This window comes from Pseudoxanthomonas sp. 134C1 (assembly GCF_057773065.1).
In genome coordinates, this window is record NZ_JBYMTH010000010.1 from 115,344 (window position 1) to 169,768 (window position 54,425).

Genomic DNA, 54,425 nt, shown 5'->3' on the forward strand with positions numbered 1-54,425 from the left:
ACGGTGCCCCAGCGGTAAGCCTGACGGAACCGGGGCCGATCGTGGACCGCCCAGCGATGCAGCTTGGACAGCAGGAACTTCTGGTACACGGTGGCCGGGAACAGATAGATCGCCGTCATCACCGCCAGGGCGATGCCGAAATGACCGGCCGCGGCATCGCCGGCCAGATACTTCAACAGCACCGTGCCGATCTGGAAGAACACCGGGTACAGCACCGCCGCCATGCCGTAGGGCCAGGCCTGCACGCACAGTTCGCGTACCCCGGGCAGCACCATCGGCAGGGTCGCGTCGTGCTTGGCGCCGTGCCCGCGCAGCGCCCAGCGGCCACGCGCCATCGCCCGCCATTGCGGCCAGGCGCCGAGCACGGCCAGCAATGCGATCGCGCTGTAGCCCAGCGCCACCATGTCCACCCGCATGCCCGACCATGCCAACGCGTACGCCGCCACCAGCAACCGTCCCAACGGCATCCACAGCTGCCACGCCGCGAGCGCGCCGTACCGCTCCTCCAATCGCAGCTTGCTGCCGATCTGCTCGACCGCCAGCAGCCCGACGATCACCGGGAGCAGCAGCCACAGCAACTCGCGCGTGCGCGCATCGACCGGCGGCCCCCACTCGGCCCAGGCGGCCACGCCGACCACCGCCAGCGTGGTGCTGGCGGCGATGAACCGCTCCGAGGCACGGCGCCAGCGCTCGCCTTGCCAGCCTTCGGTGCCGAACACCTTGAGCCGGAACTGCGACAGGCCGAAGCCGGCCAGCGGCGCGACCAGGGTGATGGTGGCCAGCGAGGAGGCGAACAGACCGTATTCGGCGGGACCGAAACGGCGCGCGAGCAACGTCTGGGTCGCGAACACGGCGACCGCGCCGAACGCGGTGGCGAACCACAGCAGGGACAGCGCACTCAGGGCGGGACGCAATGGCATGGGCAGGATCCGGTGCATCATCCGGCCATCGCTCCCTGCAACCGCAACGGCAGCAACTCGCCGTAGACCTCGCAGGTCTTGCGGATGACCACCCGCTCGTCGAAATCGCTGAGCGCACGGGCACGCGCGCGGGCACCGAGCCGCCGCAGCAGCTCGCGGTCATCGTCCAGACGCGCGATCACCTGTGCCAGCGACGCCGCGCTGCGGGGCTCCACATGCAGGCCGTCCTCGCCATCCCTGCTCACCACTTCCCGGCAGCCGGGAAGATTGGTGGTGACCAGCGCGATGCCGCAGGCGCCGGCTTCGATCAGGCTCTTCGGCACGCCTTCCCGGTAGTAGCTGGGCAACGCCATCACATCGACCGAGCGCAGCAGCGCGGGCATGTCCTCCACATGACCCAGCCACTCCAGCGTGCCCTGTGCCTGCCAGCCGCGCACGTCCTCGGCCGCCACCGAATGCGGATTTCCGGCATCGGGCGTTCCGGCCAGCAGGAACTGGATGTTCCGCCCCTGCGCCTTCAGCCGCGCGGCGGCGGCGGCGTACTCGTGGATACCTTTCTCGCGCAGCAGGCGCGCGGCCAGCAACACCCGCAACGGACGTTGCGCGGCGGCGTCGCCGTCACGCAACAGGAACCGGGTGAGGTCAACCCCGGAGCCGCGGATCAGGCGGATGTTGTGCGGCGGCGCCAGGCGGGCGTCGGCGAACGCCTGGGCATCGTCGGGGTTCTGCAGGATCACCCGCGAATGCTCGCCGCCGAGCGCACCGCGCATCAGCAGCGACACCAGCGGCCGCAGCATGCGCGCCTTGGCGCGGTCGCTGGAGAACACATAGCCAAGGCCGGTGACCGCGTTGACCACCGCGGGCACCCGGGCGGCGCGCGCGGCCAGCGCACCGTAAACGGCGCATTTGAGGGTGAAACTGTGCAGCAGGTCCGGTCGTTCCTCGCGCAACAGCTGCACCAGCCGCGCCAGGGTGCCGGCCTCGCGCCAGGGATTGAGGCTGGAACGCTGCATCGGCAACGGCCGCCAACGAATGCCATGCTGCTGGAAACGATCGCCGAAGTCGCCCGGCGGTGAAACCATCACCACCTCCATGCCCATGGAGCGGAGCTGCAGCGCGGTGGAAAGTCGGAAGTTGTAGAGGTACCAGTCTGTGTTTGCGAACAGGATGAACTTCATGCAGGCGCCGTAGGGGAAGCGTCGTGCCGATTCTAGAAAGTCGAGTCCGCAAAACCGTTCACGCGCTCACCACCAAATCGGCGGATTCCCCAATGGACGGGCAGAAAAAAGGCGGCCCGGGGGCCGCCTCTGCACGCGCTCGTCATCCTGCTGAGCGCCAGCTCACCTGCATGTCGACTACTTGGCGTAGCCGTTGCTGGTCACCCGGATGCCGTAGACGTCGCTGACCCGGGCCACGTGCGCGCCGTTGCCCTTGTTGCCGTCGATGAAGCCGGTCAGGTACACCAGTGGATGGACGGTCTTGTTGACGCCATGCAGGCGGGTGTTGTTGTTGCGCGAGATGTTGCCGCTGTACTGATAGTTCCGGGTTCCGCTGCCGAACATCATGCCGACCAGATAGTTGTGGCGGATGGTGTTCTGGGCGATGTAACCGCCTTCCGGGCCGATGGTCAGGATGCCGTGGCCGCCGTTGTACTCGATGGTGCAGCGCTTGATGGTGACGCCCTCGACCCGCTTGTACACCAGGATGCCGTTGCCGGCGTTGCCGCGGATATGACAGTTCTCGATGTGCACCGTGGTGGTGGTGCGCGAGTCGCCCGCATCCGGCTCGATGTCGATGCCGCAGGCCGGCGCGATGCCGTTGCAGTCGCTGAACTCGCTGTCGTAGACCTTCACGCCGGTCGCGCAGCCGATGGTCAGGCCCTGGCGGCGGTTGCCGGTGCAGACCACATTGGCGATGGCCACGTCGCTGCACGGAATGGTCGGCGCATTGGTGACCATCGCGCCGCCGATCGAGATGCCGTCGCCCCAGCACTTGGAAACGTGGATGTCGCGCACGGTGATCTTCGAGGAACCCCGGATCATGATGCCGTGGCCCCACTCGCCGGCCGTCCCCAGGTGGGTTTCGCGATCGCCGATGATCTGGCCGCCGGAAATCTCCACGTTGCTGACCTTGTAGGCCATCAGCACGTAGGCGCGTTCCTTGTTGTTCCGCTTGGCCCGCAGCCGGGCGCCATCCTGCAACAGCAGGTGCATGTTGCTGCGCAGGCGCACATTGCGGGTCGGGTCGATGACGTAGTCGCCCGCCGGCACCACCACCGTGCCGCCGGACGAGGGAAGCGCGTCGATGGCGTACTGGAACGCGGTGGTGTCATCGGTCGCGCCATCGCCACGGGCGCCCCAGTTGCGCACATTCAGGGTGGTGCCGCCGCGTTGGCGCGTGGGCGGCGAATAGACCGCGGCCAGCACTTTCGGGACTCCGGTGGCGTAGAGTGCCGCCGGCAGCGCCAGCAGCAAGGATTTGCGCAGAAACTCGCGCCGAGGCGTCCCTGCCTCGCGCACGTCGTGCACGAGTGCATTGTTTTTCACAGACATGACCCCTGAGGACCAAACGGTCCGTCACTGAAGGAAACACAAGGAAGTACCGTGGGTACCCGCGGCGGGTATGACTATAGGGCTTCACGTGGCGTCGTACAGACGCGGGATCCGTATCTGTGAGCATGCTCAAAAACCGCGTGGAGAATGATTCAGTTCTACGCGGAAATTCGCGTGTTTCCTCTACCGGATTCCATGGTCGAGTCCGCTTTCGTCGCGGTTTTCGCGCATGCCGGAATAGAGTGAACGCGGAGCGACGCGGGTTGCGGATGAATGATCGACACGACGGGAACGTCGCGACCTGCACCGCTCCCGAAGGCGTCTTTTTTTCTTTCAGCGACGGCCCGGACGGCTGCTGGATTCTATCCGGATGCCATCCGCGCCGCGGGCGACGTCCAGGTTCATCCAGCCGCGCTCGCCGCCCTCGCGCCGGCGCGCCGCGACGGCGCCGGAATTGCCGCCGATGCGGTTGTCGCGCAGGTGGAAGTCGCGGCTGGCGGCGCGGACGGTGATCCCGCGCAGGCCATTGCCGCGGATCTCGTTGCCCTCGATGACGCCCCCCTGCGCGGCGCGCAGATGGATGCCATCGCCGCGATTGTCCAGGATCCGGCAGCGGCGGATGGTGACGGCGTGGACACGCTCGTAGAGCTGGATGCCGGCGCCATGGTTGTTCTGCGCCAGGCAATCCTCGATGAGGATGTCGCGGGCATCACCACCGGGATCGGGCTCGATGTCGATGCCGCAGCCGGGCAGCACGCCGCCGGTGTCCAGGAATGAACACCGCAGCACCCGCACATGGCGCGAACGGCCAATGGTCAGGCCCTGCCGGCGGTTGCCCTGGCAGACCACGTTCCGGATGACCACGTCGCGACTCGGCAGCGGCGCCTGCCCGGCAATGCCCGAAAGCCCGCCGACGGAGATGCCGTCGCCCCAGCAACGGGTGATGTGCAGATCATGCAGGTCGATACGCGCGCTCCCGCGCACCATCACCCCGTGCCCCCACTCGCCGGTGGTGTCCAGATGGCGCTCGCGGTCGCCGATGACGCGCCCGCCGGAAACCTCGACGTCCTCCACCCGCTGCAACAGCAGGACGTACGCGCGCGGCGCCGCATTGCTCATCGCGACCAGCCGGCAATCCGGGTCCATCGACAGGTGCATGCGGCTGCGCAGGCGCACGCTGCGCAGCGGATTGATCAGGTAGTTGCCCGCCGGCACCCGCACCGTGCCGCCCTCCTCCGGCAATGCGTCGATCGCGGCCTGGAACGCCCGGGTATCGTCCTGGCGTCCGTCGCCGCGGGCGCCGAATTCCCGCACGTCGAGGCTGGCGCCGCCACGCGCCGGCGATTTCGCAACGCCCGGCCACGGCGCCATGGCGAGCAGGCTTCCCGCCAGCAGGCCGCGCAGGCAGCGGCGTCTGTGGCGGTCCACCGTCAGGCGGCTTCCTCGTGCGCGGCCGGCACGGCGGCGGCACCACGCGCGGCCAGCCACGGCAGCACGATCGCGAGCAGATAGAACTTGGATGCGTGGTACTTGTTGTCCAGACGACGCCGGTTGCGCTCCAGCCACGGCGCCGCGCCGGGGAGCAGATCCGCGAGGCCGCGCGCGAAGTCGTGGACCTGGTCGAACCGCTGCGCCGCCAGGCCGCACAGATCGAAACGGAAGCTGCCCTTGCGCTGCACGTACGGCAGTTCCGCGAAACGGGTGGCGATATGGCGCCGGATCAGCATCTTGTTGACGCCGGTCTCCGGATCGACCTTCTGACGGCGCGGCACCTCGCGGTGGATCCATTCGCGCAGTTCGTGATCGCAGAACGGATAGGCCGCGTCCAGGCCCAGGGCGTGCGCGGTGTACAGGCCCTTGGCGAACGCGCCGGCCGAGCCGGCGATCGACATCGACATGTCGCGCCATTCCCATTCGCTGGTGGCGGTGGCGATCTCCTCCTGGAACAGACTCATCCGCGCCCGCGATCGCCGTGAAATGGGGTGCCCGAACAGCGCGTCCACTTCCGCATCGCTGAAGCGCGATCCCGGGAACACCCGCTCGATCGGCGTCATCTGCAGGGTGCCCAGCAGGAAACAGGCCTCGAAACTGCGATCCACCCCCGGCAACGCGGTGAGATCCAGCGGCAGCCGCACGTCGCGCGCCAGCTTGCCCAGCACCTGGTGCTGCCGATCGACCGGCGTTCCGAAATAGCTGTCCGCGCCCAGGCCGTCGATCACGCCGTCGCCGCCGCGCGCCCGCACCTCGGTGCCGAGATCGGCGTAGGACAGCAAGGCGAAATCCGCGGTGAGCAACGGCATCCGCCCGGCCAGCGCCAGATAGCGGTCGTAGGCGCGACCGGGATCGCAGACCAGCGATTCGTGCCGCAGGCCCAGCCGCCGCGCCACCTGCCGCGCCGATTCCACCTCGTTTTCCTCGCGGCCGCCCAAATAAGTGATGCAGGTGGCATCGGGACGGGCGTCGGCCAGGGCGATGGCCAGGGTGGTCGAATCCTTGCCGCCGCTCTGCAGCAGCCAGGGAGACGCCATCGACGCGCACGAATGGGTGGTCGCCTCGCACAGCTTGCGATGGTAGACGGCGATCCAGTCCTGCGGATGGCTGGCCACCTCCGGCACCTCGCCGGCATTGCGGAACTTGAAGCGGAAGCTCGGCGCCGTATGCATGTCCTGCTCCGGCGAGAAGCCGAACGTGACCAGCTTGATGCCTTCATAGATCGAATGCGGCGGATAGACGAACGCGTTGCGCAGCAGGTCCGCCACCGAGACCGGATCGATGCGCTGCGCCGGCGCCTCCGCCAGCGGGGAGAAGTCGGGTTTCCCGTAATAGGGGGACATGGTGATCTGCATGGCGCGTCCTTGTGTGTGGGATCAGCGGGAACCGGCGGTGCGCGGCGCGGGCAGGTACTCGTAGTACGTATAGGCGTACTGCCCTGCCCCGCGTTTCTCGACACCATTGAAGATGGCGCCCTTCACCTCGACGCCGTTCTGCTCGAGACGCTGCTTGGCCAGGGCGATCTCGCGCTGCTGGTTCAGGCCCCAGCGCACCACCATCAGGCAGGTGCCGGCGTGCTGGCCGATCACGGCCGCGTCGGTCACCGCCAGCACCGGCGGGGTATCGATCAACACGATGTCGTAGTCGTGGGCGACATCCTTCAGCAACGCGGTGAAGTTCTCGTGCATCAGCAGTTCGGACGGATTGGACGGAATCGCGCCACGGGAGATGAACGACAGATTGTCCGCGCCGGCCACCCGGCGGACGGCGTCCTCCAGTTCTATGCGCCCCATGATCAGATCCGACAGTCCTCCTTCCCAGCGCACGCCGACCGCGTCATGCAAGGTGCCGCGACGCATGTCGGCATCGATCAGCAGCACCCGCTGGCCGGTCTGGGCGATGGTCACCGCCAGGTTGGCGCAGACGAAGGTCTTGCCGACGCCGGGGCTCGGCGCGGAGATCATCAGCAGGTTGTTGCGGGTCTTCATCCGCGCGAAATGCAGGCTCGTGCGCAGCGTGCGCAATGCCTCCATCGCCAGATCGGAGGGTGCGCTCAGGGCCAGCAGGCGCTGGCGCCGTTCGCGCCGGCGGTTGCCGGTGCGCTGGGTCAGTTCGCGCCCCTTCTCGCTGAAGGGAATCGATGCGTACACCGGCAGGCCCAGCAGTTCGATGTCGACCGGATCCTCGACGCCGCGGCGGAACAGCTGGCGCATCAACACGAAGGCGATCATCAGCACCGCGCCCAGCGCGGTGCCGGCCGCCAGCACCGGCAGCGGCTTGGGCCAGGCCGGGCTGTTGAGATTGACCGCCGCCGGATCGATGACCCGGGCGTTGCCCACGGCGCTGGCGCGGGCGATGTTCAGCTGCTGCGCCTGGTCCAGCAGGTTGGCGTAGGTCTGGTTGGTGACCTCGACGTCACGGTTCAGCCGGAACAGGCCCTGCTGGGTGTCCGGCAGGTTGTGGATCTTCCCCTGCAACGCCGCGCGTTCGCCTTCGAACTGGCCGATCTGCTTCTGCAGGGTCTGGTAGGTGGGATGCGAGGGCGTGTAACGGTTGGCGACCTCGGTCATCTGGATGCGCAACTGCTGGATGCTCGAATCCAGTGCGATGGTCTGGTCGAGCAGCGCACGGTTCTGCACCGCGACGTCCAGGGTCTGGGTGCGCGACTGGAAATTCCGCAACGCGGCCTGCGCCTTGTCCAGTTCCTCGCGCACGTTGGGCAGTTGCTCGGTCACGAACTTCAGCCGGCTGGCCGCCTCGGCGGAGGTCCGGGCGACGTTCTGGTGCACGTATTCGCGGGTGACCTCGTCCAGCACGCCGCGGGCGCGCTCGGGATCCGCGTTGGCGTAGGTCAGCGCGATGACGCCGGAGTTGCGTCCCTGTTCGGTGGCGGTGATGTCCTGCTTGAGCGCGGCCATCACCGTGGACGGGTCGCGCCGGGTCACGTCGAAGCGCATGCCCGGGTTGGCCACCAGGCGCTGTACCTGCAGGGCGATGCCGGCACCCTGTGCCAGCGCGCCGGCGCGACCGCGCAGCAGCACCTCGCCCCCCGGCGATGCCAGCAGATACTGGCCGTTCGCGCCGGCGATCAGTTGCAGGCGCGCGCCGATCAGTTCACGCGGCACTTCCATGCGGCCGATGTCCAGCACTTCACCGCCCCAGCCGTAACGGTTCAGGCCGAGCCATGGCGCAGCCAGCGTGCCGGGATGGGATTTCTGGTGGCGGCGGGCGATGAAGTCGCCCAGCAGCGGAAGCCGCGCCGGCTGCACGTCCACGTCCAGGTCGAGCCGGGTCATGGCTTCGCCGATCACGCGACGCGAGGTCAGCAGCTGCACCTCGGTCGCGCCGGGCGAGGTCGAAATCGGTGGCGGCCCCTGCATGGCCGCGTTGGGATTCACGCCGGGCGGGATCGCGGGACGGTTCTCCACCTGGACCACCGCGTTGGCCTCGTAGGTGGGCGTGACCACCGCCACGTACAGCAGGCTGGCGAGGAAGAACGTCGCGGTGCCGAACAGGATGAGGCGCTTGTTCTCGTTGAGTGTCGCCACCAGGGTCGGCAGGTCGACGTCGCCCTCGCGCGGGGCGGGCGTCAATTCGGGACCGGGCGGAAACGTTCGGGTGATGAGTTGAGTGGCCATGGGGGAAGTCACCTCGTTGCCATAGGGAATACACGCACGCCGATCAGGAGGCTTCGCGCACGCCGTAGGCGTAGCGGATGTCGTCGGCTTCGCGGGGTTGAGATTCGTGGTTGCCGGAGCGCAGGCGGACCAATGCATCCGGGACGTCGCCGCCGGGCAGACCGTCGCGCGCGCTGGTGGTGGTCACCGTGGTCAGCGATTGGTAAATGGCGGGCTCGCTGAGCAGGGTAAGCACGCGGCCGGCGATGGCCAGCGCGGTGGTACCGATGGCGATGCCGTCGCGATCCGGCGTATCGCACACGCGCAGGACCGGCTTGCCCGGCAGTTGCCCGGGGAAGGCGCTGCCCTGCCCCGCCAGCACCAGCTGTGCGCGCTCCAGCAGGTACAGCCACGCCAGATAGTCGGACAGTTCCAGCATGTGCACGTTGCCGAAAGCGTGCAGCGCTCCGGATGCCTCATGCGCCTCGGCCGCCTCGCGCGGCCAGACGATATCCACGTCGGGACGGCGGCGGGCGATCATCTCCAGCGCTTCCACCAATGGCGCGGCATCGGCGCGATCGGCCGTGCAGGCGACCATCAGCAGCGGGCTGTCCTCGCGCAGGAACGGAAAGCGCCACGCGATTCCATGGCCCAGACGCGGTTCCGCGCGCAGGGTGTCCAGACCGGTCCGCAGGCTTTCGGCGACGATGCCGTCCTGCACCAGCACCCGCTCTTCCGGCACCCCTTCGAGCTGCAGGCGCTGGCCGGCGTCCTCGCTGGCGGCCACGTGCAGCGCCGCCAGCGACTGCACGATCCGGCGGCTGGCCTCGTTCGGCCAGTGGGACGGCGTGGCCACGCTCGCGTCGCCATCCACGCAGACCACCGGCACGTCGTCGGCATGCGCGGCCAGGCTGAGGGCGAACGTCGCCGGGCCATTGCCGGGCACCAGCACGACATCCGGGCGCAGTTGGTCGAGCAGTTCGCGCACGCCGTTGACCAGCGCGTCGGTGCCGTCGTCGCCGGCCAGGCGTTCCTGGGCTTCCAGTCCGAACAGGCGAAGCGCCGCTTCGCCGTCGGTGCCGGGCACCTCGGCCAGACAGACGCTGGTCTGGAAACGGATGTCATCGGCCAGGCGCTGCGCGATCGGCGCCACGCCCATCGCTTCCGGGGTGGCCGCGACCACGCACAGGGCACGCAGAGGCTCGTTGCCGTCGGCGTCCCGCGCGACCGGATACGGTTCGTGATCCTCGCCGCTGGCGCTCGTGGGCATGGACCGCACCGCGGCGCGCGACGGGACGAACCGGGCCACGCCGGTGGAGGGCCGCCAGCGGAAGCCGCGCTTGCGCAGTTCCAGCAGGCGCGGCAATCCCACCACGTACATCACGGTGGCGGCGATGAAGCACAACAGGTTGAGCAGATCCGGCACCGCCCGCAGCACATAGCCCAGCAACGCCAATCCCATGCCGGCGGAGACCATCAGCGCCAGGGTGGCGCGCGAGGAGAAACCGTCATCCATCAACAGGTGATGCAGGTGCTGGCGGTCGGCGCCGAACGGCGAACGCCCCACCCGCATGCGCCGGTACATCACCGCCAGCGTATCCATCACCGGCAATGCCACGCACCACAGCACGTCCACCGGCGCGAGCCGGCCGACCCGCGAATGGCTCAGGTAGATCAGGCTCCACCCCAGCAGGAAGCCGATGGCCATGCTGCCGGCGTCGCCCATGAAGATCTTGCGGCCATCCGGCCAGCCAAGGTTGGCGAAGATATAGGGAATCAGCGCGGCGAACAGGACCTGCAGCATCAGCATGGCCCCCACCGCGGTCCAGCCGGCGCGGTCGTACATCAACACGGAGCCGATGCAGACCAGCGCCACGGACGCGGCCAGACCGTCGATGCCATCCAGCATGTTGAAGGCGTTGATGAGCCCGATGACCGCGAAGATCGTCAGCGGCATGCCCCAGATGCCGAGGCGGATGTCACCCGGAAGCAATCCTCCCAGGTTGTCGATGTAGTAGCCCGTGCTCAGGATCACCAGCGCGACGATCGCCGATTCGATCAGCAACCTGGATTGCACCGTCAGATGGACCACATCGTCGGCCACGCCCATCGCCACGATCAGCGCGGCCCCCATCATCACGCTCATGACGAAGCGATCGATGAATCCGAGGTAGGCCAGTCCCACCAGCAGCCCGATGAAGAAGCAGATGCCGCCGATCAGCGGCACGCGCCCGTTGTGCTGCTTGCGGGTATCGGGACGGTCTACCAGCCCTACCCGCCGCGCCCAGGGTCGCATCGAGAAGATGGCGAACAATGTCACCGCCAGCGCTATCGCACTGGCGGCGATGATCCTCGGATGCTCCATCCAAAATTCCTCATTGTGTCCGTGATGGCCATCCTGTCCAACCGGTCGTCCCTGGCAAAACCACTGTTCCACATGACGCGCGTGTTAGTGGATCGTTCTGTCGGGAATCTACGGACAGCATCTTGATGAGCGCATGAAAGCGCGACGTGCGCACGGGTAACCGCTCAGCTGTGTGCAGGTACCGCGCACATTCGTGAACCGGAGTTCATCGGCATGCGTTGACACCACGCGCGCGCGGATGCATCGATGAGGTCGAAGGTGCGCGCGAATTCCTCGCGCGATCTTCCGCAGGGGTCGCGTATCTCGCGTGCCCCGGCCCAGCGTCCGAGCAGATGCATGCGGGCGCGCAATGGCGGGGCTATGGCGGCAAGCGCGCGCAGTTGCCGGTTTTCCATCGCCAGCACGAGATCCGCCTCGGCCAGCATCCGCAAATCGATCTGGCGGGCGGAATGGTGATCCAATCGAAGACCATTTTCATTCAACAGTTCGGCGGCCATCGGATGCACGCCATCGCCGACGCGCGCGGCCAGGCCCGCCGAGCGCACGTGCGCCTCCCCGGCCCGCCAATGAGCGCGCAGGATCGCTTCCGCCATGGGACTCCGGCAGATATTGCCGACACAGACAATCAGTACGCGGTACATCGCCACTTCAAGGATGGGGTGTGGTGCAGCCTGCCAGTCGCGGCGTGTCGAGCGTGTATGCGCTGGCTCTTCACGTGCTCGTCAACATCTCCGTTCCAAGAGGGTCCAGGCGGATGAACGTGGTTCCGTCATGCGCGTGTGCCCTCTTCTTGGCAGGAAGGAATGGCGACCCGTCTTTTCGTCATTCCGGTGAAAGCCGGTACCCATGGCGTTCCGCCACGCGTCGTCCATGCGTCGATGGGTGATGACGGACATCCCATTTGTTTTTCCGGTGACGCAGGCGGGGCCGGGGATGGCTCATCCGGATCTCCCTGTCCATTCCACCATTGATCGATGTGAGGCCTTCCCATGCCCCTGCTGAGAGTCCGCCTGACCGGAAGAGAAGCCGACGCAGCGGGGAACGCCTGGGCTTGGCGGTGGAGTTCGTCGACGCGTTCTGAGTCGTGGCCCGGCCGCGGTACATGCACCCGCGGCCGTCGTCCCCCGCCACACGCCCGGCGCGAAGCCGGACGCGGGCGGGTTCCCGCACACGCGGCGCAGGTGTCGCCTACATCATCTTGTCGCGCGACTGTTCCGCGCGGGCGGCGCCGATGGCGGTTTCGACGTTGCGTTCCTCCTCCGGCGGCGGCAGCACGGCCGGCAGGCCCAGCGACTGGATCCACAGCTCACGCGCCCAGCCCCGCGTGTGGTAGAGGTGATGATCCTCCTGCTTCTCCACCTGGTCATGCGCGGCCTTGAGGATTCTTCCTTCCTGCTTGCCGGCCTTCCCGGCCACACGACCGATCAGCTCCCAGTTCTGGTGGTCCTTGGTTTCGGCCAGCACCACGCATTCGGCCGCCACCAGTTCCGCCGCGGCGCCGCCCGCGTTGGCCATCGCCATTTCGATGGCTTCCACCAGGGAACGGCCCTGATGGGCGACCACGTCACGACCGGGGCTGGCGGCCTCCGGATCCTTGCCCAGCTGCTCGAAGACCGCCAGCAGGATCTGTTCATGCTGGCGGGTTTCCTCCAGATACTTCCGCCATTCTTCCTTCAGGTCCTCGTTCCGGGCCGCCTCGAGCGCGGCCGTGTAGACCTGGATGCCGCCGCGCTCGGTTTCCAGCGCCTGCAGCAGCAGTTCATTCACCTGGGTCTGGTCGGTCATGGATGAGCGTGCCATCGGATACTCCTTGCCGTCGGGTGGGAGAACAATCGCGTGGCGGATGCCGCGCCGATGATGTTCTAGCGCCCCGCGTGCAAACAGGCCGTGACAGGGATGCGCGAATGCATGCATCGCCTCTTAACGGAAACGATGCCGGATGCACACACGCTCTTGCCGGACGCGGGAGTAGAAGTTCATTTCCCGCCATCGCGTGCGCGGCACGCCGGAGTTCACATGAACCTGTCTGCGGATTCCGCCTGCTGTTATCTGCCCGAACGGCAGCCTCCGGTGAATGTGCCGCTCTCCATCTACGCCTGTTCGAACGACGACATCACCGGTTGGTTCAGTGGCCGCTACGACGGTCGCGCCTGGCACGCCGACATGTCGTCGGGCGAAGAGGAAGGCTGGTATGTGCTCGGCTGGCGTCAGCCCCATGCGCCGCTCGACACCGCCTGCGTTGACTGCGACGGGCTGTCGACGCACCCGCTGGGCCACGAGCCGCCACTTCTGCGCGCGGCGCCGGTCGCGTGATCGTCCGGCAACGTGGTTCGGACGCCTGGCGATGAATCCCGGCGATGAACCCGCTCCCGCCAGCGTCCGCTTGTTAACGAAGCCTGGACTGTTCCTGCACTCCGGATTTCCGACGGCGGGCGCATGCTCTTCCGCGTGGAAGCCGGAAAACAGCCCGGCTGGCTGCGCATTCAGTGGAAACGACGCCTCGCGAACGACCCTTGACCGGCAGCCCCACAGGAGAACCGGCCTCAGGCCTCACCGGCCGACAGGAACGGCGGGTCAACCCTCGTCTGGATCGCCATCCGGTTCTCCGCTTCCTCTGCACACCTTCTCTTGATGCCCGCGCCGGAAAGTGGATGCCTGCCAATCCGAGCGGGAGACGCGCATGGGCAAGGTCTCGATTGAAACGCGCCTGGCCGAACTGGAGGCGGCCTGGCGCCGCCTGGAACCGGCGACGGACCACCGCATCCGGCGGCAGGACCAGCTGGTGGAACACCTGCTGGAGCACTTCGGCAGAATCCAGGGGCAACTCGCGGTGATGGGCTACGTGGCCTCGACCGTCCTGCAGTCCGTGGACGAACCGGTGCAGACCCGGCTGATCGCCTGCCTGCAGGTCGCCGCGGAGAACTTTCCGACCGGCCTGCCCCCGCATTTCGAGGACGGTTTCCGGGAATCCGCCGAAGCGCTGATTCCCGACATCTGGAGCCTGCACTGATCGGATTCAGCCGCCCTGGCGACGTTCCGGAACCGCCGCGCCGGCAAGGTGCTCCAGGGTGCGCGCCAGATCCATCGGCCGCGCCAGCAGGTAGCCCTGCACCTGATCGCAATGATGGCGGTGCAGCCAGTCGAGCTGGGCCTGGGTTTCCACGCCTTCCGCCACCAGGGTCAGACCCAGGCTGTGCCCCAGTGAAATCATCGCGTGGCAGATCGCCGCGCTGCGATCGTCATCGGCGACGTTGCGCACGAACGCCTGATCGATCTTCAGCGCGTCCAGGGGCAGCTGGTGCAGGTAGGACATGCTGGAAAAACCGGTCCCGAAATCGTCCAGCGAGGTGCAGATGCCGTGCTTCTGCAGGGTCCGCAGCGTGCGCATCGTGCTTTCAGGGCTGTCCAGCAGCATGCTTTCGGTGACTTCGATGTGCAGCGCTCCCCGCGGCAGGCCGAAACGTTCATGCAGGCGGATCAGGCGATCGGCGAAATCCGCGCGGCGCAGTTGCGCCGGCGACACGTTCACCGCGATCGGCAGGCTCGCCCAGCCAGCGTCCACCAGTTTGCGATGGCACCGCGCCGCCTCCTCCATCACCCAGTCGCCCAGCGCCGGAATCAGGCCGGCATCCTCGGACAGCGGGATGAACTGCGACGGCGGCACGAAGCTGCCGTCGGCCTGCGGCCAGCGCAGCAGCGCCTCCAGGCAGACCGGATGGCGGTCCTGCAATCGGTAGATGGGCTGGAAATACAGCATGAAATCGCGCTGTTCTAGCGACACGTGGATACGCCCTATCATGCGCAGCCGCTCGCCGGCGGCCTGCGCCATCCGGGCATCGAACGTCCGGCTGGGAACGCCCTGCGAACGCGCCACGTGCGCGGCCAGCGCGGCATGGCTGACCGCGTTCTCGAATCCGGTGCCATCGAAATGGGCGACGCCGGCCCAGGCTTCCAGGGTACGCCGCGATCCTCCCTGCTCCAGCGGCAGGGTCATCGCCCGGTGCAGCGCGCCGACCGCGGCCTCGACATCGACATCGGGCCGCAGCGCGACCACGAAGGCCTCCGAGGGCACGAACGCGGTCTCGCCCCAGGGATCGGCGAGGGTCTCCAGGCGATTGGCGAGGGTATCCAGCAGCCGGGTCGCCACCGCCTGCCCCAGGCTGTCGGTCACCAGTTCCAGGCCACGCAATTGCAGGTAGGCCAGCGCGTAGGGGCCCTTGCCTTCCGTGGCCAGCCGGGTTTTCAGGCCCGGCAGGTTCAGCAGGCCGGTGGCCGCGTCGTGGCTGGCCCGGTAATTGAGTTCGCGCTCGTACGCCAGTGTTTCGCTGATGTCCTCGGCCAGCACCAGCCGCGCGGATCGGCCGTTGTAGTTGATGGTCTCGGTGCGGACGTGCACGTCGATGACGCTGCCGTCCTTCTTCAGGTGCTTCCACAGCTCGCCCTCGGGTGACGGCGCCGGTTCGCTCGGCGACTGCAGCACATCCACCGAACCGCGCGGCGGGCGGAGATCCAGCACGGTCATCGCCAGGAATTCCTCGCGGCTGTAGCCGTAGTGCCGGACCGCGGCGTCGTTGACCTCCAGGAACCGCAACGTTTCCAGATCGAACACCCAGAACGGCATCGGATTGCGTTCGAACAACAACCGGTACTGCCGCTCGGTTTCCAACGCCCGCGCCTGCGCGCTGCGCTCGTTGGTGATGTCCAGCACCGTGCCGACCATGCCGGTGACATCGCCGGCCTGCTCGATGGTGCCGCCACGGGTCAGCAGCCAACGCACCTGGCCGTCGGGGCGAATCACCCGGTACTCGGCGACGAAGGGCTCGTGGCTCTGCCAGGCCTGCGCGAAACGCGCGCGCAGCGGCTCGCGGTCTTCCGGATGCACCAGCGCGTAGAACTCTTCGTTGCAGGCGCTGTTCCGGTCCGGCGCGAGCCCGAAGATCTCCGACACCTGTTCGGACCACTCCACCCGGGGCGGCGAACGATGCACCCTCCAGCTGCCGGTCCTGCCGATGCGTTGCGCCAGCCGCAGGCCCTCCGCGGTACGTCCCACCTCCGACAGCAGCTGGTTCTGCGCGCGCGCCGCCTGCCTGATGTGGCGCAGCAGGTACAGGAATCCGGCCCAGTACAGCCCGTAGACCGCCAGTGAGCCGAACAGCAGCAGATACCAGTCCCGCAGGATCTCGGCGCGTCCCAATCCCGCGCTGACGAACACGCCGTAGTCGTCCAGGTGCATGCGCGAGGTGATCCGGACCACGCCGTCCACCCCGCTCCGCCGGCTCATCACGCTGGCGGCGTAGGGCGGACCGGCGGGAAGAACGTCCGGATAACGGCGACCGATATAGCGCGCGGCGTCGCGGCTGCGCGCCAGCACCGTGCCGGCATCGTCCATCACCGTCACCACGCCGTCGCGTCCGGTATCCAGGCCGGCGAGCAGGCGCTGGATCTCCGCGATCCGCAGGCGCGTCACGATCCAGCGGCCGTCTTCCATCGCCATCAGCAGCGGCAGCACCCATTCGCCATCCACCTGCTGCAGATCGCCAAAACGCAGCGCGCGCGACCCGGCATCGCGCGATGGCGGAGGCGTCGGCAAGCCGCTGCCGGGCGTGATCGCCTGGCCACGCCCATCCACGATCACGATGCTGTGCAGTTCCTGGTGGCGCTGCACCACCCCGGCCACCGCTTCGCCGAGCAGGACCGGCGCGGATTCGGGCACGGTGCGGAACGCCTGTCCGGCGTCACCGGCGATGCCGGCCATGGCGCGTTCGAGATTGCGCAGTTCGAGCCCCAGAAGTCGTTCGGTGCCTTCGGCCAGCGCCATGCTCTGGCGCCGGGCGGCATCCAGGCGCAGTTGGTGATCCCGGTAGACGAGATAGCCGAGCAGATATGCGAGCACGAGCGCCAGCACGACGCCCGACCAGGCGACCGTGCGAGTGGAGCGAACTATAGGCAAATCCTTGCGCGTATCCGTCATGGCAACAATGAGTGGCCAGGCAGCGGAAATGGTCAAACGTCCCCTGGAGCGGGAAGATACCTCCGATGGCGCTCAAGCGGAAGCCCGCCGGGGCGACCCGCCTCCCGGCGGCCGGCGCCGGGCGATCAGGCGTTCGATCCAGGCCAGCAGCACCAGCACCGACAGGGTCGCGGCGGTGATGAGCAAGGCCAGCACGTTGTAGTCGAATCCCACCGCCACCCCGATCACCGCGACCATCAGCAGCGAGGCGGCGGTGGTGATGCCCGTCACGGTCGCCGCGCCGCGCTGGGCGAAGATGGTGCCGGCGCCGATGAAGGACACGCCGGCGATCACCGCTTCCACCAGACGGAACGGATCCACGACCAGCGCGGGGCTTTCCTCACGCATGCTCTCGGCCATCACCAGATCGCCGATGCCGACCAGGAACGCCGCCGCGCCGCCCACCAGCATGTGGGTACGAAAACCGGCGGGACGGTTCTTGATCTCGCGCTCCACCCCGATGCTGCCCGCCAACGCCATCGCGTACAGCACTTCCAGCAAAACATTCAGTTGTCCCGCCAGTTCCGATGCCATGTCGTCACCTCGCCGGTTCGCGTCCATCGCAGCCTCGCGCGGGCCCGGTCAATGGGCCGTGCGCGAAATGTTGTCGATGGATGAAGACCCATCCACGCGACGCTCACGCCACGCTACCTAGGATGAAAGCATGGAAAGCGAAAGTACCCTGGCAGCGGAACCACCGCTGATCGAGGATGACTGGGCGCTGTTCCTGGATGTCGACGGCTCGCTCGCCGAACATGCGCCCACGCCGGACGAAGTGCGGATAGATCCCGTCATCAAGCAGGCTCTGCCGGCGCTGTCGCGCAAATGCGGCGGTGCGTTGGCCCTGGTCAGTGGACGCACGGTGGCTGCGCTCGACGCGCTGTTCGCGCCGGTCGGGATTGTCTCCATCGCCGGCCTGCACGGGCTGGAGCGGCGCTCGGAATCCGGCTGGGAGCCCGCGCCCGCGATGGATGCCCCGTTCCTCGCGTTGGCCGCGGAAGCCGAGGCGATCGCCCACCGCTTCCCCGGCGCGCTGGTGGAATGCCGCGGTGGTTGCCTGTTCCTGCACTGGCGCGCGGCGCCGCGGGCGGCGACGGCGCTCGCCGCGTTCGCCGACGGACTGCGCGCCCGGTTGCCGCGGCACCGGTTGCATCCCGGCGCGCACGGCATCGAGATCCGTCCGATCGGCATGGACAAGGGCGAGGCCATCGCCGCGTTCATGGCGACGTCGCCGTTCCTGGGCCGGAGGCCCGCCTTCATCGGCGACGACCCCGCCGACGAGCCGGGATTCGCGCGGGTCAACACGCACGACGGGGTCAGCGTGCTGGTCGGCGCGGCACGGCCCACCGCCGCGCGCTATCGGCTGGCGAACCCGGGCGATGTCCGGCGCTGGCTGCTCGACTCATTGCAAGACGAGGTAATCGCATGAACATCGATTCACGATCGCGTTCGACACGCGGTGATCGCGCGGATACGGGACGCATCGTGCTGGTGTCCAACCGGGTGGCGTTGCCCGGGGAAACCCAGACCGGCGGCCTGGCCGTGGCGCTGGCGGCGGCGATGGACGATGGCCCGGCGCTGTGGCTGGGCTGGAGCGGGCGCATCGCCAGCGATGCCCGCCTGCCGCTGGAAACCACGCGTGCCGGGCGCCTCGAATACGCGCTGCTCGACCTGCCCGCGGATGACTTCGAAGCGTACTACCACGGCTTCGCCAATCGTGTGCTGTGGCCCCTGTTCCACTACCGGATCGATCTGGTCGACTATCACCGCGAACAGCACGAAGCCTGGCTGCGGGTGAACCGGCGCTTCGCCGAGGCGCTGGCCCGACAGCTGCGGGCGGACGATACCGTGTGGATACACGACTACCACCTGATCCCGCTGGCGCGCTGCCTGCGCGGACTCGGGGTGCGCAACCGGATCGGATTCTTCCTGCACATTCCGATGCCGCCACCGGACGTGCTGTGCGCCCTGCCCGCCCATCGCGATCTGCTGGGCGCGCTGGCCTGCTACGACCTGGCCGGCTTCCAGACCCGCGCGGATCTCGACAACTATCGCCATGCGCTGCGCCAGCAGGGCATCACCAGCCACGGCCGCAGCGGCGCGTTTCCGATCGGCATCGATGTCGAGGCGGTCGCCGCCCAGGCGCGGAGCGGCGACGCGGAACGGGCCGAACGCGAGCTGCGTGCGAGCCTGTCCGGGCGCAGGCTGGCGATCGGCGTGGATCGGCTGGACTATTCCAAGGGCCTGCCGGAACGCTTCCGCGCCTTCGAGCGGCACCTCGAAAGCGGCGCGTCCTCCGCGGGCCAGCTGACGTATCTGCAGATCGCGCCGCCCAGCCGCACCCGCGTTCCCGAGTACCAGGACGTGCGACGCGAGCTCGAAGGCCTGGCCGGCCATATCAACGGCCGCCACGCCAAACCGGAATGGACCCCGATCCGCTACGTCAACGACAGCTTTCCGCAGCCCGTCCTGGCCGGCTTCCACCGCGCCGCCGCGATCGGCCTGGTGACGCCGCTGCGCGATGGCATGAACCTGGTCGCCAAGGAGTACCTTGCCGCCCAGTCCCCGCAGGATCCCGGCGTGCTGGTGCTGTCGCGCTTCGCCGGCGCGGCCGAGGAACTGGCGGAGGCGCTGATCGTCAATCCGCATGATCTCGATGCCGTCGCCGAAGCCATCGACGCCGCCGCGGGCATGCCGTTGCGGGAGCGTCAGGATCGCTGGCAGGCGCTGATGGCGCGCCTGCGCGACAACGACGTGGGCCATTGGGCGCGCCATTTCCTCGACACCCTGCGCACGGATCCGCCGCGCCGCGGCGGCGGCGCCATCACCACCGCGCTTCCCGGACCGCATGCCGGTGCGCTCGCCGGAGTATCGTTGCGATGAGAATTGCGCAGATTTCCCCGCTGCTGGAAGCGGTCCCGCCGCGCCTGTACGGCGGCACCGAACGGGTGGTCTCCTATCTGACCGAAGCGCTGGTGGCCGCCGGCCACGAGGTGACGTTGTTCGCCTCCGGCGACTCGCGGACTTCCGCCACCCTGGCGCCGGGGCGCGACAGCGCGATCCGGCTGGACGAATCTCCGCTGAAATCGCCGGTGGCCGCGCACCTGGCGATGCTCTCCGACGTGGCGCGGCGCGCGCCGGAGTTCGACATCCTGCATTTCCACATCGATCTGTTGCCGTTCCCGCTGTTCGAGCCGTTCGCGGCGCGCACCGTGAGCACCCTGCACGGCCGCCAGGACAAGAAGGATCTGCCCGCCTACTACCGGCGCTGGCCGGAGTTTCCGCTGGTGTCCATCTCCGAAAGCCAGCGCAAGCCGATTCCATGGGCCAACTGGCTGGGCACGGTCTACCACGGCCTGCCCGAGGATCTGTATGCGCCGGCTCCGGCGCCGAGCGGCGACTACCTCGCCTTCCTCGGCCGCGTGTCGCGCGACAAGCGGCTGGACCGGGCCATCGCGATCGCGCGCCGGGTCGGCCTGCCGCTGCGCATCGCGGCCAAGGTGGACACCCATGACCGCGTCTACTTCCGCGAAACCATCCGTCCGTTGCTCGAACAGGAAGGCGCGGAGTTCATCGGCGAGATCAACGACAGCGAGAAACCGGCATTCCTCGGCAACGCGCGCGCCCTGCTGTTCCCGATCGACTGGCCGGAACCTTTCGGACTGGTGATGATCGAGGCGATGGCCTGCGGCACGCCGGTGATCGGCTGGCGCTGCGGTTCGGTGCCGGAAGTGGTGGACGAAGGCGTCACCGGCCACATCGTCGATTCGATCGCGGCCGCCGTGGCGGCGGTGGAAAAAGTGGATCGACTGCCCCGCGCACGCATCCGCGAGACCTTCGAACGGCGCTTTTCCGCCACCGCGATGGCGCATGACTACATCGCGCTGTACGAGACCCTGCTCGCGCGTCCGGACCTGCGCATGGCCAAGGGTTGAACGATGGATTCCGCCGCCGATGCCGCCCTGTATACCCGCTATGTACTGAAGGACGGCGACAGTTTCCTGGTCTCCAACAGTTACGGCGACATCGCCGGTCCCGCCGAGGGATTCTTCATCAGCGACACGCGGGTGCTTTCCGGCTATCAGCTGCGGCTGGGCGATGAAGCGCCGACCCTGCTGAGCGCGGCGGTGACCCAGGACAACGTGCTGTTCGTCGCCCACCTCACCAACCGGGCACTGTCGCCGCTGGACGAGGCCGGCACGCCGCAGGGGTTGATTCATATCAGCCGCAACCGCTTCCTGTGCCAGGAGCGGATGTACGAGCGCATCAGCTGCGTCAACTACGGCGAGCAGCGTGTCACCCTGCCGCTGCGCTTCCGCCTGGCCGCCGACTTCTGGGACATGTTCGAAGTGCGCGGCAGCCGCCGCCCCGCGCGGGGGCGCCTGATGGAGCCGGAGCCCGGCGAGATCGGCTACGGCTTCCGCTACGTGGGGCTGGACAACGTCGAGCGCGCCGCCTACATCCGCTTCTCGTTGCCGCCGACATTCGCCGCGACCGGCGAACTGGAGTTCCCGCTGGCGCTGGAACCGGACGAGGTCCGCGAGTTCTACATCGAGGCCGGCGCGGACGCCGGTGAGCCGCCTTCGCGCGAGCGCTACCGCTACCAGGCCGCGCTCGCCCGCCGCCGCATGCGTTCGCGCCAGCGTCGCGGCGCGCGCATCGTCAGCAGCGGACCGCTGTTCGATCAATGGATGCGCCAGTCGCGTTCCGATCTAGCCCTGCTGACCAGCGATCTGGAAACCGGTCCCTACCCCTATGCGGGCATTCCGTGGTTCTCCACGCCGTTCGGCCGCGACGCCGTCATCACCGCGTTGCAGACCCTGTGGGTGGATCCGGGTCTGGCGCGCGGCGTGCTGCGGTTCCTCGCCGAGCACCAGGCCAAGGAGGACGCGCCGTTCCTGGATGCCTCGCCCGGCAAGATCATGCACGAGACCCGCAAGGGCGAGATGTCCAGCCTGCGCGAACTGCCATTCGGGCTGTACTACGGCGGCGTGGACACCACCCCGCTGTTCGTGATGCTCGCGCACGCGTACTGGCGCCGCACCGGCGACGATGCGTTCATCCGCGCCTTGTGGCCCTCGCTGGCGGCGGCCATCGGCTGGGTGGAGCGGGTCTGCGACGCCAATCCGCTGGGCCTGCTGGACTACGCGCGTGGCGAAAGCAGCGGACTGAGCAACCAGGGCTGGAAGGACAGCGGCGACTCGGTCTTCCACGCCGACGGGCGGCTCGCGCCGGGTCCGATCGCCCTGGTCGAGGTGCAGGGTTATGCGTATGCGGCCCTGCGCGGCATGGCGGCGCTGGCGCCGACCGCCGGCGGCCACGAACGCGCCGCGGCGTCGTGGGCCGCGCGCGCGGAGCGCCTGCGGCAGACGGTGGAGGATCGGTTCTGGGACGAGGAGCGGAAGTTCTACGGCCTGGCGATCGACGGCGACGGCCAGTTGTGCCGTGTGCGCACCAGCAATCCGGGCCACCTGCTGTATACCGGCCTGGCCGCGCCGGAACGCGCCGCCGGCACCGCCGCGCAGTTGCTGTCCTCCGCCTTCTTCACCGGCTGGGGCGTGCGCACCGTCGCCCGCGGCGAGGCGCGCTACAACCCCATCTCCTACCACAACGGTTCGGTGTGGCCGCACGACAACGCGATCTGCGCCAGCGGCATCGCCCGCAGCGGCTTCCGCGGCGGCGCGCCGCGGCTGCTGCGGGGCGCGTTCGAGGCTGCGGTGCATTTCGACATGCGCCTGCCCGAACTATTCTGCGGCTTCTCGCGCACCCAGGGCGCGCCACCCGTCGCCTATCCGGTCGCCTGCCTGCCGCAGGCGTGGGCGGCGGGATCCGCCCTGATGCTGTTGCAAGCCTGCCTGGGCATCGAGATCGACGGCCGCCGCGAGATGGTGGAGATCAACCAGCCCGAGCTGCCGCCGGGCATCGAGGATGTCACCGTCACCGACCTCAGGCTCGGCAAACGACGTTTCGACCTGACCTTCCGCAAGGTCGACGAACGCATCAGCGTGTTCGCCGAGGGCGAAGGTGCGCCCGGCCTGGCGGTGTGCCTCCGCCAGTAGCGGCCTCAGGCCAGCGGCACCCCCGCCGCCGGCAACCGCCGCAGCAGTTCGTACAGCAGCGCGCCGCGCACCGCCGCGACCTGGCGCGGCCCCTCCACGTAGACCGACAGGTTGAAGAAGATCTTGTTGTCCTTGACTTCTTCCACCAGCACCAGCGGTTCCGGCCGCGGCAGCACGTCGGCGTTGGCGCCGATCACCTCGTGCGCCACCGCGACCGCCTTCTCCACATCGGTGGTGGCCGCGGGCAGCGGCAGCAGGATCTTCACCAGTCCCTCCGCGCGGGTCAGGGTGCGGTTGCGCACCACCTTGGTGATCAGTTCCGAGTTGGGCACCAGCACCGTGGTGCGATCGGCCATGGTGATCTCGGTGGCGCGCACGTTGATGCGGCGCACATCGCCTTCGGCGTCGCCCACCACCACCCAGTCGCCCACCCTGACCGGGCGTTCGGCCAGCAGGATCAGGCCGGAGATGAAGTTCTGCACGATCGCCTGCAGGCCGAAACCGATGCCCACGGTCAACGCGCTGGCGATCCAGGTGATCTTGTCCAGCCCCACGCCCATCGCCGCCAGCGCCATCGATATGGCGATCACCACGCCGGCATAGCGGACGACCGACACCAGCGACGCGCTCATGCCCGGATCCAGCCGCGTGGTCGGCAGGTAGCGGCCGTTGAACCAGTGCCCGAACAGGCGCGTGGCGATCATCACCACCGCGAACACCAGCAGTGCACGCACCAGATCGTCCGCGCCCAGCCTCAACTGGCCCATCGCGATCACCGCCGATCCCGGATGCAGGCGGCCGAACAGTTCCGCCGGTCCCAGGCCATAGGGCGCCGCCAGCAGCACCAGCGCGCCGAGCACCAGCAACAGTCGCACCGCGCCGTAGACAAGCGCGCCGAACTGATCGACCTTGCGCGGCTCCAGTCCCAGGCGCCATGCCAGCATCCGGCCCGCCCGGCCGCTGCCACCCAGATAGGCGTCGATGACATCGCCGCTGGCGACCGCCAGCAGGTAGACGAACACGAGGACCACGCCGCCCCACAGGGTCTGCTTGATCAGGAAACTGCCGGCGGCGTAGTAACCCGACACGGTGGCGACGAGGCTGGCGAGAATCAGCGCCCAGCCCAGCAGGATCACCATCCGCAGCAGGACGCGATGGCGGGCCCGCGGCGCGGCCGCCGGATCGGCGCGCAGCGCCAGTCCCAGCCGCGACCAGACGCTGGCCAGCGCGGCCGCCAGGAACAGGGTCAGGATCGCGGTGGACAGTTGCAGCGCCTGTCCGCGCGCGGGCAGCCATCGCACCAGCAATATCTCCGCCCACGTCGCCAGTGCGACCGATCCGGCCAGCAGCCAGGGGACGTGGCGCATGCGTGCGGCCGCTTCGTCCGGAATGTCCGGCAGGCGCAGGCCGGCATCGCCACAGGACAGGACGTTGCGGCCCAGGCTGGCCATGAACACGGCGAACACGCATACCCCGGTGAGCGGCCCGAGCAAGCCCGGCAGCGGCGACCCCGCCGGCGCGTTCCACGCGATGATCTGCAACAGCAGGGTCACCGCGAACGCGCTGGCCACGGTCACGCCCGTCACCCGCAGCAATGCGGTCAGCGAACGCCGGATGCGTCCTTCCGGCAGGCGCGGAGCCAGCCTCGCGACCAGCCGCGGAATGCTCCACAGCGCGCCCGCCCACAGCACCAGCACGAGCAACACCGGCATCCCGGTGCGCATGCCGGACTGGGCACGCAGGTCACGCCATGCGGCCGCGGCGTGGCGCTCCATCGTCGGCATCGCGCGGGCTGCGTCGGCCGCCGCGCCTTGCCACACGCGACGGCTGTACAACGGCGGGCTGTCGCGTTCTCCCACGTCTTCCAGCACCTCGCGGGCGGTGGCCTGCACATCGTCTGGCGCGGCAACCGGCATGGGGCGATCGGTCGCGGTCGCGGTGACGCCGAAAAGCAGCATCAGCCCGATGGCGGTCCCCCTGCGCCACGCCCGGGCGAACCCGGCGCTTCGGCTGTCCGATGTCGAATTTCGTTTCGGTGATGCGGGAAACGCGCGCATGGTCGACCGGAGTTGGAGGATTCCGACCCTAACCGAGCCCGCGAACCCGTCATGTGAAGAATACGTCTCCGATTGCACGCCGCCTTCGCACGTATCGTCCGATCATCGCCGCAGCGATGCGCAGCAGGGCGACGTGTCATGTCGAAAGAAACCATCCCCGCCTTCGTGATGGTGGAGGACACCGCCGTCACCCACGTGTTTTCCGCCAGTGACCGCCCCGGCCGCTGGACCTCCGGGCGCTTGCCCGTCATCTACGCGTCCCGCGCCGCGGCGGCGGCGCTGCTCGAGCATCGCGCGCACCTGGAAAGCACGCCGGTCAACGAACTGAAACTGATCGAGGCCGACCTGCCCGCCGATTCGCTGCACGTCATCGAGGTCGGCGAGGCGCTGCAATGGCGCGAGCGGCCCTATCGCCCCGAAGTGCAGGCGCTGGGCGATGCCTGGCTGGCGACCGGCAACACGCTGCTGGCGCAGGTGCCGAGCGCACTGTGTCCCCGCGAGCACAATCTGTTGATCAATCCGCGCCATCCGTTGTTCTCCGAAATCCGGTATCGGGCCGCGCTTCGCTTCCGGATGGATCAGCGCCTGGCGTGACGCGGCGGGGCGTGCCTCCGCGCACGCATTCATCTTCACGACGCACCGACGCCCATCCGGACGGCGACGACTCACCTTCATGAACATCAACATCGCATGCACGTGATGGCGGCATGTGGCCGGGTCCGCTTCGCGTTGCCCTAACAGCGATTCCGCGATGCTTCCGATCTGATGATCCACGAGAGTGAACATGGCGAATCCATGCTTTGCCATCGTCGACGATGACACCGAATTCGCGTCGATGACCCTGGACCTGGCCCGGCGCCGCGGCTTCACCGCGCATGCCTTCCATCGCGTCGCCGATGCCGCGCCCTGGCTGGCCCATCACGACCCCGATCTGACCCTGCTCGACATGCATCTTCCGGATGGCACCGGATTTGACGTGCTCGACCGCATTCCCGTGCAGCACCAGGGTCAGATCGTGTTCGTCAGTGGCAGCAGCGACATCGAACACGCGCGGCGCGCGGTGGCGTCCAGCGCCTCGGCCTACCTGCCCAAGCCCTTGCCCCCCACCCGCCTGATGGGGTTGCTCGACGATGTCCGCCTGTCGCACCAGGCACGCGAAGCGGTGCTGCGCGAGGATGCGGCGGACGGACTGCTCGGCGAAAGCGCGGCGATGCAGTCGTTGCGTCAGGAGATAGGCCGCGCCGCGCCGCACGAGGTCAGCGTGTTGCTGTTTGGCGAGACCGGCAGTGGCAAGGAACTGGCGGCCCGCGCGCTGCATGCGCAGAGCGGTCGCAGCGGTCGCTTCGTCGCGGTCAACTGCGGCGCCCTGCCCGGCGAGCTGCTGGCCAGCGAATTGTTCGGCCATGAGCGTGGCAGCTTCACCGGCGCCGCGGCCCGCCACCTGGGTTTCTTCGAACAGGCGCAGGGCGGCACGCTGTTCCTCGATGAAATCGGCGACATGCCGCCGGCGCTGCAGGTCTATCTGTTGCGGACGCTGGAAACCGGTGTGGTCCAGCGGATCGGCGGCCAGGGCGAAGTGCCCGTCGACGTGCGGGTGGTCGCCGCCACCCATCGCTTCGCCGGCAATGACTGCGCCGATCTCCGTCCGGATCTCTACTTCCGCCTGGCGCGCTACCCCATCGAAGTTCCCCCGCTGCGCGCGCGCAGGCAGGACATCCCGCTGCTGGCCAACGCATTCATCGACCGGCTCAACCGCCGCACCGGCCAGGGCAAGCGGCTGGAGGAACGCTGCCTGCCGGCGCTGATGGCGCATGCCTGGCCCGGCAACGTGCGCGAACTCGCCAGCGCGGTGGAACTGGCCTATCTGCGCAGCCAGGACGATGACGTGCGCGCCGTGCCGTCGCAGCCGGTGCGACGCGGTCCGTCGGGCGACGACGATCCGGCGGGCGTGCGCTTCCAGGTGGGCATGACCTTCGCCCAGATGGAATCGGAAATGCTGCGCAAGACCCTGGCCTTTCATGGTGGAGACAAGACCGCCACCGCCCGCAGCCTCGGCATCAGCGTGCGCACCGTGCACAATCACCTGGCCAGGAAGCGCGATGATGTCTGACTGGCAGCATGAACTGCGCAACGAACTCAATCTGATCCTGTACGCCAATTCGGTGGCGCGCCAGGCGCTTGTCCAGGGTCATCCCGAGGACGTGCGCGCCGGGCTGGACCGGATCGACGCGGCGGTCGTGCAGTGCGGCGCGCTGCTGGACCGGATGGTCACCACCACGGCCCCACCGCCGGTGCATCCCGCCGGCGCCGCCCACGGCGGCTAGACGCACAACGTCCACGGGCGGAAGGTTCAGTGCCGACGCATGGGGGGCACATCGCCGGTGTCATCCGGCCCGGCGCCTGCATCCTCCCCGTCATGCGTGTCCTCGGCGCTGGCCTGCTGCCGGCGGTTGGCCCCGCGGGCCTCGCCGCCGCGCGCGCCGATTCGCGCCATATGCCTCCGATCCTGGCTCACGGCTTCGCCGCCCTTGCGGCCGGCTTCGCGGGCCTCCTCGGAATCGAACTGATGGGCGTTTCCGCTCCGGTGCGCCGCGCGCCCGCCCTTGCGCGCGATCTCGCGCTGGCGCTCCGGATCCATCGCGGCGAATCCGCGTGGCTCGCGGCGCTCCGGTGCCGGTTTGCGTGGCGGGGAAGCGGAAGCGTTCATGGCGTATGCGTTCATCGCGGAAGGGCTCGATGACAACGGGGAACGGGACATGGGGTCGCCTTCTGTTGGAAAGGAATGGCGCGCGGACGAAGCCGTGGCCACAGCGTGCTCCGCAATGTCCGTGCCAACGGTGGAGCCCGCGCAGGGCGCGGACAACGCGCCGCGCCGGCGGCACATGCTGCAGCCCGTGAAATTTCTGCGTCAGGGCGGAGGCGCCGCGCCGCGTTCGCGCTGACCGCGGGCGCGCACGCAATCCGCGAGTTCGTCTCCCGCCTTGCCGTCGCATCCGCTCGCCGCGGGTGGCGGCCGGGTCGGATGCACGAGTTCGTCCCGCGCATCCGCATCGGCCGTCTCGCCGCCGTCTGTTTCCTGCCGTCGCGTTTCATGTTCACTCCCGGTTACGTCGATGCAAGGTCGAACATCGCGCTTCAGCTGAACAAGCACATCAGGGACACGCTCGTGAGCGCGATGCCAACGCGTTCTCTTCACGTGCTTTCCACTTCGCCGGAAATTTTTTCCGGCATGCGGAAACGGCTGCGTCCACCGCGTTGGAAACAACCGTTCGGGGTGTTGTTTCCAGTCAGTTTCCGATGGCATGTGATCTGCTATGTAACCGCATCCCCCACAGACAGGATGCATCCCATGACCAAAGCCGTGCCGATGAAGCTTCCTTCGGACTTCACCTGGGTGGAAGCCACATCCGACGACACATGGACGGGTGCGCGCCTGTTGGTCGATGGCTGCCGTGTGCTGGAAATCCACCCGCTCCGCGATGGCTGGCTGGTGAGCGTGCAGTTGCATGACCCGCTCAATCCGCAGGCCAACGTCGCGGTGCGTTCGGTCGCCGCGGGCATGCGCTGGTCCGCACGCTGGGCGCGCAGCCGGATTTCACGCCTGCGCGTATTGGCAACCGCCGAACGACGGCGGGTGGCGCCGATCGTCCCGATGCCGCGACCGGCGGCCCGCGAGCCCGCGGTGACCACGTCGTCCACCCGGCAGACGGCGCATGAGCTGCTGGCCGATGCCTGAGTGGCACGGCCGGGTCGCGCGCGCGCACCGAGTTGACCATGCCAGGCGCGGCGGAGCGCCGCGCCTGGCCCATGGCGTTCCTCCGATACCTCCGGGAGTTCCCCATGAAACACAAATCCGCGCCTCCGCAGCGCGAGAATCCACACGGCGACCAACAGAAGGCGCACACCGCCGATCGCCTGCGCAATGACCGTGCGCGCTGGAAGGAGCATGACCAGCCGGATGTCCCGCGCGGCACCGGCCAGCGGGATCCGGAACGCGACTATCCGGATCCGTTCGGTACCGGCGAACACGACCGGCACTGAATCCGGTTCCGGAAACGCGCGGGGTTCACGCCGATACCACCCGCGCCGCGCCACACTGGCGACGTCCTCCCAGCGGAGACCGTCATGAACCGCGACCGCAAGGATCCGCCCGCGCCGGAAGAAAACCGCGACGCGCCCGAGACGCCGCACGAGGAACGCAAGCGCAAGCATCACGAGAGCGAGAATCAGGACGAAGCCCTGGAGGAAACCTTCCCGGCCAGCGACCCGGTCTCCCCGTTCGTGCCGGCCAAGGCGCCGGACTGATCCGCTCAGCCGCGGATGCCGCGGTACCAGCGGACCACCTCCACCGGCATGCGTTCCTCCACGCCCAGCGCGAATGCCGCCTGTTCGTCGCAGGCGTCGCGCAGCGAGGGTGCGAGCGGATGCAGTGAAGGCTCGATGCCGGTGGCGAGCATGGATTGCCAGAGCGCGTCGGCCCAGCCGTAGAGGGAATCGCTGCCGCGCGCCAACGCCTCGCCCAGCCAGGGCTTCGCCGGATGCAGCGGGAATCCCCGGGCCGCCATCACGTCCATGTAGCCCAGAACGGCTTCGTGGGCGCCACGGAACCACTCGCCGTGCCCGCCCGCCGCCCGCACCGACAACAGGGGCGCGGGCGCGTTGTGCGGGCGCAGCGATCGCTTGAGCGCGGTCTCCCAGGATTGCGCCTCGGCGAAGGCGTCGGCCTGGAGCAGCCAGGCCCGTTCGAGATCGAAGAACTCGAACCAGCGCGGCGCCAGGCTGCGCGCGCGCGCCAGCGGGTCCCGTGAAATGCCCAGCTTGACCAGGTCTTCGCCCGCGCAGGGCAACAGGTACAGGAATGCGGTCACGGCGGGCACTCAGCGCGGCGCGCGTTCCTCGCGTGATCGCGCCGTGCGATCCCGGCGCAGCGCGCTGATCACTTCGAGATCATGCGCCAGCTCCTGTGGCGTGCCTTCGGCCACGTTGAGGTCGGCATCCTCCAGACGGGTGTCCAGTCCCGAGAACAGTCCGGAATTGCGGTAGCGGAACAGGAAGCACAGGATCTGGCCGCGCCGCCGGCCCGCGCCCTGCGGAGGTTCGAACTGCCTGGCCTGGGATTCCATGGCGGATTCCTTGAACGGGACTCCATTGTCGCGGCGCGATGGCTACGACGGGTGAAAGCCGCCGACGGCGCCACCGGATCCGCTCACGCCGTGCCCAGGTATTCGGCCATCAGGCGGCGCAGCGTCGCCACCTCCACCGGCTTGGCCAGGTGCACGTCGAAACCCGCTTCGCGTGAACGGCGCTTGTCGTCCTCGTGGGTCCAGCCACTCAGCGCCACCAGAATCAGCGGCGCCTCCACGCGCAGGGCGCGCATGCGCGCGGCGGTCTCGAAGCCACTGAGTCCGGGCATGCCCAGATCCATCAACACCATCGCCGGCGCGAACCCGGGGAAGCGCGCCAGCGCCGATTCGCCGTCGTAGGCGACCGCGACCTCGTGCCCGGCGAACTCCAGGTACTCGGCGATCGCGTCGGCCGCGTCGCGATTGTCGTCCACCACCATCACCCGGTGCCGGATCGATGCATCCATCCGCGTGTCCGCCATGTCCTCGCCTCCCGGCGCTGTCACTGGAATGAGGGGCAGTTCGACCTCGAAACGGCTGCCCTGCCCGATACCGTCGCTGTGCGCCGTCACCCGTCCGCCGTGCAGTTCGACGATGCTGCGGACCAGGGTCAGGCCGATGCCCAGCCCACTGCGCATGTGCTGTTTTTCCTGCCGGATCTGCGCGAACAGGTTGAATATCCCGCCGATGCGATCGGGCGGCATGCCGACGCCGCTGTCGGTGACGGTGACCCGCACGCGATCGCCTTCCGCCACCGATGCCAGCGCGATCCGGCCGGGCGCGTGGGTGAACTTGGCGGCGTTGTTGAGCAGGTTGGAGAACACCTGCGCCAACCGCACCGGGTCGCCGTCCACCTGGCAGCACGGCGGCGGCGCCAGCGTGATGTCCATCGCGTGCCCGGCCTGTTCGATCCAGGGACGGCTGGTATCGATCGCGACATTGAGCACTTCGTTGAGATCCAGCTGCTCGCGCCGCAGTTCGATGGTGCCGTGGGTGATCCGGGACACCTCCAGCAGATCCTCGACCAGGCGCACCATATGATCCACCTGCCGCTGCATGCGCATGAGCGAGCGCGCGAACGGCGCGTCGCCCGCCTCCACCAGCAATTCCAGGGTGGTCCGCAGGGGCGCCAGCGGATTGCGCAGTTCGTGGGCCAGGATCGCCAGGAACTCGTCCTTGCGCCGGTTCTGTTCCGCCTGCTGTTCCAGCAGTTCGCGCTGGCGGGCCTGCAAGGCCTTGAATTGCTGGATGTCGGTGGTCGTGCCCAGCCATTCGACGATGCGTCCCTGCGGGTCGCGCAGCGGCCGCGAGCGGGTGGAATGCCAGACATGGTCGCCACTTCCGGCATGGCGCACGCGATGTTCCACCGCCATCACTTCCGCTTCCCCGGCCTGCGCCCACGCTTCCAGCGTGGCGTCGCGGTCCTCCGGATGGATCGCTTCCAGCCAGCCCAGGCCGATGGCTGCTTCCTGGCGCTGTCCGGTGAACTGCTCCCACTGCGGGCTGGCCCAGGTCCAGTGGCCGCGATCGGATGAGCGCCAGACCAGTTGCGGAATGCCCTGGATGAGGGTGGAGAGTCGCCATTCGCTCTCGCGCAGCGCGCTTTCCACCCGCCGACGCTCGGTGATGTCCTGGGCGACCAGGATCCCGCCGATCACCTTGCCATCGCGCCACAACGGTACCGCGCCGAACACGATCCAGCGTTCCCGGCCGTCCAGATAGCTGTGGAAGTCCACCGTCGGCGGCACCGTTTCGCCGCGCAGGGCGCGCGAGTTCGGGTACTCCTCCGGCGACAGCAACCTGCCTTCGGCATCGTAGGCGCGCCAGCGCGAACGCGGGTCATGCGAGGGCAGCACGTCGCCGACCAGTTCCTGCAGGCGCGGGTTGGTCATCAGGTATCTGCCCTCGGTGTCGAACAGGCCGATGCCAACCGGCACATGCTCGATCACGGCGGACAGCTGCACCTGGCTCTCGCGCACCGCCTCGCTGATCCGGCGGCGTTCGCTGATGTCGCTGAACAGGACGCCGACCTGATGACCGATGCCCTCGAGCGGAAAGGCGTAAACCTCGAACCAGCGTCCGCCCAGACCGAGGGCCTGCGTCTCGAAGCGCCGCGGTTGTCCGGTCCGCGCGACGTCGCCGTAGGGTTCGTACCAGTCCGCCTCCAGGTCGACGGCGACCTCGCGCATGCTGCGGCCCACCACGTGGGTCAGGCCGGTATGGCGGGCAAAGGCGGCATTGACCTCGATGAACCGGTAATCGTTGGCGTGGCCGTCCGCGTCGAAGGCAATGTCGATGATGCAGAAACCCTGATCGATGGATTCGAACAGTTGGCGGAAGCGCGCCTCGCTGCGACGCAGTTCCACCGCCACCCGGGTCCGGAGCACCGCGGCCCAGGTCCGGTCGCCGACGTCCTGCACCAGTTGCTGTTCGATCGGGGTCCATGCGCGGACCTCGGCGTGGTGGACCGCGAGGATCGCCTTGAAATCACCATCGCGAACCAGCGGAACGCTGATGTACGCGCGGATACCGCTGTCCCGGTAGGTGCGCTGCTGCTCCCGGTTCAATCCCGGCTGCGCCAGGGTGTCGGGGCAACTGAGCGGGTCGCCGCGGCGCATCGAGTCGCCGACGTCCTGGCCAAACGCATCCAGACGCTGCTGGCCGGTCAATGGCGGCAGGCGCCCGCTGGTGTGTTCGACCTGCAACGCGAAGCGCTGGCCGGCCTTGTCCATTTCCGCATAGCAGACCCGATCCGCGCCCAGGTGGCGGGCCAGGTGTTCGGCGGCGAACGCCATGACCGCGCGCGCATCGCGAATGCGCCGGATACCGTCCTCCAGCGCCAGCAGAGCGGTTTGGCTGCCTGCGTCGGGGCTGCGCCGTTCCGGCATGACTCCCGTCCCTCGGGTGATCCGCATCAAGCTGTGGCAAACCCGGTGAAGGCCATGTCGAGGTCGCTGGCGTTCAGGCCCGCTCGGCCAGTCCGGGCCAGTCCGGATGCCCGCTGGAGTCGTACCACTGCTGGGCGCGCCGCAACGCCTCGGGCTTGCTGAGGGACGGATCGGCATAGAAATACCAGCGCGATCCCGTGGCCTTCTGCAGCTGCTCGTGGACCAGTCGGAAGCCCGTTCCCGGATCGGCGCCGGCGTCCCCCTGCACCAGTTCGGCGTGCTCGGGCGAGATGAGAAGCGAGTAGGTACCGCTCATGTCTTTTTCCTCCTGCGCACGTTATCGCACAGGCCGGCCGGATCGCCGTGCACGCGCTCTTCGCGCGCGCCCGTGGCCGGATCCCCATTGATTCAAGTCAATGCCGCGCGCCGCCAGCACGCTAACCTGCGCCCAGTCCATCTGGGGAAACGCCGCATGCATCCGATCCTTCGCGAAATCCTGCTGGAACCGGTCGGCTGGCTGGCCATCGGCGGCAGCCTCGTCATGTTCGGCATCGGCATCTGGGTCAGCCTGTTCCTGCGCAAGAAAATGCGCGAGGAAGAGCGCCGTCGCGGCGGCAAGTAACCCGTCCGGCGGCAATCATCGATTCCGGTTCTGGGGAAGCCGCAGCGGCTGGGGAGTTCAGCCCTGCGGCACTCCGGTCATGTCCGGCAGATGGTGGGCCACGCCCTTGTGGCAATCGATGCAGGTCTTCTTCTGCGTGCCCAGCCACAGCTTGTGGGTCTGGGCCGCGCGCGATCCCTGGCGGGTCAGATCCATCGACGAATAGTCGTGGCAGTTGCGGCATTCCAGCGAATCGTTCGCCTTGAGCCGATCCCATTCGTGCATCGCCAGCTCCAGCCGGTGATCGAGGAACTTCTCGCGGGTATCAATCGTGCCGAACACCTTGCCCCAGACCTCCTTCGAGGCCTGCATCTTGCGGGCGATCTTATTGGTCCAGTTGTGCGGCACATGGCAATCCGGACAGGTCGCGCGCACGCCGGAACGGTTGGTGTAGTGGATGGTCGTCTTCAGCTCCTGGAAGACGTTGTCGCGCATTTCATGGCAACCGGTGCAGAAGGTTTCCGTGTTGGTGGCCTCCAGCGCGGTGTTGAAGCCGCCCCAGAACACGATGCCGGCGACGAAGCCGGCCACCGTCAGGAAACCCAGGCTGTAATGCCGGCTCGGTGAGCGCAGGGTGCGCCAGATGGGCAGCAGACGTTGCTTGATCCGTTCCCACATGGCTCATTCGCTCCCCTGCTTGGCCGGCGCGACTGGCGCGACCGGCGCGACCGGCGCGGCCGGCGTGGTCGCGATGACGCTGTCGATGTCCTGGAAGTCGTTCGCCACCAGCGGCTTGGCGTCGGTCTGCACCACGTGACACTGATTGCAGAAGTAGCGCCGCGGCGAAATGGTGGCGAGGAACTGATCGTCGCGATCCATGTAGTGGGTCACGCTGACCGGGGGCGCCTGGAAGGTGGCGGCATTGGCGCGAGCGTGGCACAGCATGCAGCGGTTGCTGTTCTTGTCCACCTGGTAGCCGTCGATCGCGTGCGGGATGGTCGGCGGTTGCATCGGATAGGCGCGTACCCGTTTGATGTCGGCGTTCTCCACCCGTGCCATCGGCGGCGGCGCGCCCTCCTGGTCAATCGGCACACCGCGACGGATGGCGTCGATCTGGCCGCCGGGCGGCGACGCGTCCACCGGGGGCGCCGCCACGCTGTCGGCGGTGGCCGGCCCACCCGCCTCCGCCGGGCCGCGATGGCTGCCGAACATCCAGCCGGCCACGAACACCAGGATGCCCAGGACGGCGGTCAGGCCCACCGCGATCAGCAACGATTTGTTGCGCATGACGAGCCTCCTAGACGGCCAGCACCTTGACCGCGCATTTCTTGTAGTCGGTCTGCTTGGAAATCGGATCGGTCGCGTCCAGGGTGACCTTGTTGATCAGCTGGCCTGCGTCGAACCAAGGCACGAAGATGACCCCGGGCGGCATCCGGTTGCGGCCGCGCGTTTCGATCCGCGACAGCATCTCGCCACGCCGCGATACCACCTTCACCTCGTCGCCACGCTTGAGTCCGCGCTCGCGCGCATCGTCCGGATTCATGAATGCCACCGCGGCCGGGAAGCTGCGGTACAGCTCGGGCACGCGCATCGTCATCGAGCCGGAGTGCCAGTGTTCCAGCACGCGGCCGGTGACCAGCCACAGGTTGTATTCCTCGTCCGGCGACTCCGCCGGTGGTTCGTAGGGCAAGGCCCAGATCACCGCCCTGCCGTCCGGGTTGCCGTAGAACTGGAAGCCGGTGCCGGCCTTGACGTAGGGATCCGCGCCCTCGCGATAGCGCCAGCGGGTCTCCTTGCCGTCGACCACCGGCCAGCGCAGGCCGCGCGCCTTGTGGTACGCGTCGAAGGGGGCCAGGTCGTGGCCATGGCCGCGACCGAACGCGGCGTACTCCTCGAACAGGCCCTTCTGCGGGTAGAAGCCGAAGGCGGCCGCCTCGTCGTTGGCGTAGCCGGACTCGATGTCGGTCACCGGGAAGCGATCGACATTGCCGTTGCGATACAGCACGTCGAACAGGGTCTTGCCCTTGAACTGCGGATTGGCCGCCAGCAGCTCGGCCGGCCAGCATTCGTCGGTGGTGAAGCGTTTGGAGAACTCCATCAGCTGCCATAGATCCGAACGCGCCTGTCCCGGCGCCTTGACCAGCTGGTGCCAGAACTGGGTACGCCGTTCGGCGTTGCCGTAGGCGCCCTCCTTCTCCACCCACATCGCCGCCGGCAGGATCAGATCCGCCGCCTGCGCGGTGACGGTGGGATAGGCGTCGGACACGACGATGAAGTTCTGCGGATTGCGGTAGCCCGGCCAGGTTTCCTCGCGCAGGTTGGCCGCCGCCTGCATGTTGTTGTTGACCATCACCCAGTAGGCGTTGAGCTTGCCGTCCTTCAGGGCGCGGTTCTGTTCGACCGCGTGATAGCCCGGCTTGGGCTTGATGATGCCGTGCGGGATCTTCCAGATTTCCTCGGCATGCTTGCGGTGATCGGGGTTGGTCACCACCATGTCCGCCGGCAGGCGGTGACTGAAGGTGCCGACCTCGCGCGCGGTGCCGCAGGCGGACGGCTGGCCGGTCAGCGAGAACGGGCTGTTGCCCGGCGTGGCGATCTTGCCGGTCAGCAGGTGCAGGTTGTAGACCATGTTGTTGGCCCACACGCCGCGGGTGTGCTGGTTGAAGCCCATGGTCCAGAACGAGGTGACCTTGATCTTCGGATCCGCGTACAGCTCGGCCAGTTTTTCCAGCCAGCCGCGCTCCACCCCGGTCATCTCCACCGCCTTGTCCAGCGTGTACGGGGCGACGAAACGGGCGAAGGCCTCGAAATCGATGGGTTCGCCGCCGTTCGGGTCCTTGGCGTTCTTCGCCTTCACCTCCAGCGGGTTGTCGGGACGCAGGCCGTAGCCGATGTCGTCGTTGCCACGCTTGAAGGTGGTGTGTTTGCTGACGAAATCCTTGTTGACCTTGCCGGTGCGGATGATGTGGTTGGCGATGTAGTTGAGGATGACCAGATCGGTCTGCGGCTTGAACACGATCGGGATGTCGGCCAGTTCGAAGCTGCGGTGCTCGAAGGTCGACATCACCGCCACCTTGACGTGCGGATGCGACAGCCGGCGATCGGTCACCCGCGTCCACAGGATCGGATGCATCTCGGCCATGTTCGAACCCCACAGCACGAACGCGTCGGCGGCCTCGATATCGTCGTAGCAGCCCATCGGCTCGTCCATGCCGAAGGTGCGCATGAACCCCATCACCGCCGAGGCCATGCAGTGTCGCGCGTTCGGATCGATGTGGTTGCTGCGGAAGCCGGCCTTCCACAGCTTGTTGGCCGCGTAGCCCTCGAAGATGGTCCACTGACCGGAGCCGAACATGCCGACGGCGTCGCTGCCCTTCTCCTTCAGCACGCGCTTGAACTGCGCGGCCATCACGTCGAAGGCCTCGTCCCAGCTTACCTGCTCGAACTCGCCGTCCTTGGCGTAGACGCCGTTCTTCTTGCGCAGCAGCGGCATGCTCAGGCGATCCTGGCCATACAGGATCTTGGACAGGAAGTAGCCCTTGACGCAGTTGATGCCGCGGTTGACTTCGGCGTGGACGTCGCCGTGGGTGGCGACCACCCGGCCATTCTTGACCGCCACGTTGACGCCGCAGCCGGTGCCGCAATAGCGGCATGGCGCCTTGTCCCACTTCAACGTGGTCAGGTCGCCTTCGGTCACCAGGTTGCTGCCATCGCCCGCCAGCGGCAATCCGGCGGCCGCCGCGGCGGTGGCGACGGCGCTGTTGCGGATGAATTCCCGGCGTGTGCTCATGACTGGACTCCGGCAAGGTTGGATTCGGGCTGCGCGTTCACCTCGGCTTCCAGCGCATCGCGCGGCTCGGCGTGGTGGTACACCAGCAATACATTGAGCACGCCCGGCACCGAGCGCAGCTGTTCGACGCGATCCATCACCGCATAACGGTCGGCGGATTCGCACAGCACGACACTGCGGGTTTCCCCCGGAATGGCCAGCTCCAGATCGGCGTGTCCCGTGATGGTCGCCGCCAGCGCGGCCATGGCGTCGTGCCGATGCTGGATCACGAAACTGGCGATATGCAGTTCGTCGTCGCCGGGCGCGCTCATGCGGCGGTCTCCTGGGCAAGCTGCAGATGGATGGCGTGGGTCGGACACACCGACACGCAGGCGCCGCAGCCGCTGCAGGCGTCCGCATCGATGCGGGCGGCGCCGCGCGCGGCCGGTGGGATCAGGATGGCGGATTGCGGGCACGCATCGCGGCAACTGGCGCAGACCACGCCCTGGGCGCCGAGGCAGGCATCGTCCACGTGGGCGCGATAGGCCCACGGCGCGGATGCATCCTGCGGATCGCGCAGCGCGCCTGGCACGCACGCGTCCACGCAGGCATGGCAGAAGGTGCATTCGCCGCGCTCCGGATCGAACACCGCCTTGCCTTTGCGCAGTACGAGCACCTGTTCGGGACAGGCGTCCACGCAGGCCACGCATCCGGTGCATGCATTCGCGAAGGCGCCGCCGGCCAGCGCCCACGGCGGCCGCAGCACCGGCGTCGCGCCCGGCGGGACGGAAGAGTGACGGGACATCGGCGCGGAACGTTCCGCTTCGGCGTGGCCGAACAGCAGTGCGCGTCGCGAGATCGTCCGTACCGTGGCCATCGCTCAGGGCCCCGTCGGCGGGCCGGCGAACATCTGGTAAATCCAGACCAGGAAACCGTAGCCGGCGACGATCAGGACCGCGGTCAGCGGAAAAACGACCACGGTCAACAACAGAAAGGCGAGGCGTTCCCGGGCCTTGCCTGCGACGTCCTGGCGGGGTGGATGCTCCATGATGCTCACCTGGCGGTTGATGGCTGGGCGAACTGCGCAGCGAGCCTAGCACAAACTTTTGTGCCTGGACGTGTCAGTCGTCGGTGTCCGAGATCAGTGTGTTCCATTCCGCCGGCGTGTTGCAGTTGATCAATCGCGACCGCCATCCGTCCACCGCGACCACGCCGCCCTCCAGCGCTTCGTGGATGGCGCGCAGCGAACGCCGCGACGCGGCTTCGCCGGCCATCGCGGCCAGCACCGCGCGGCTGCGTGGGCCAAGCACGATCCGCATCGGCAGCGGATGGCCGGCGAAGATCGCGCAGTCGGCCCGCGATGCCGCCAGCGTGTCCAGCAGCGCGGCGTCCAGCAACGGCATGTCCACCGGTACCAGCAACCAGACGCCATCGTCGAGTTTCGGCGCCAGTTGCGCGAGCGCGGCGGCGGGACCGCCATCGCCGATCTCGTCCGGGATGGCATCGGGATCCGGATACGCGCCGCTGATCACCACCCGCGCCGCGCCGGCTTCGCGCAGTCGCCCGCGCATGTGATCCAGCAGGGTGTGTCCACGCCACGGCAGCATCGCCTTGTCCCGGCCCATCCGCGAGGAACGCCCGCCGGCCAGCACGATGCCGTTCCAGACTGGAATCGTCGTGTCCATGCCGTGCGGCTCACCCCTCCCGTCGCCAGGGCCACGCGTCGAGATGGCCGGTGGCATGCACGTCCACCGGATCTCCCGCGGCGAGGAGGCCATCACCCGCTTCCGCCGGCGGCAGCACCAGCCAGGCGTGCGAGGCCAGGAACGGCTGCAGGCGGAACGACTCCTGGCGAGGCAACGGACGCACCACCAGTTGCCCCGAGGCGCCGCACTCCAGTCGCGCATGCAGATGCGTGCGCAATCCGGGCCGACGCCAGGCGGCCTCGGCCAGGGGCAACCGCAGCGGACGTTCCATGGGCATGCCCAGCATCGCGCGCAGTACCGGTTCGACGAAGAAGCGCAGGCCCACCGCGCACGATGCCGGATTGCCCGGCAATCCGACATGCAGCCTGCCGTCCGGCAACCGCGCGGCCAGCAGCGGCTTGCCCGGGCGGATGCCGACGCCATGGAACAGGAGGTCGGCGTCGCGCGCGCGCAGGCCGGCGGGCACGAAATCGAAGCGCCCCTTCGATACCGCGCCGGTGCTGATCACGAGATCCACCGCTTGTTCGCGGATCCGATCCAGCGCCGCGGCGAACGCATCCGGATCATCCGCCACGCGTTCCTCGGCAACCACTTCGGCCCCCGCCGCACGCAGGCGCAGGCGCAGGAATGGCGTGTTGCTGTCATGGATGCGGGCGCCATCCGCGATATCGCTGCCGGCCAGTTCCAGACCGGTCGCGACGATGGCCACGCGCGGCCGTCGCACCACCGGCACGCGCGCCACGCCAAGCGCGGCCAGCAGCATGACGTGGGCCGCGCCCACCACTTCGGCAGCGGCCATCACCCGCTCGCCTTCGCCGACATCCTCGCCCCGGCGGCGGACGTTCGCGCCGGGCACGGGGGTTTCGCGCAGTCGAATCCGGGCCGGCATCGCCCACGCGCCCTCATCGGCGATGACATCCACGCGCTCCACCGGCACCACCGTGTCCATGCCCGCGGGCAGCGGCGCGCCGGTCATGATTTCCCAGGCGCCCTCGCCCGCTTCGCTGGCCACGACGCCCGCGGCGATCGAGCCGCGCACCGGCAGTTCCTGCCCGGCCGCGGGCGGCGTTCGTCCGTGCAGCGCCAGGGCGAATCCGTCCATCGCCGCGTTGTCGAATCGCGGCAGCGCCGCCGGACCGGCGACATCCGCGGCCAGCACGCGGCCGACGGCGTCACCGGCCGCCACCGTTTCGTTTTCCAGCCTCGCCGTCCCCCGCAGGAGAATGGCGAGGGCCTGTTCGTATCCGATCACGCACGCTCCCGGAAAGAGATTCCCGCGCCCGGATTGCGGCGACCGGCAGGGTCGGACATCCATGGCGCGGACGCCGCATCCTCACATAGCTGAAGGGTTGCGGCCAACTGGCGGATGGTTGATTCAGGTCAAGGCGCCCCGGCGCCTCGCTCCCTAGCCTTTGCCCATGCCCGCACTTTCCGCCCTCTTCGACCCCGAACTGCTCCGGCGTTACGACAAGCCGGGGCCGCGCTATACCTCCTATCCGACCGCGCCGCAGTTCTCGGCGCAGTTCCAGGAAGCCGAACTTCGCGAGGTGGCGGCGATCACCAACGGCGATCCGATTCCGCGGCCGCTGTCGCTGTACCTGCACATCCCGTTCTGCACCAGCCCGTGCTTCTATTGCGGCTGCAACCGCATCATCACCCGCGAGAAGGCCCGTGGCGACGCCTACCTGACCCGCCTGTACCGCGAAATCGCCCTGGTCTCGCCGCTGTTCGATCGCGATCGCGATGTCAACCAGGTGCATTTCGGCGGCGGCACCCCCAACTTCCTGTCGCCGGACCAGATCACCGAGGTCGTCGACGTCCTGCGCCGCCACTTTTCGTTCGCCTCGGGCGCCGGCTTCGACTGCTCGATCGAACTGGATCCGCGTTTCATCACCCCCGACGAGGTCGGCCAACTGGCCCGCGCCGGCTTCAACCGCGCCAGCCTGGGCGTGCAGGATTTCGATCCCGACGTGCAGCAAGCGGTCAACCGCGTGCAGGGCGTCGAGGACACCCTGGCGATCATCGACGCCTGCCGCACCCACGGCATGCGCTCGGTCAACGTGGATTTGATCTACGGCCTGCCCCGGCAGACCCTGGCCGGTTTCTCGCGCACCCTCGACATTACCCTGAAGGCGCGTCCGGACCGGCTGGCGATCTACAGCTACGCGCACCTGCCGGCGCTGTTCCGCCCGCAGCAGCGCATCCACGCCGAGGAACTGCCCTCCCCCGAGCAGAAGCTGGACCTGCTGCGTTGCGCCATCGACAAGCTGGGCGAAGCCGGCTACGTCTACATCGGCATGGATCATTTCGCCCTGCCCGGCGACGATCTGGCGCTGGCCCAGCAACGCGGTGACCTGCATCGCAATTTCATGGGCTATTCCACCCACGCCGAAAGCGATCTGATCGGCCTGGGGGTCAGTGCGATCAGCCACATCGGGGCCAGTTTCAGCCAGAACCCGCGCGACATCGGCAGCTGGGAGCAGATGATCGACAGCGGCCGCCTGCCGGTCTGGCGCGGTATGCGCCTGGACGAGGACGATCTGCTGCGCGCCGACGTCATCCAGCAGCTGATGTGCCACGGGCGCATCGATTTCGACGCCATCGAGCGCCGCCACGTGATCGACTTCCGCGACTATTTCGCCGATGCGCTGGCGCGGCTGGAACCGCTCCAGGCCGACGGTCTGGTCGAGGTGGGGCCTCGGGATGTGCGTGCCACCTCGCGTGGACGCCTGCTGTTGCGTATCATCGCAATGTGCTTCGACAGATACTTACCCGCCGCCGCGGAGGCCGCGACCACGCGGTTCTCGCGAACCATCTGACCTCATCCGGGACGTCCGCATGAGCTCGCCGGTCGTTTTCCCGCGTACCGACGCCACCATTCTTTCGGACGACGGCGATTCGCTGACGTTCTGCTCGACCTGCGCGTTCTCCCAGGCCTGCCTCAGCGAGGGCATGGACAAGCGGGCGCTGATGGACCTGCATGTGCTGGTCGAACATGTCGGCCCGCTGCAACCCGGTGAACACGTGTTCCGCGAGGGGGATTCCTTCAGCGCCATCGCCGCGGTGCGCGCCGGCACGGTCAAGACCTACCAGGTCGATCGCGACGGCCACGAGCAGGTCCTGGGTTTCCACCTGCCCGGCGAGGTGATCGGCCTCAACGCGATCCACGGCGATCGCTATCCCTGCAACGCGATCGCGCTGGACACGGTGATGCTGTGCCGGTTCTCGTTCCCGAAGATCGCCCTGCTGGCCACCCGCCTGCCGAACCTGCAGCAGCACCTGTTCCGGTTGATGAGCCACGACATCGGCGTGGCCTCGCTGTTCGCCCGCGACAACAGCGCCGACGAGCGCATGGCGGCGTTCCTGATCGGGCTGTCGCGGCGGCTGGCCGCGCGCGGCTATTCCTCGCGCCGGTTCCAGCTGACCATGTCGCGCACCGACATCGCCAACTACCTGCGCCAGGCGCCGGAAACGGTGAGCCGGGTGCTGCGCCGGTTCGAACGCGACGGACTGGTCCACATCAAGCAGCGCGACGTGGAGATCCTGGACATGGATCGCCTGCACGAACTGGCGTCCACGGTGCTGCGCGACTGACGCCGTCCCGGCGCGACGTGCCTGCGCGCACGCGAATGCCATCGACTTGACGTAGGTCATGGAGGGGATCCGGACGCGGGCGGAACATGCCTGCGGTTCCCACGGAGTCCCGCATCATGAATTCCACACGCAAGCTGTGGGCAGGGTTGGCCGCCCTGCTCATCGCCTCGTTCGCCGTCCTGCTCTGGGTCGGCAGCGAGGTCCACCGACAGGCGCCGCCCCTGCCCGAGCAGGTGGTCGATGCCGATGGCCAGGTGCTTTACACCCGCAAGGACATCGAGACCGGCCGCCAGGTATGGCAGTCCATCGGTGGCCAGCAACTGGGCTCCATCTGGGGCCACGGCGGCTATGTCGCCCCCGATTGGGGCGCGGACTGGCTGCACCGCGAGGCCGAGGCCATCCTCGACATCTGGGCCAAGCGGGAAGCCGGCGTCGCCAGCTACAAGGAGCTGGACGCCCCCACCCAGGCCGCGTACGCCACACGCGTACAGGCGCTGATGCGTCCCAACACCTACGATGCCGCCACCGGCACGGTGAAGGTGGACGCGGATCGCGCCGCCGCCATCCGCACGGTCGCCGCGCACTACGAGCAGCTGTTCGGCAAGGATCCGGCGATGGTGGAACTGCGCGAGGCCTACGCCATGCGCAACGACACCGTGCCCGACGCCGGGCATCGCCGCCAGCTCACCGGCTTCTACTGGTGGGCCGCGTGGTCGTCGGTGACCCAGCGTCCGGGCGCCGAAATCAGCTACACCGCCAACTGGCCGGCCGACGATCTGGTCGGCAACACCCCGCCGCCGAGCGCGTTCCTGTGGACGGTGTTCAGCGTGCTGTTCCTGATCGCCGGCGTCGGCCTGCTGGGTTGGCACTACGCGGTCAACCACGGCGACGAACTGGCGCCGGTGCTGCCCAAGCGGGATCCGCTCGCCGACATCAAGGTCACGCCGTCGATGCGCGCCACCGCGAAGTATTTCTGGGTGGTCATCGCGCTGTTCCTGGTGCAGATCCTGCTCGGCGCGATCACCGCGCACTACCAGGTCGAAGGCCAGGAAGCCTACGGCTTCGCCCTGTCCGACGTGCTGCCGTACGCACTGACGCGTACCTGGCACACGCAGCTGGCGGTGCTGTGGATCGCCACCGCCTGGCTGGGCATGGGCCTGTACATCGGCCCGGCGATTTCCGGGCATGAGCCGAAATTCCAGCGGCTGGGCGTGAACCTGCTGTGGGTCTGCCTGTTGATCATCGTGGTCGGCGCGTTTGCCGGACAGTGGTTCGCGGTGATGCAGAAGCTCGGCCTGAAGCACAACTTCTGGTTCGGTCACCAGGGCTGGGAGTACGTCGACCTCGGCCGCTTCTGGCAATGGTTCCTGTTCGTCGGCCTGACCCTGTGGCTGGTGCTGGTCGGCCGCGCCCTGTGGCCGGCGATGCGCAACGGCGGTGATTCGCGTTCCATCGTCTCCCTGCTGTTCCTCTCAACCGTGGCGATTGGCGTGTTCTACGCGGCCGGCCTGATGTGGGGCGAGCACACGCACCTGTCGATGGTCGAGTACTGGCGCTGGTGGGTGGTGCACCTGTGGGTGGAAGGCTTCTTCGAGGTCTTCGCGGTGGCGGTCATCGCCTTCCTGTTCACCCGCCTGGGCATGCTGCAGGTCAAGTCGGCCACGGTGGCGGTGCTGTTCGCGACCATCGTGTTCATGGCCGGCGGCGTGCTGGGCACCCTGCACCATCTGTACTTCACCGGCACTCCGACCGCGGTCATCGCCATCGGCGCGAGCTTCTCGGCGCTGGAAGTGGTGCCGCTGGCCTACGTCGGCTTCGAGGCCTACCACAGCTACAAGATGGGCAAGGCCACGCCGTGGATGCAACGCTACCGCTGGCCGATCCTGTTCTTCATCGCGGTCGCGTTCTGGAACCTGGTGGGCGCCGGCCTGTTCGGCTTCCTGATCAACCCGCCGCTGCCGCTGTACTACATGCAGGGCCTCAACCTGACCCCGACCCACGGCCACACCGCGCTGTTCGGCGTGTACGGCATGCTCGGCATCGGCCTGATGCTGTTCTGCCTGCGCGGCCTCAAGCCGGATGTGCAGTGGAACGAGAAGCCGCTGAAGACCGCGTTCTGGTCGCTCAACATCGGTCTGGCCGGCATGGCCCTGTTCACCCTGCTGCCGCTGGGCATCCTGCAGCTCAACGCGGCGCTGAAGCACGGCTACTGGTATGCCCGCTCGGCCGAGTTCATGCAGCAGCCGATCGTCGACATGCTGGTGTGGATGCGGGTTCCCTCGGACACGCTGTTCAGTGTCGGCGCGGTCGCCCTGGCATGGTTCGTGTTCCGCCTGTGGGTCGCGCCACGCCGGGAAGCGCTGCCTGCGGCGGTACCGGCGGAGGGTTGATCCCCGGAGGTTTTCCGACGCCACCAACCGCAACGAAAAAGAGCCGCGCAAGCGGCTCTTTTTTTGTCTGCAAGAAGCGGGGGATGACGAACACCTGAAAACGGCCGTCCACGCCTCATGCGTGAGGCTCAAAGTTAATTGAAGCAGACAATCGTTTGGGTGCACATTCGTGAGCCCGCGCGATATCGCAGTCAATGCGACGCTCCATACGACCGCAAACCAAGCACTCATGGATTCCATCCCATCCCCACCCATTCCACGCGGACTTCAAGAACTACTGAAGGACTATCCCGAGCATTTGCAAATCTTGCAGGAGGACCTGAATCGCGTTGTCTCAAAACCCTTTCATGCAACGCCTGCTTTCGAGCAGGCCATTTGGGCTTTGGAGGATGCGCTTGGCGCCTTTATCCAGGAGGCGCGCGCCGAGTTGAGTGCAGCCGAAAGTACTGGCGATGTCAGCGCCGTGCAGGTTGCCAATGACAAGCTCATGCGAATGCTGCGAGCAAGAAGCCATAACGGCGGCTTATTGAACACCAGCGAGCTCTCGGCTTACTTCAACGCACTTCGGAAGTCTGTCCCGTGACCGGAGAAAAACTGCCATCCGAAGAGCACGCCCGGATTCTACAGAATGAGGTCCTTCCCCAAAGCAGAATGGAACGCTTATCCACCCAGTCCGCTCCGCGCGCCATCATCCTGGCGGGCCAACCGGGAGCGGGGAAGGGAGGGTTGAGGGATGTCGCAAAGGTAGAGCTTGATTTTGACGTCCTGACCATCGACCCGGACGAACTTCGCGACGCCCCCCCCAAGGTCGAGCAACTCCGCGAACGCTATCCCTACACCTGGGCCGACCACACCCACGCCGACGCCAGCGCCTGGGCCAAGGAACTGCGCGCCGCCGCCATCGACGGCAAAAAGAACCTGATTCTCGACACCACGCTGGGCAATGGCACCGGCGCGGTTTCGCTCATCCGGGAGCTGAAGGAAAAGGCAGCCAGCCACTTGCAGCCATGCCGCTCTCCCACCCACTTCCCCTTCCATTCGAGGACCCCATGACCTCCCTCCCGCCCCCGCCCATCCCGCGTGGACTTCAGGAACTGCTGAAGGACTACCCGGACCATCTGCGCCGCGTGCAGGAAGCACTCGATAGAGCCATAAAACAACCTTCACCCTCTACGCCTCCTTTTGAGGTTGCTATCTGGCTACTGGAAAGTCGACTGGGAACTTTCATCCAAGAAACGTATGCCGAGCTTCAACTTGCGGAAGCAAGTGGTGACGCAGAAGCCATTCTGCGCGCACGAGAAAAGGACCTCACCATGCTACGGGCAAGTTCGCAGCACGCCTATCTGGGAGACCCGGACTTCAGGGCCTACTTCAACGAAATCGAGAGGAATCGCAAATGAGCGGGCCAGGGAGCAAGCTTGACGAGGCGCTTCATGCCCGGATTTTTAGCGAAAGAATCATTGCTCGCGAACGCCTCCTGGAGACAGGAACACAAGAGCATCCACGGGCCGTCATTCTGGCGGGCCAACCCGGAGCCGGAAAAGGAGGACTGGCTGAAAAAGCTCTCCACGATTTCAAGGATGATGCCGTGGTCGTTGACCCCGACAGGCTCCGCGACGCCCACCCGAAGGTCGAGCAACTCCGCGAACGCTACCCCTACACCTGGGCCGACCACACCCATGCCGACGCCAGCGCCTGGGCCAAGGAACTGCGCGCCGCCGCCATCGCCGGCAAAAAGAACCTGATTCTCGACACCACGCTGGGCAATGGCGCCGGCGCGGTTTCGCTCATCCGGGAGCTGAAGGAAAAAGGCTATGACGTCGAAGTGCGGGTGATGGCCGCGCAACAGCGGGAGAACCCGTCCGACCATGCGCCGCGTCCTTCGCGCACGACTCGCCACTACTCCTTCCATTCGAGGACCCCATGACCTCCCTCCCGCCCCCGCCCATCCCGCGTGGACTTCAGGAACTGCTGAAGGACTACCCGGACCATCTGCGCCGCGTACAGGAAGTTCTGGACTACGTCGTCAACACGTCGTCCGCCGGTGTCGATCCTTTCGAAAGAGCCATCTGGGTTCTGGAAAGTCGACTGGGCACCTTCATCCAAGAAGCGCGCGCCGAGCTGAGAGCAGCCGAAAGTACTGGCGACGCCAGCGCCGTGCAGGTTGCCAATGACAAGTTGATGCTGATGCTGCGCGCTCGCTCAAAATCCCGCTGGCTGGGAGATGAGGCATTCAGCGGTTACTTCCGCACGCTCGAAGCGGGGTCTCCATGAATACGCCCTCTCAACTCGACCAGCGAACCCATCTCGATATATTCAAGCGAGAGGTAATTCCGCTAAGCAAACTTGACGATGCCACATCTCAAATCACGCCGCGGGCAATAATACTTGCAGGTCAACCCGGCGCTGGAAAAGGAGGGTTGTCAGAGCGTGCGGAACTGGAGATGAAAGGCAATGTGGTTCTCATCGACCCGGACGAACTCCGCGACGCCCACCCGAAGGTCGAGCAACTCCGCGAGCGTTACCCCTACACCTGGGCCGACCATACCCACGCCGACGCCAGCGCCTGGGCCAAGGAGCTGCGTGCCGCCGCCATCGACGGCAAAAAGAACCTGATTCTCGACACCACGCTGGGCAATGGCGCCGGGGCGGTTTCGCTCATCCGGGAGCTGAAGAGGGCAGCCAACCACTTGCAGCCATGCCTCTATCCCACCCATCACCGCTTCCATTCGAGGACCCCATGACCTCTCTCCCGCCACCGCCCATCCCGCGCGGACTTCAAGAACTGCTGAAGGACTACCCGGACCATCTGCGCCGCATACAAGAAGCACTCGATAGAGCCATCGAACAACCTTCGCCCTCTACACCTCCTTTTGAGGTCGCTATCTGGCTTTTAGAAAGCCGGCTGGGCACCTTCATCCAAGAAGCACGCGCCGAGCTTGAGAACGCACAAAAAGAAGCGAAGCCAGAGGCCATTGCTTCTGCGAAGAAAAAATTGAAACAGATGCTGGAAAGCAGACCATCCATCGCATGGAAGCCACAAGAACTGATGCACTACTTTGAAATATATGGCCCAGAGATCGAGGCAAAGGAATGACTAAGAACCATTCCTCGCTATCAGAATCCGAACATCGACGCATCTTGAAGGAGGAGATACTTCAACGTTCCAGCTTCACGAATGCCACGCCCCAACCAAGCCCCAGGGCTGTCGTGCTCGCAGGTCAACCGGGGGCTGGCAAAGGGGCGCTGAAGATTCGAGCCGAGTCGGAATTCCTCGGCAACGCCGTCAGCATCGACCCGGACGAACTCCGCGACGCCCACCCGAAGGTCGAGCAACTCCGCGAGCGTTACCCCTACACCTGGGCCGACCATACCCACGCCGACGCCAGTGCCTGGGCCAAGGAACTGCGTGCCGCGGCCGTGGAGGGCAAGAAGAATCTGATTCTCGACACCACGCTGGGCAACGGCCCCGGGGCCGTTTCGCTCATCCGGGAGCTGAAGGGAAAAGGCTATGACGTGGAAGTGCGGGTGATGGCCGCGCATCGGTTGGAGAGCGAACCTGCTCGCGTCCAGCGACATACCCCTCCAACAGCCCGCCACTTCCATTCGAGGATTCCATGAACGCCCTCCCGCCCCCTCCTGTTCCAGCCGGCCTCAAGGAACTGCTGAAGGACTACCCGGACCATCTGCGCCGCATACAGGAAGTTCTGGACTATGTCGTCAGCACGTCATCCGCCGGGGTCGACCCCTTCGAAAGAGCCATCTGGGTGCTGGAAAGCCGGCTGGGAACCTTTATCCAAGAGGCGCGCGCCGAGCTGGTGTCAACCAAAGCCCATGGGGATGCCGAAGCAATTGCTCGCTCAGAAGAGAAAGACAGCTTGATGTTTCGTGCACGTTCCCAAAATGGCGGACTAAGAAATCTCGATGAGCTATTCGAGTACTTCCAACTGAATGCGGACAAGTTCTGATGAACAGCTCTGAGAACAGGCTTGCGGCCGACGAGCACGCGGATATTTTTTCAAACAAAGTACTCAAAGAATCCCGTCTAGATGAACTCGCCACCCATAACACCCCTAGGGCCATCATTCTCGCGGGTCAGCCTGGAGCAGGAAAAGGCGGTCTCGCCAACATCGTCAGAAAGGAATTTTCGGGAGATGTCCTGACCATCGACCCGGACGAACTCCGCGACGCCCACCCGAAGGTCGAGCAACTCCGCGAGCGTTACCCCTACACCTGGGCCGACCATACCCACGCCGACGCCAGCGCCTGGGCCAAGGAGCTGCGTGCCGCCGCCATCGACGGCAAAAAGAACCTGATTCTCGACACCACGCTGGGCAATGGCGCCGGGGCGGTTTCGCTCATCCGGGAGCTGAAGAGGGCAGCCAACCACTTGCAGCCATGCCTCTATCCCACCCATCACCGCTTCCATTCGAGGACCCCATGACCTCTCTCCCGCCACCGCCCATCCCGCGCGGACTTCAAGAACTGCTGAAGGACTACCCGGACCATCTGCGCCGCGTGCAGGAAGCACTCGATAGAGCCATAGAACAACCTTCACCCTCTACGCCTCCTTTTGAGGTTGCTATCTGGCTACTGGAAAGTCGACTGGGCACCTTCATCCAAGAAGCGCGCGCCGAGCTGAGAGCAGCCGAAAGTACTGGCGATGCTAGTACCGTGCAGGTTGCCAATGACAAGTTGATGCTGATGCTGCGCGCTCGCTCAAAGTCCCGTTGGCTGGGAGATGAGGCATTCAGTGGTTACTTCCGCACGCTCGAAGTGGGGTCTCCATGAATACGCCCTCTCAACTCGTTCAGCGAACCCATCTCGATATATTCAAGCGAGAAGTAATTCCGCTAAGCAAACTGGACGATGCCACATCTCAAATCACGCCGCGGGCAATAATACTTGCAGGTCAACCCGGCGCTGGGAAAGGAGGGTTGTCAGAGCGTGCGGAACTGGAGATGAAAGGCAATGTGGTTCTCATCGACCCGGACGAACTCCGCGACGCCCACCCGAAGGTCGAGCAACTCCGCGAACGCTATCCCTACACCTGGGCCGACCACACCCATGCCGACGCCAGCGCCTGGGCCAAGGAACTGCGCGCCGCCGCCATCGACGGCAGGAAGAACCTGATTCTCGACACCACGCTGGGCAATGGCGCCGGCGCGGTTTCGCTCATCCGGGAGCTGAAGGAAAAGGGCTATGACGTGGAAGTGCGGGTGATGGCCGCGCAACAGCGGGAGAACCCGTCCGACCACGCGCCGCGTCCTTCGCGCACGACTCGCCACTACTCCTTCCATTCGAGGACCCCATGACCTCCCTCCCGCCCCCGCCCATCCCGCGTGGACTTCAGGAACTGCTGAAGGACTACCCGGACCATCTGCGCCGCGTACAGGAAGTTCTGGACTACGTCGTCAACACGTCGTCCGCCGGTGTCGATCCTTTCGAAAGAGCCATCTGGGTTCTGGAAAGTCGACTGGGAACTTTCATCCAAGAAGCGCGTGCCGAGCTGAGAGCAGCCGAAAGTACTGGCGACGCCAGCGCCGTGCAGGTTGCCAATGACAAGTTGATGCTAATGCTGCGAGCACGAAGCCATAACGGTGGCTTATTGAACACCAGCGAGCTCTCGGCTTACTTCAACGCACTTCGGAAGTCTGTCCCGTGACCGGAGAAAAACTGCCATCCGAAGAGCACGCCCGGATTCTACAGAATGAGGTCCTTCCCCAAAGCGGAATGGAACGCTTATCCACACAGCCCGCTCCGCGCGCCATCATCCTGGCAGGCCAACCCGGAGCCGGGAAGGGAGGGTTGAGGGATATCGCAAAAGTAGAGCTTGATTTTGACGTCCTGACCATCGACCCGGACGAACTCCGCGACGCCCACCCGAAGGTCGAGCAACTCCGCGAACGCTACCCCTACACCCACGCCGACGCCAGCGCCTGGGCCAAGGAGCTGCGTGCCGCCGCCATCGACGGCAAAAAGAACCTGATTCTCGACACCACGCTGGGCAATGGCGCCGGGGCGGTTTCGCTCATCCGGGAGCTGAAGAGGGCAGCCAACCACTTGCAGCCATGCCTCTATCCCACCCATCACCGCTTCCATTCGAGGACCCCATGACCTCTCTCCCGCCACCGCCCATCCCGCGCGGACTTCAAGAACTGCTGAAGGACTACCCGGACCATCTGCGCCGCATACAGGAAGTTCTGGACTATGTCGTCAGCACGTCATCCGCCGGGGTCGACCCCTTCGAAAGAGCCATCTGGGTGCTGGAAAGCCGGCTGGGAACCTTCATCCAAGAAGCACGTACCGAACTGGAAAATGCGCAAAAAGAGGCCAATCCGAATGCCATTGATTCTGCAGAGATAAAATTAAAAACAATGCTGGAAAGCAGGCCATCTATCGCATGGAAACCGCAGGAATTGATGCATTACTTTGAAATATACGGCTCTGAACTCGGGGCGAGAGGATGAGTGAAAAAACTACCCCGTTATCAGAAGCCGAACACCGACGAATCTTGCAGGAAGATATCCTGCAACGCTCCAGCATCACGCGCTCCACCAGCCAATCGGCACCCAAAGCCATCATACTTGCGGGGCAGCCAGGCGCTGGCAAAGGTGCATTGAAGATTCGGGCCGAGTTGGAATTTATCAGTGATGCCGTCACCGTCGACCCGGACGAACTCCGCGACGCCCCCCCGAAGGTCGAGCAACTCCGCGAACGTTACCCCTACACCTGGGCCGACCATACCCACGCCGACGCCAGCGCCTGGGCCAAGGAGCTGCGTGCCGCCGCCATCGACGGCAAAAAGAACCTGATTCTCGACACCACGCTGGGCAATGGCGCCGGGGCGGTTTCGCTCATCAAGGGGCTGCAGGAAAAAGGGTACGACGTCGAGGTGCGCGTGATGGCCGCGCACCAGTTGGAGAGCGAACTCGGAGTGCATAAGCGCTTTGCGGACAAGCTCGAGACGGACGGCTACGGCCGCTACGTACCCTCCGCCGTCCGCCAGCAGGTCTACGATGACCTGCCACGCAATCTGAACAAGGTCCAGGAGGAAACGGGAGTAACCGTGCGGATATTCAATCGTGAGGGCGTGTCGCTGTATGACAGCCGGTTTGATTCGCGCACCGCAGGCAACGCCCTGACCGAGGCGCGGCAAGCCCGCATGCAGGACCCGCTCCTTGCCCAAAGGAACAATCTCGGCTGGAAACAACAGGTCACCTGGCATCGCGATCTCACCGAAGCACTGCCGCTGCATCCCGTGGTCAGTTCCGAAACGGGTCAATCCCTATTGTTCGAGCGCAAGGCAATGAACGTCGAGCCCGAAGTCAGGCACATGGCGCACAGTGCCCGCCTTCAGGATTTCGATGCTCGCATACGTCCCCCGGTCTACCGCGCCGGCAGCATTCTTGGCGGCGCCACCACCGCCTATGACGTGGCGGATACCGCGCGCAATACCCGCGACCTGCTCGGCCAGGGCAACGTGGCCGGCGCGCAGGCGGGCGTCCTACGCTTCGGCACGCGCAATGTCGGTGGCTGGGCCGGCGCCTGGGCGGGGATACAACTGGGTGCCCTGGCCGGCGTGGAAACCGGTCCCGGCGCGGTGGTCACCGCCGTCGTCGGCGGCGCGGTGGGGGCCATCGGCGGCGAGAAGGTGGCCGACTGGATCGAACATCACCGCATCAATACCCAGGCCGATGCGCAGGGCCAGCGCTGGCGCTTCGACCCCACGCATCCCGCGCGTGGATGGACCCGCAGCGTGCGCGAACTGGACGTCGAGGCCACCACCCTTTCGACGTCCGAGATGCCTGTCTATCAGGCACCGCGCACGCTGACGGCCGATGCGGCGCTGGCGCGGCAGTTGGATTACCAGGCCGCCAGCATGGCCGTGCAGTTGCGCCTGGCCAGTCCGGACCTGCCGGTGAATCCGTACCGGATTCCCGCCGACGCCAGCGATTCCCACAGCGTCCGGGAAAGCTCATGGATACGCGACCCGGTGACGCGGCAATGGCAGCGCGAAGTGGCCGACGGATTGCTGGACCCCCGCATCCTGGCGTGGCATACCGAGACGGCATCACCTTCGAAGGCAGCCGAACTGGATGCCTACGCGGCGCAAGTGCTCGCCTACAACGCCGAGCGCTCGCCCGCCGCCAACGCGGCGCGTTACGCCCAGGTCCACGAACAGATGGGATGGACCGACCGCGGGCCGATCCCCGACGCGGTGCACTCGGCGCTGCGGGACCGCGACACCCAATTGGCTTCCGATGGCGGCCGCTATCGCCGCCAGGAAGACGGGCGCTGGATCAGTCCCGGCTTCTTCTACGACTCGGTCGCCGAGGGCAACCTGCGCGACGAACTCGACGCGGCCCGGCAACGCCAACGCCCCCTGTTGGAACCGCAGCATGCACAGACGCCCGCTGCGCCATCACCGGATGGTTTGCGGCTTCTCCACAATGCGGACGCGGCATTCCTGGATGCTTATTGCGATGCGCTCGGGCGTGGTGATCGCGCCACCTGCCAACGCGCCGCGGAGGATTACGAGCGGCTGCCGCAGACCCGGATGTTCCTGCAATCCGTCCGCGACCTGCCCGAACCCGCCCCCGCCATGCGCCCCGAGTCGGAAAGGGATCCCGCGCAGGCGGCTCTCTCCCAGAACGTTCCGTCGGCACCCGCCATGCGCCGCTGACCCGCTTTCACAGGATTACTCCCCCATGACACCGCCCCCCGCGAACGAGGCATCGCTAGTTCTCGACATCCTGGCCACCCAGCAACGGCTGCTGGCCCAATCCGCGCTACTGCTGGACCACCAGCAGCGGGAACAGGCCGCGCGACAACAACAACTGGACGCATTGTCATCCGCGCTGCGCGACGGCGTGCGGCAATTGGAGAACGGCGGTCAACAGTTGGCCCGTGAAGCGCTGCACGCCTTCGCCCAGCAGGGTGCGCAGGCGTTGTCCGGCATCCAGCAGCAATGTGACGGCTGGACGCAAGCCAGCCAGACCGCGCGCCAGGAGTTGGAGCAAAGCACCCAGGCGCTGCGCCGTCAGCGCAGCCTCTGGGCCTGGACCGCCCCCCTGGCGCTGGCCGCCGGCGCGGTGCTGGTCACCCTGGGCAGCGGTTGGCAGGTCTGGCGCGCGCGGCAGGAACTGCAGCAGTTCCAACTGCAGGCGGAACTGCTGCGCGCCTACAACGCCGCCGACGTCACCCTGTGCGATGGTCAGCTATGCGCCAACGTGGAGTCTGACGGAAAACGTCACGGCGAACGACGCCAATACCGGCGGGT

At 67.0% G+C, this 54,425-nt stretch carries 59 protein-coding genes (2 of these 59 cut by a window edge); 34 read left to right on the forward strand and 25 right to left on the reverse strand.

The annotated features are described in order from the left end of the window. From AC3DEZ_RS16810 to AC3DEZ_RS16850, 9 genes are all read right to left on the reverse strand, one after another. Positions 1–920: the 5' portion of a lipopolysaccharide biosynthesis protein gene (locus tag AC3DEZ_RS16810; RefSeq protein WP_488389249.1), read on the reverse strand. The gene continues 361 nt to the left of window position 1, outside the view; only the first 920 of its 1,281 coding nucleotides appear in the window; it begins with the start codon at positions 918–920; the stop codon falls past the left edge of the window. 17 nt (positions 921–937) lie between these two features. Continuing rightward, entirely contained in the window at positions 938–2,098 is a 1,161-nt protein-coding gene (locus tag AC3DEZ_RS16815; RefSeq protein ID WP_488389250.1) for a glycosyltransferase family 4 protein, read from the reverse strand. A 177-nt stretch (positions 2,099–2,275) separates the two neighbouring features. Then, complete coding sequence (locus AC3DEZ_RS16820) at positions 2,276–3,472, reverse strand: right-handed parallel beta-helix repeat-containing protein (protein ID WP_488389251.1); 1,197 nt, start codon at positions 3,470–3,472, stop codon at positions 2,276–2,278. A gap of 333 nt (positions 3,473–3,805) precedes the next feature. After that, positions 3,806–4,900 (reverse strand): right-handed parallel beta-helix repeat-containing protein, encoded by a 1,095-nt coding sequence (locus tag AC3DEZ_RS16825; protein WP_488389252.1) that lies wholly within the window; start codon positions 4,898–4,900, stop codon positions 3,806–3,808. 2 nt (positions 4,901–4,902) lie between these two features. Further along, a complete protein-coding gene (locus AC3DEZ_RS16830) occupies positions 4,903–6,318 on the reverse strand; it encodes an asparagine synthase-related protein (RefSeq protein ID WP_488389253.1) in 1,416 nt (471 codons plus the stop codon). 21 nt (positions 6,319–6,339) lie between these two features. Further along, positions 6,340–8,601 (reverse strand): polysaccharide biosynthesis tyrosine autokinase, encoded by a 2,262-nt coding sequence (locus AC3DEZ_RS16835; RefSeq protein ID WP_488389254.1) that lies wholly within the window; start codon positions 8,599–8,601, stop codon positions 6,340–6,342. A gap of 43 nt (positions 8,602–8,644) precedes the next feature. Further along, a complete protein-coding gene (locus AC3DEZ_RS16840) occupies positions 8,645–10,945 on the reverse strand; it encodes a UDP-N-acetylglucosamine 2-epimerase (RefSeq protein ID WP_488389255.1) in 2,301 nt (766 codons plus the stop codon). A gap of 164 nt (positions 10,946–11,109) precedes the next feature. After that, positions 11,110–11,586, reverse strand: coding sequence for a low molecular weight protein-tyrosine-phosphatase (locus tag AC3DEZ_RS16845; protein ID WP_488389256.1), 477 nt, complete (start codon positions 11,584–11,586; stop codon positions 11,110–11,112). Between the two features lie 547 nt (positions 11,587–12,133). Beyond that, positions 12,134–12,745, reverse strand: a complete 612-nt coding sequence (locus tag AC3DEZ_RS16850) for a hypothetical protein (RefSeq protein ID WP_488389257.1) — start codon at positions 12,743–12,745, stop codon at positions 12,134–12,136. Between the two features lie 216 nt (positions 12,746–12,961). Here AC3DEZ_RS16850 and AC3DEZ_RS16855 point away from each other — a divergent pair, with 216 nt between their 5' ends. Together AC3DEZ_RS16855 and AC3DEZ_RS16860 are read left to right on the forward strand one after the other, a co-directional pair. Beyond that, positions 12,962–13,258 carry a hypothetical protein gene (locus tag AC3DEZ_RS16855; protein ID WP_488389258.1) on the forward strand — a complete coding sequence of 99 codons (297 nt, stop codon included), beginning with the start codon at positions 12,962–12,964 and terminating at the stop codon, positions 13,256–13,258. Positions 13,259–13,625: 367 nt separating this feature from the next. Next, positions 13,626–13,955 carry a hypothetical protein gene (locus tag AC3DEZ_RS16860; protein WP_488389259.1) on the forward strand — a complete coding sequence of 110 codons (330 nt, stop codon included), beginning with the start codon at positions 13,626–13,628 and terminating at the stop codon, positions 13,953–13,955. Positions 13,956–13,961: 6 nt separating this feature from the next. Here the strand turns inward: AC3DEZ_RS16860 and AC3DEZ_RS16865 are convergent, their stop codons facing one another. Continuing rightward, positions 13,962–16,916 carry a bifunctional diguanylate cyclase/phosphodiesterase gene (locus AC3DEZ_RS16865; RefSeq protein ID WP_488389260.1) on the reverse strand — a complete coding sequence of 985 codons (2,955 nt, stop codon included), beginning with the start codon at positions 16,914–16,916 and terminating at the stop codon, positions 13,962–13,964. Positions 16,917–16,988: 72 nt separating this feature from the next. After that, on the reverse strand, positions 16,989–17,489 hold the full coding sequence (locus AC3DEZ_RS16870; protein WP_488389261.1) for an MgtC/SapB family protein: 501 nt from the start codon (positions 17,487–17,489) through the stop codon (positions 16,989–16,991). Positions 17,490–17,619: 130 nt separating this feature from the next. Here AC3DEZ_RS16870 and otsB point away from each other — a divergent pair, with 130 nt between their 5' ends. The 4 genes from otsB to AC3DEZ_RS16890 are packed head-to-tail and all read left to right on the forward strand — an operon-like array spanning position 17,620 to position 23,014. Further along, on the forward strand, positions 17,620–18,384 hold the full coding sequence (otsB, locus tag AC3DEZ_RS16875) for a trehalose-phosphatase (RefSeq protein ID WP_488389262.1): 765 nt from the start codon (positions 17,620–17,622) through the stop codon (positions 18,382–18,384). Then, positions 18,381–19,838: an alpha,alpha-trehalose-phosphate synthase (UDP-forming) gene (locus AC3DEZ_RS16880; protein WP_488389263.1), complete on the forward strand. Its 1,458-nt coding sequence runs from the start codon at positions 18,381–18,383 to the stop codon at positions 19,836–19,838. Before otsB ends, AC3DEZ_RS16880 begins: the two co-directional genes overlap by 4 nt. Then, positions 19,835–20,890: a glycosyltransferase family 4 protein gene (locus AC3DEZ_RS16885; protein ID WP_488389264.1), complete on the forward strand. Its 1,056-nt coding sequence runs from the start codon at positions 19,835–19,837 to the stop codon at positions 20,888–20,890. Before AC3DEZ_RS16880 ends, AC3DEZ_RS16885 begins: the two co-directional genes overlap by 4 nt. A gap of 3 nt (positions 20,891–20,893) precedes the next feature. Then, entirely contained in the window at positions 20,894–23,014 is a 2,121-nt protein-coding gene (locus tag AC3DEZ_RS16890; protein WP_488389265.1) for an amylo-alpha-1,6-glucosidase, read from the forward strand. A 5-nt stretch (positions 23,015–23,019) separates the two neighbouring features. Here AC3DEZ_RS16890 and AC3DEZ_RS16895 read toward each other — a convergent pair whose 3' ends face one another. Continuing rightward, positions 23,020–24,972, reverse strand: a complete 1,953-nt coding sequence (locus AC3DEZ_RS16895; protein WP_488389266.1) for a mechanosensitive ion channel family protein — start codon at positions 24,970–24,972, stop codon at positions 23,020–23,022. A 237-nt stretch (positions 24,973–25,209) separates the two neighbouring features. On the opposite strand from AC3DEZ_RS16895, the gene AC3DEZ_RS16900 reads away from it, so the two are divergent. The 3 genes from AC3DEZ_RS16900 to AC3DEZ_RS16910 all read left to right on the forward strand — a co-directional run bounded on the left by AC3DEZ_RS16900 (position 25,210) and on the right by AC3DEZ_RS16910 (position 27,395). Continuing rightward, complete coding sequence (locus tag AC3DEZ_RS16900; RefSeq protein WP_488389267.1) at positions 25,210–25,665, forward strand: RES family NAD+ phosphorylase; 456 nt, start codon at positions 25,210–25,212, stop codon at positions 25,663–25,665. A gap of 190 nt (positions 25,666–25,855) precedes the next feature. Continuing rightward, positions 25,856–27,181: a sigma-54-dependent transcriptional regulator gene (locus AC3DEZ_RS16905; RefSeq protein ID WP_488389268.1), complete on the forward strand. Its 1,326-nt coding sequence runs from the start codon at positions 25,856–25,858 to the stop codon at positions 27,179–27,181. Continuing rightward, a complete protein-coding gene (locus AC3DEZ_RS16910; RefSeq protein ID WP_488389269.1) occupies positions 27,174–27,395 on the forward strand; it encodes a hypothetical protein in 222 nt (73 codons plus the stop codon). Before AC3DEZ_RS16905 ends, AC3DEZ_RS16910 begins: the two co-directional genes overlap by 8 nt. 26 nt (positions 27,396–27,421) lie before the next feature. On the opposite strand, the gene AC3DEZ_RS16915 is transcribed toward AC3DEZ_RS16910, so the two are convergent. Continuing rightward, complete coding sequence (locus tag AC3DEZ_RS16915) at positions 27,422–27,709, reverse strand: KGG domain-containing protein (protein WP_488389270.1); 288 nt, start codon at positions 27,707–27,709, stop codon at positions 27,422–27,424. Positions 27,710–27,776: 67 nt separating this feature from the next. Between AC3DEZ_RS16915 and AC3DEZ_RS16920 the strand changes: the two genes are divergently transcribed. The 4 genes from AC3DEZ_RS16920 (at position 27,777) to AC3DEZ_RS16935 (ending at position 29,376) form a co-directional block, all read left to right on the forward strand. Beyond that, a complete protein-coding gene (locus AC3DEZ_RS16920) occupies positions 27,777–28,013 on the forward strand; it encodes a hypothetical protein (protein ID WP_488389271.1) in 237 nt (78 codons plus the stop codon). 407 nt (positions 28,014–28,420) lie between these two features. After that, entirely contained in the window at positions 28,421–28,807 is a 387-nt protein-coding gene (locus AC3DEZ_RS16925) for a hypothetical protein (RefSeq protein WP_488389272.1), read from the forward strand. Between the two features lie 104 nt (positions 28,808–28,911). Continuing rightward, complete coding sequence (locus AC3DEZ_RS16930; protein ID WP_488389273.1) at positions 28,912–29,112, forward strand: hypothetical protein; 201 nt, start codon at positions 28,912–28,914, stop codon at positions 29,110–29,112. A gap of 84 nt (positions 29,113–29,196) precedes the next feature. Then, entirely contained in the window at positions 29,197–29,376 is a 180-nt protein-coding gene (locus AC3DEZ_RS16935) for a hypothetical protein (RefSeq protein ID WP_488389274.1), read from the forward strand. Between the two features lie 5 nt (positions 29,377–29,381). On the opposite strand, the gene AC3DEZ_RS16940 is transcribed toward AC3DEZ_RS16935, so the two are convergent. The 4 genes from AC3DEZ_RS16940 to AC3DEZ_RS16955 form a co-directional block, all read right to left on the reverse strand. Continuing rightward, positions 29,382–29,939 (reverse strand): GIY-YIG nuclease family protein, encoded by a 558-nt coding sequence (locus tag AC3DEZ_RS16940; protein WP_488389275.1) that lies wholly within the window; start codon positions 29,937–29,939, stop codon positions 29,382–29,384. A gap of 9 nt (positions 29,940–29,948) precedes the next feature. Then, on the reverse strand, positions 29,949–30,194 hold the full coding sequence (locus AC3DEZ_RS16945; protein WP_488389276.1) for a hypothetical protein: 246 nt from the start codon (positions 30,192–30,194) through the stop codon (positions 29,949–29,951). An 83-nt stretch (positions 30,195–30,277) separates the two neighbouring features. Further along, positions 30,278–33,082 carry a PAS domain-containing protein gene (locus tag AC3DEZ_RS16950; RefSeq protein ID WP_488389277.1) on the reverse strand — a complete coding sequence of 935 codons (2,805 nt, stop codon included), beginning with the start codon at positions 33,080–33,082 and terminating at the stop codon, positions 30,278–30,280. 73 nt (positions 33,083–33,155) lie between these two features. Continuing rightward, positions 33,156–33,398 (reverse strand): hypothetical protein, encoded by a 243-nt coding sequence (locus tag AC3DEZ_RS16955; protein ID WP_488389278.1) that lies wholly within the window; start codon positions 33,396–33,398, stop codon positions 33,156–33,158. 156 nt (positions 33,399–33,554) lie between these two features. Here AC3DEZ_RS16955 and AC3DEZ_RS16960 point away from each other — a divergent pair, with 156 nt between their 5' ends. Next, the gene (locus tag AC3DEZ_RS16960; RefSeq protein ID WP_141452787.1) at positions 33,555–33,704 is read left to right on the forward strand and encodes a DUF3149 domain-containing protein; all 150 of its coding nucleotides are present in this window, start codon (positions 33,555–33,557) and stop codon (positions 33,702–33,704) included. 57 nt (positions 33,705–33,761) lie between these two features. Here AC3DEZ_RS16960 and AC3DEZ_RS16965 read toward each other — a convergent pair whose 3' ends face one another. The 8 genes from AC3DEZ_RS16965 to AC3DEZ_RS17000 all read right to left on the reverse strand — a co-directional run bounded on the left by AC3DEZ_RS16965 (position 33,762) and on the right by AC3DEZ_RS17000 (position 40,410). Next, positions 33,762–34,361 carry a NapC/NirT family cytochrome c gene (locus AC3DEZ_RS16965; protein ID WP_488389279.1) on the reverse strand — a complete coding sequence of 200 codons (600 nt, stop codon included), beginning with the start codon at positions 34,359–34,361 and terminating at the stop codon, positions 33,762–33,764. A gap of 3 nt (positions 34,362–34,364) precedes the next feature. Continuing rightward, entirely contained in the window at positions 34,365–34,970 is a 606-nt protein-coding gene (locus AC3DEZ_RS16970; RefSeq protein WP_488389280.1) for a nitrate reductase cytochrome c-type subunit, read from the reverse strand. 10 nt (positions 34,971–34,980) lie between these two features. After that, a complete protein-coding gene (gene napA / locus AC3DEZ_RS16975; protein ID WP_488389281.1) occupies positions 34,981–37,473 on the reverse strand; it encodes a periplasmic nitrate reductase subunit alpha in 2,493 nt (830 codons plus the stop codon). Further along, positions 37,470–37,784 carry a chaperone NapD gene (locus AC3DEZ_RS16980; protein WP_488389282.1) on the reverse strand — a complete coding sequence of 105 codons (315 nt, stop codon included), beginning with the start codon at positions 37,782–37,784 and terminating at the stop codon, positions 37,470–37,472. Before AC3DEZ_RS16980 ends, napA begins: the two co-directional genes overlap by 4 nt. Continuing rightward, a complete protein-coding gene (locus AC3DEZ_RS16985) occupies positions 37,781–38,329 on the reverse strand; it encodes a ferredoxin-type protein NapF (protein WP_488389283.1) in 549 nt (182 codons plus the stop codon). Before AC3DEZ_RS16985 ends, AC3DEZ_RS16980 begins: the two co-directional genes overlap by 4 nt. Before the next feature lie 3 nt (positions 38,330–38,332). Further along, positions 38,333–38,500, reverse strand: a complete 168-nt coding sequence (napE, locus tag AC3DEZ_RS16990) for a periplasmic nitrate reductase, NapE protein (protein WP_488389284.1) — start codon at positions 38,498–38,500, stop codon at positions 38,333–38,335. A gap of 73 nt (positions 38,501–38,573) precedes the next feature. Beyond that, positions 38,574–39,137, reverse strand: coding sequence for a molybdenum cofactor guanylyltransferase (mobA, locus tag AC3DEZ_RS16995; RefSeq protein ID WP_488389285.1), 564 nt, complete (start codon positions 39,135–39,137; stop codon positions 38,574–38,576). Positions 39,138–39,147: 10 nt separating this feature from the next. After that, complete coding sequence (locus AC3DEZ_RS17000; RefSeq protein WP_488389286.1) at positions 39,148–40,410, reverse strand: molybdopterin molybdotransferase MoeA; 1,263 nt, start codon at positions 40,408–40,410, stop codon at positions 39,148–39,150. Positions 40,411–40,576: 166 nt separating this feature from the next. Here AC3DEZ_RS17000 and hemN point away from each other — a divergent pair, with 166 nt between their 5' ends. The 20 genes from hemN to AC3DEZ_RS17100 form a co-directional block, all read left to right on the forward strand. After that, positions 40,577–41,977 carry an oxygen-independent coproporphyrinogen III oxidase gene (hemN, locus tag AC3DEZ_RS17005; protein ID WP_488389287.1) on the forward strand — a complete coding sequence of 467 codons (1,401 nt, stop codon included), beginning with the start codon at positions 40,577–40,579 and terminating at the stop codon, positions 41,975–41,977. 19 nt (positions 41,978–41,996) lie between these two features. Further along, positions 41,997–42,752, forward strand: coding sequence for a helix-turn-helix domain-containing protein (locus AC3DEZ_RS17010; RefSeq protein ID WP_192198615.1), 756 nt, complete (start codon positions 41,997–41,999; stop codon positions 42,750–42,752). Positions 42,753–42,868: 116 nt separating this feature from the next. Then, positions 42,869–45,142, forward strand: a complete 2,274-nt coding sequence (locus AC3DEZ_RS17015; protein WP_488389288.1) for a nitric-oxide reductase large subunit — start codon at positions 42,869–42,871, stop codon at positions 45,140–45,142. A 169-nt stretch (positions 45,143–45,311) separates the two neighbouring features. Continuing rightward, positions 45,312–45,725, forward strand: a complete 414-nt coding sequence (locus AC3DEZ_RS17020) for a hypothetical protein (RefSeq protein ID WP_488389289.1) — start codon at positions 45,312–45,314, stop codon at positions 45,723–45,725. Next, complete coding sequence (locus AC3DEZ_RS17025; RefSeq protein WP_488389290.1) at positions 45,722–46,195, forward strand: zeta toxin family protein; 474 nt, start codon at positions 45,722–45,724, stop codon at positions 46,193–46,195. Before AC3DEZ_RS17020 ends, AC3DEZ_RS17025 begins: the two co-directional genes overlap by 4 nt. Further along, on the forward strand, positions 46,192–46,542 hold the full coding sequence (locus tag AC3DEZ_RS17030) for a hypothetical protein (protein WP_488389291.1): 351 nt from the start codon (positions 46,192–46,194) through the stop codon (positions 46,540–46,542). The genes AC3DEZ_RS17025 and AC3DEZ_RS17030 overlap by 4 nt, the downstream gene beginning before the upstream one ends. Then, complete coding sequence (locus tag AC3DEZ_RS17035; RefSeq protein WP_488389292.1) at positions 46,539–47,069, forward strand: zeta toxin family protein; 531 nt, start codon at positions 46,539–46,541, stop codon at positions 47,067–47,069. Before AC3DEZ_RS17030 ends, AC3DEZ_RS17035 begins: the two co-directional genes overlap by 4 nt. Further along, complete coding sequence (locus tag AC3DEZ_RS17040) at positions 47,066–47,416, forward strand: hypothetical protein (RefSeq protein WP_488389293.1); 351 nt, start codon at positions 47,066–47,068, stop codon at positions 47,414–47,416. Before AC3DEZ_RS17035 ends, AC3DEZ_RS17040 begins: the two co-directional genes overlap by 4 nt. Beyond that, on the forward strand, positions 47,413–47,886 hold the full coding sequence (locus tag AC3DEZ_RS17045; RefSeq protein ID WP_488389294.1) for a zeta toxin family protein: 474 nt from the start codon (positions 47,413–47,415) through the stop codon (positions 47,884–47,886). Before AC3DEZ_RS17040 ends, AC3DEZ_RS17045 begins: the two co-directional genes overlap by 4 nt. Next, positions 47,883–48,239: a hypothetical protein gene (locus tag AC3DEZ_RS17050; protein ID WP_488389295.1), complete on the forward strand. Its 357-nt coding sequence runs from the start codon at positions 47,883–47,885 to the stop codon at positions 48,237–48,239. Before AC3DEZ_RS17045 ends, AC3DEZ_RS17050 begins: the two co-directional genes overlap by 4 nt. Beyond that, positions 48,236–48,763, forward strand: a complete 528-nt coding sequence (locus AC3DEZ_RS17055) for a zeta toxin family protein (RefSeq protein ID WP_488389296.1) — start codon at positions 48,236–48,238, stop codon at positions 48,761–48,763. Before AC3DEZ_RS17050 ends, AC3DEZ_RS17055 begins: the two co-directional genes overlap by 4 nt. Next, a complete protein-coding gene (locus AC3DEZ_RS17060; RefSeq protein ID WP_488389297.1) occupies positions 48,760–49,110 on the forward strand; it encodes a hypothetical protein in 351 nt (116 codons plus the stop codon). Before AC3DEZ_RS17055 ends, AC3DEZ_RS17060 begins: the two co-directional genes overlap by 4 nt. Next, the gene (locus AC3DEZ_RS17065; RefSeq protein ID WP_488389298.1) at positions 49,110–49,586 is read left to right on the forward strand and encodes a zeta toxin family protein; all 477 of its coding nucleotides are present in this window, start codon (positions 49,110–49,112) and stop codon (positions 49,584–49,586) included. The genes AC3DEZ_RS17060 and AC3DEZ_RS17065 overlap by 1 nt, the downstream gene beginning before the upstream one ends. After that, positions 49,583–49,933, forward strand: coding sequence for a hypothetical protein (locus AC3DEZ_RS17070; protein WP_488389299.1), 351 nt, complete (start codon positions 49,583–49,585; stop codon positions 49,931–49,933). The genes AC3DEZ_RS17065 and AC3DEZ_RS17070 overlap by 4 nt, the downstream gene beginning before the upstream one ends. Next, positions 49,930–50,457: a zeta toxin family protein gene (locus AC3DEZ_RS17075; RefSeq protein WP_488389300.1), complete on the forward strand. Its 528-nt coding sequence runs from the start codon at positions 49,930–49,932 to the stop codon at positions 50,455–50,457. The genes AC3DEZ_RS17070 and AC3DEZ_RS17075 overlap by 4 nt, the downstream gene beginning before the upstream one ends. Continuing rightward, the gene (locus AC3DEZ_RS17080; protein WP_488389301.1) at positions 50,454–50,807 is read left to right on the forward strand and encodes a hypothetical protein; all 354 of its coding nucleotides are present in this window, start codon (positions 50,454–50,456) and stop codon (positions 50,805–50,807) included. The genes AC3DEZ_RS17075 and AC3DEZ_RS17080 overlap by 4 nt, the downstream gene beginning before the upstream one ends. After that, positions 50,804–51,259, forward strand: coding sequence for a zeta toxin family protein (locus tag AC3DEZ_RS17085; RefSeq protein WP_488389302.1), 456 nt, complete (start codon positions 50,804–50,806; stop codon positions 51,257–51,259). Before AC3DEZ_RS17080 ends, AC3DEZ_RS17085 begins: the two co-directional genes overlap by 4 nt. Then, positions 51,256–51,612 (forward strand): hypothetical protein, encoded by a 357-nt coding sequence (locus AC3DEZ_RS17090; RefSeq protein ID WP_488389303.1) that lies wholly within the window; start codon positions 51,256–51,258, stop codon positions 51,610–51,612. Before AC3DEZ_RS17085 ends, AC3DEZ_RS17090 begins: the two co-directional genes overlap by 4 nt. Positions 51,613–51,656: 44 nt before the next feature. After that, the gene (locus AC3DEZ_RS17095; RefSeq protein WP_488389304.1) at positions 51,657–53,828 is read left to right on the forward strand and encodes a zeta toxin family protein; all 2,172 of its coding nucleotides are present in this window, start codon (positions 51,657–51,659) and stop codon (positions 53,826–53,828) included. A 25-nt stretch (positions 53,829–53,853) separates the two neighbouring features. Next, positions 53,854–54,425, forward strand: the 5' portion of a protein-coding gene (locus AC3DEZ_RS17100) for a hypothetical protein (protein WP_488389305.1). It continues 16 nt past the right edge of the window; 572 of the gene's 588 nt are visible here — the first part of the coding sequence; its start codon is at positions 53,854–53,856; its stop codon lies beyond the right edge, outside the window.

Coding starts and splice junctions, on each gene's coding strand:
- AC3DEZ_RS16815 (WP_488389250.1), bottom strand. CDS start 2,098: ATGAAGTTCATCCTGTTCGCAAACACAGACTGGTACCTCTACAACTTC.
- AC3DEZ_RS16820 (WP_488389251.1), bottom strand. CDS start 3,472: ATGTCTGTGAAAAACAATGCACTCGTGCACGACGTGCGCGAGGCAGGG.
- AC3DEZ_RS16830 (WP_488389253.1), bottom strand. CDS start 6,318: ATGCAGATCACCATGTCCCCCTATTACGGGAAACCCGACTTCTCCCCG.
- AC3DEZ_RS16835 (WP_488389254.1), bottom strand. CDS start 8,601: ATGGCCACTCAACTCATCACCCGAACGTTTCCGCCCGGTCCCGAATTG.
- AC3DEZ_RS16840 (WP_488389255.1), bottom strand. CDS start 10,945: ATGGAGCATCCGAGGATCATCGCCGCCAGTGCGATAGCGCTGGCGGTG.
- AC3DEZ_RS16845 (WP_488389256.1), bottom strand. CDS start 11,586: ATGTACCGCGTACTGATTGTCTGTGTCGGCAATATCTGCCGGAGTCCC.
- AC3DEZ_RS16850 (WP_488389257.1), bottom strand. CDS start 12,745: ATGGCACGCTCATCCATGACCGACCAGACCCAGGTGAATGAACTGCTG.
- AC3DEZ_RS16855 (WP_488389258.1), top strand. CDS start 12,962: ATGAACCTGTCTGCGGATTCCGCCTGCTGTTATCTGCCCGAACGGCAG.
- AC3DEZ_RS16860 (WP_488389259.1), top strand. CDS start 13,626: ATGGGCAAGGTCTCGATTGAAACGCGCCTGGCCGAACTGGAGGCGGCC.
- AC3DEZ_RS16865 (WP_488389260.1), bottom strand. CDS start 16,916: ATGACGGATACGCGCAAGGATTTGCCTATAGTTCGCTCCACTCGCACG.
- AC3DEZ_RS16870 (WP_488389261.1), bottom strand. CDS start 17,489: ATGGCATCGGAACTGGCGGGACAACTGAATGTTTTGCTGGAAGTGCTG.
- otsB (WP_488389262.1), top strand. CDS start 17,620: ATGGAAAGCGAAAGTACCCTGGCAGCGGAACCACCGCTGATCGAGGAT.
- AC3DEZ_RS16880 (WP_488389263.1), top strand. CDS start 18,381: ATGAACATCGATTCACGATCGCGTTCGACACGCGGTGATCGCGCGGAT.
- AC3DEZ_RS16885 (WP_488389264.1), top strand. CDS start 19,835: ATGAGAATTGCGCAGATTTCCCCGCTGCTGGAAGCGGTCCCGCCGCGC.
- AC3DEZ_RS16890 (WP_488389265.1), top strand. CDS start 20,894: ATGGATTCCGCCGCCGATGCCGCCCTGTATACCCGCTATGTACTGAAG.
- AC3DEZ_RS16895 (WP_488389266.1), bottom strand. CDS start 24,972: ATGCTGCTTTTCGGCGTCACCGCGACCGCGACCGATCGCCCCATGCCG.
- AC3DEZ_RS16900 (WP_488389267.1), top strand. CDS start 25,210: ATGTCGAAAGAAACCATCCCCGCCTTCGTGATGGTGGAGGACACCGCC.
- AC3DEZ_RS16905 (WP_488389268.1), top strand. CDS start 25,856: ATGGCGAATCCATGCTTTGCCATCGTCGACGATGACACCGAATTCGCG.
- AC3DEZ_RS16910 (WP_488389269.1), top strand. CDS start 27,174: ATGTCTGACTGGCAGCATGAACTGCGCAACGAACTCAATCTGATCCTG.
- AC3DEZ_RS16915 (WP_488389270.1), bottom strand. CDS start 27,709: ATGGATCCGGAGCGCCAGCGCGAGATCGCGCGCAAGGGCGGGCGCGCG.
- AC3DEZ_RS16920 (WP_488389271.1), top strand. CDS start 27,777: ATGGCGTATGCGTTCATCGCGGAAGGGCTCGATGACAACGGGGAACGG.
- AC3DEZ_RS16925 (WP_488389272.1), top strand. CDS start 28,421: ATGACCAAAGCCGTGCCGATGAAGCTTCCTTCGGACTTCACCTGGGTG.
- AC3DEZ_RS16930 (WP_488389273.1), top strand. CDS start 28,912: ATGAAACACAAATCCGCGCCTCCGCAGCGCGAGAATCCACACGGCGAC.
- AC3DEZ_RS16935 (WP_488389274.1), top strand. CDS start 29,197: ATGAACCGCGACCGCAAGGATCCGCCCGCGCCGGAAGAAAACCGCGAC.
- AC3DEZ_RS16945 (WP_488389276.1), bottom strand. CDS start 30,194: ATGGAATCCCAGGCCAGGCAGTTCGAACCTCCGCAGGGCGCGGGCCGG.
- AC3DEZ_RS16950 (WP_488389277.1), bottom strand. CDS start 33,082: ATGCCGGAACGGCGCAGCCCCGACGCAGGCAGCCAAACCGCTCTGCTG.
- AC3DEZ_RS16955 (WP_488389278.1), bottom strand. CDS start 33,398: ATGAGCGGTACCTACTCGCTTCTCATCTCGCCCGAGCACGCCGAACTG.
- AC3DEZ_RS16960 (WP_141452787.1), top strand. CDS start 33,555: ATGCATCCGATCCTTCGCGAAATCCTGCTGGAACCGGTCGGCTGGCTG.
- AC3DEZ_RS16965 (WP_488389279.1), bottom strand. CDS start 34,361: ATGTGGGAACGGATCAAGCAACGTCTGCTGCCCATCTGGCGCACCCTG.
- AC3DEZ_RS16970 (WP_488389280.1), bottom strand. CDS start 34,970: ATGCGCAACAAATCGTTGCTGATCGCGGTGGGCCTGACCGCCGTCCTG.
- napA (WP_488389281.1), bottom strand. CDS start 37,473: ATGAGCACACGCCGGGAATTCATCCGCAACAGCGCCGTCGCCACCGCC.
- AC3DEZ_RS16980 (WP_488389282.1), bottom strand. CDS start 37,784: ATGAGCGCGCCCGGCGACGACGAACTGCATATCGCCAGTTTCGTGATC.
- AC3DEZ_RS16985 (WP_488389283.1), bottom strand. CDS start 38,329: ATGGCCACGGTACGGACGATCTCGCGACGCGCACTGCTGTTCGGCCAC.
- napE (WP_488389284.1), bottom strand. CDS start 38,500: ATGGAGCATCCACCCCGCCAGGACGTCGCAGGCAAGGCCCGGGAACGC.
- mobA (WP_488389285.1), bottom strand. CDS start 39,137: ATGGACACGACGATTCCAGTCTGGAACGGCATCGTGCTGGCCGGCGGG.
- hemN (WP_488389287.1), top strand. CDS start 40,577: ATGCCCGCACTTTCCGCCCTCTTCGACCCCGAACTGCTCCGGCGTTAC.
- AC3DEZ_RS17010 (WP_192198615.1), top strand. CDS start 41,997: ATGAGCTCGCCGGTCGTTTTCCCGCGTACCGACGCCACCATTCTTTCG.
- AC3DEZ_RS17015 (WP_488389288.1), top strand. CDS start 42,869: ATGAATTCCACACGCAAGCTGTGGGCAGGGTTGGCCGCCCTGCTCATC.
- AC3DEZ_RS17030 (WP_488389291.1), top strand. CDS start 46,192: ATGACCTCCCTCCCGCCCCCGCCCATCCCGCGTGGACTTCAGGAACTG.
- AC3DEZ_RS17035 (WP_488389292.1), top strand. CDS start 46,539: ATGAGCGGGCCAGGGAGCAAGCTTGACGAGGCGCTTCATGCCCGGATT.
- AC3DEZ_RS17040 (WP_488389293.1), top strand. CDS start 47,066: ATGACCTCCCTCCCGCCCCCGCCCATCCCGCGTGGACTTCAGGAACTG.
- AC3DEZ_RS17045 (WP_488389294.1), top strand. CDS start 47,413: ATGAATACGCCCTCTCAACTCGACCAGCGAACCCATCTCGATATATTC.
- AC3DEZ_RS17050 (WP_488389295.1), top strand. CDS start 47,883: ATGACCTCTCTCCCGCCACCGCCCATCCCGCGCGGACTTCAAGAACTG.
- AC3DEZ_RS17055 (WP_488389296.1), top strand. CDS start 48,236: ATGACTAAGAACCATTCCTCGCTATCAGAATCCGAACATCGACGCATC.
- AC3DEZ_RS17060 (WP_488389297.1), top strand. CDS start 48,760: ATGAACGCCCTCCCGCCCCCTCCTGTTCCAGCCGGCCTCAAGGAACTG.
- AC3DEZ_RS17065 (WP_488389298.1), top strand. CDS start 49,110: ATGAACAGCTCTGAGAACAGGCTTGCGGCCGACGAGCACGCGGATATT.
- AC3DEZ_RS17070 (WP_488389299.1), top strand. CDS start 49,583: ATGACCTCTCTCCCGCCACCGCCCATCCCGCGCGGACTTCAAGAACTG.
- AC3DEZ_RS17075 (WP_488389300.1), top strand. CDS start 49,930: ATGAATACGCCCTCTCAACTCGTTCAGCGAACCCATCTCGATATATTC.
- AC3DEZ_RS17080 (WP_488389301.1), top strand. CDS start 50,454: ATGACCTCCCTCCCGCCCCCGCCCATCCCGCGTGGACTTCAGGAACTG.
- AC3DEZ_RS17090 (WP_488389303.1), top strand. CDS start 51,256: ATGACCTCTCTCCCGCCACCGCCCATCCCGCGCGGACTTCAAGAACTG.